Annotated in this window: 44 protein-coding genes (2 of these 44 cut by a window edge); 16 read left to right on the top strand and 28 right to left on the bottom strand. The window is 52.3% G+C overall.

Annotation, left to right across the window (positions count from 1 at the left end; all coding sequences use genetic code 11):
• On the top strand, positions 1–17 hold the end of the coding sequence (locus VFA09_26015; GenBank protein HZU70757.1) for a hypothetical protein. Its footprint begins 1,126 nt before the window's first position; the window shows 17 of its 1,143 coding nt (coding positions 1,127–1,143); the start codon falls outside the window, past its left edge; it ends in the stop codon at positions 15–17.
• Positions 18–741: 724 nt separating this feature from the next.
• A complete protein-coding gene (locus tag VFA09_26020; protein HZU70758.1) occupies positions 742–1,695 on the top strand; it encodes a tyrosine-type recombinase/integrase in 954 nt (317 codons plus the stop codon).
• 97 nt (positions 1,696–1,792) lie between these two features.
• On the opposite strand, the gene VFA09_26025 is transcribed toward VFA09_26020, so the two are convergent.
• From VFA09_26025 to VFA09_26035, 3 genes are all read right to left on the bottom strand, one after another.
• Positions 1,793–2,377 (bottom strand): hypothetical protein, encoded by a 585-nt coding sequence (locus VFA09_26025; protein ID HZU70759.1) that lies wholly within the window; start codon positions 2,375–2,377, stop codon positions 1,793–1,795.
• 298 nt (positions 2,378–2,675) lie between these two features.
• Positions 2,676–4,919: a hypothetical protein gene (locus VFA09_26030; GenBank protein HZU70760.1), complete on the bottom strand. Its 2,244-nt coding sequence runs from the start codon at positions 4,917–4,919 to the stop codon at positions 2,676–2,678.
• 1,315 nt (positions 4,920–6,234) lie between these two features.
• Positions 6,235–9,222, bottom strand: coding sequence for a Tn3 family transposase (locus VFA09_26035; protein HZU70761.1), 2,988 nt, complete (start codon positions 9,220–9,222; stop codon positions 6,235–6,237).
• Between the two features lie 445 nt (positions 9,223–9,667).
• Here VFA09_26035 and VFA09_26040 point away from each other — a divergent pair, with 445 nt between their 5' ends.
• Complete coding sequence (locus tag VFA09_26040) at positions 9,668–10,066, top strand: hypothetical protein (GenBank protein ID HZU70762.1); 399 nt, start codon at positions 9,668–9,670, stop codon at positions 10,064–10,066.
• Positions 10,067–10,277: 211 nt separating this feature from the next.
• Positions 10,278–10,697: a MaoC family dehydratase gene (locus VFA09_26045; GenBank protein ID HZU70763.1), complete on the top strand. Its 420-nt coding sequence runs from the start codon at positions 10,278–10,280 to the stop codon at positions 10,695–10,697.
• Between the two features lie 117 nt (positions 10,698–10,814).
• Here VFA09_26045 and VFA09_26050 read toward each other — a convergent pair whose 3' ends face one another.
• From VFA09_26050 to VFA09_26060, 3 genes are all read right to left on the bottom strand, one after another.
• On the bottom strand, positions 10,815–11,210 hold the full coding sequence (locus VFA09_26050; GenBank protein ID HZU70764.1) for an HU family DNA-binding protein: 396 nt from the start codon (positions 11,208–11,210) through the stop codon (positions 10,815–10,817).
• 464 nt (positions 11,211–11,674) lie between these two features.
• A complete protein-coding gene (locus VFA09_26055) occupies positions 11,675–12,169 on the bottom strand; it encodes a DUF6789 family protein (GenBank protein ID HZU70765.1) in 495 nt (164 codons plus the stop codon).
• Between the two features lie 113 nt (positions 12,170–12,282).
• Positions 12,283–13,203, bottom strand: a complete 921-nt coding sequence (locus tag VFA09_26060) for a tyrosine-type recombinase/integrase (protein HZU70766.1) — start codon at positions 13,201–13,203, stop codon at positions 12,283–12,285.
• A gap of 668 nt (positions 13,204–13,871) precedes the next feature.
• Between VFA09_26060 and VFA09_26065 the strand changes: the two genes are divergently transcribed.
• Complete coding sequence (locus tag VFA09_26065) at positions 13,872–15,020, top strand: PQQ-binding-like beta-propeller repeat protein (GenBank protein HZU70767.1); 1,149 nt, start codon at positions 13,872–13,874, stop codon at positions 15,018–15,020.
• 623 nt (positions 15,021–15,643) lie between these two features.
• Here VFA09_26065 and VFA09_26070 read toward each other — a convergent pair.
• The gene (locus tag VFA09_26070; protein HZU70768.1) at positions 15,644–17,176 is read right to left on the bottom strand and encodes a PQQ-binding-like beta-propeller repeat protein; all 1,533 of its coding nucleotides are present in this window, start codon (positions 17,174–17,176) and stop codon (positions 15,644–15,646) included.
• Positions 17,177–17,445: 269 nt separating this feature from the next.
• Positions 17,446–18,261: a DUF1080 domain-containing protein gene (locus VFA09_26075; GenBank protein ID HZU70769.1), complete on the bottom strand. Its 816-nt coding sequence runs from the start codon at positions 18,259–18,261 to the stop codon at positions 17,446–17,448.
• A gap of 168 nt (positions 18,262–18,429) precedes the next feature.
• Between VFA09_26075 and VFA09_26080 the strand changes: the two genes are divergently transcribed.
• On the top strand, positions 18,430–19,506 hold the full coding sequence (locus VFA09_26080; GenBank protein ID HZU70770.1) for an alcohol dehydrogenase catalytic domain-containing protein: 1,077 nt from the start codon (positions 18,430–18,432) through the stop codon (positions 19,504–19,506).
• On the opposite strand, the gene VFA09_26085 is transcribed toward VFA09_26080, so the two are convergent.
• Both VFA09_26085 and VFA09_26090 read right to left on the bottom strand, forming a co-directional pair.
• The gene (locus tag VFA09_26085; protein ID HZU70771.1) at positions 19,442–20,062 is read right to left on the bottom strand and encodes a TetR/AcrR family transcriptional regulator; all 621 of its coding nucleotides are present in this window, start codon (positions 20,060–20,062) and stop codon (positions 19,442–19,444) included. The two genes, VFA09_26080 and VFA09_26085, sit on opposite strands and share 65 nt — an antisense overlap.
• A gap of 120 nt (positions 20,063–20,182) precedes the next feature.
• Positions 20,183–20,593 (bottom strand): hotdog domain-containing protein, encoded by a 411-nt coding sequence (locus tag VFA09_26090; GenBank protein ID HZU70772.1) that lies wholly within the window; start codon positions 20,591–20,593, stop codon positions 20,183–20,185.
• Between the two features lie 496 nt (positions 20,594–21,089).
• On the opposite strand from VFA09_26090, the gene VFA09_26095 reads away from it, so the two are divergent.
• Positions 21,090–22,487, top strand: a complete 1,398-nt coding sequence (locus tag VFA09_26095) for a solute carrier family 23 protein (GenBank protein ID HZU70773.1) — start codon at positions 21,090–21,092, stop codon at positions 22,485–22,487.
• Between the two features lie 80 nt (positions 22,488–22,567).
• Here VFA09_26095 and uvrA read toward each other — a convergent pair whose 3' ends face one another.
• Entirely contained in the window at positions 22,568–25,114 is a 2,547-nt protein-coding gene (uvrA, locus tag VFA09_26100; protein ID HZU70774.1) for an excinuclease ABC subunit UvrA, read from the bottom strand.
• A 414-nt stretch (positions 25,115–25,528) separates the two neighbouring features.
• Between uvrA and VFA09_26105 the strand changes: the two genes are divergently transcribed.
• The 6 genes from VFA09_26105 (at position 25,529) to VFA09_26130 (ending at position 35,287) form a co-directional block, all read left to right on the top strand.
• Complete coding sequence (locus VFA09_26105) at positions 25,529–26,497, top strand: pyridoxal-phosphate dependent enzyme (GenBank protein ID HZU70775.1); 969 nt, start codon at positions 25,529–25,531, stop codon at positions 26,495–26,497.
• Between the two features lie 198 nt (positions 26,498–26,695).
• Positions 26,696–28,039: an inositol-3-phosphate synthase gene (locus tag VFA09_26110; protein HZU70776.1), complete on the top strand. Its 1,344-nt coding sequence runs from the start codon at positions 26,696–26,698 to the stop codon at positions 28,037–28,039.
• Between the two features lie 570 nt (positions 28,040–28,609).
• Entirely contained in the window at positions 28,610–31,609 is a 3,000-nt protein-coding gene (locus VFA09_26115; GenBank protein ID HZU70777.1) for a Tn3 family transposase, read from the top strand.
• 220 nt (positions 31,610–31,829) lie between these two features.
• Positions 31,830–32,441: a sigma-70 family RNA polymerase sigma factor gene (locus VFA09_26120; GenBank protein HZU70778.1), complete on the top strand. Its 612-nt coding sequence runs from the start codon at positions 31,830–31,832 to the stop codon at positions 32,439–32,441.
• 164 nt (positions 32,442–32,605) lie between these two features.
• On the top strand, positions 32,606–33,046 hold the full coding sequence (locus tag VFA09_26125) for a hypothetical protein (GenBank protein HZU70779.1): 441 nt from the start codon (positions 32,606–32,608) through the stop codon (positions 33,044–33,046).
• A gap of 108 nt (positions 33,047–33,154) precedes the next feature.
• On the top strand, positions 33,155–35,287 hold the full coding sequence (locus VFA09_26130) for a HEAT repeat domain-containing protein (protein ID HZU70780.1): 2,133 nt from the start codon (positions 33,155–33,157) through the stop codon (positions 35,285–35,287).
• Between the two features lie 18 nt (positions 35,288–35,305).
• Here VFA09_26130 and VFA09_26135 read toward each other — a convergent pair whose 3' ends face one another.
• Positions 35,306–36,259: a tyrosine-type recombinase/integrase gene (locus tag VFA09_26135; protein HZU70781.1), complete on the bottom strand. Its 954-nt coding sequence runs from the start codon at positions 36,257–36,259 to the stop codon at positions 35,306–35,308.
• Between the two features lie 407 nt (positions 36,260–36,666).
• Here VFA09_26135 and VFA09_26140 point away from each other — a divergent pair, with 407 nt between their 5' ends.
• Positions 36,667–37,131 carry a pyridoxamine 5'-phosphate oxidase family protein gene (locus tag VFA09_26140; protein HZU70782.1) on the top strand — a complete coding sequence of 155 codons (465 nt, stop codon included), beginning with the start codon at positions 36,667–36,669 and terminating at the stop codon, positions 37,129–37,131.
• A 48-nt stretch (positions 37,132–37,179) separates the two neighbouring features.
• Here VFA09_26140 and VFA09_26145 read toward each other — a convergent pair whose 3' ends face one another.
• From VFA09_26145 to VFA09_26165, 5 genes are all read right to left on the bottom strand, one after another.
• The gene (locus tag VFA09_26145) at positions 37,180–38,427 is read right to left on the bottom strand and encodes a family 16 glycoside hydrolase (protein HZU70783.1); all 1,248 of its coding nucleotides are present in this window, start codon (positions 38,425–38,427) and stop codon (positions 37,180–37,182) included.
• A gap of 180 nt (positions 38,428–38,607) precedes the next feature.
• On the bottom strand, positions 38,608–41,001 hold the full coding sequence (gene cutA, locus VFA09_26150) for an aerobic carbon-monoxide dehydrogenase large subunit (GenBank protein ID HZU70784.1): 2,394 nt from the start codon (positions 40,999–41,001) through the stop codon (positions 38,608–38,610).
• A complete protein-coding gene (locus VFA09_26155; protein HZU70785.1) occupies positions 41,001–41,531 on the bottom strand; it encodes a (2Fe-2S)-binding protein in 531 nt (176 codons plus the stop codon). The genes cutA and VFA09_26155 overlap by 1 nt, the downstream gene beginning before the upstream one ends.
• A gap of 14 nt (positions 41,532–41,545) precedes the next feature.
• Positions 41,546–42,418 (bottom strand): xanthine dehydrogenase family protein subunit M, encoded by an 873-nt coding sequence (locus VFA09_26160; protein ID HZU70786.1) that lies wholly within the window; start codon positions 42,416–42,418, stop codon positions 41,546–41,548.
• A 195-nt stretch (positions 42,419–42,613) separates the two neighbouring features.
• Positions 42,614–43,714, bottom strand: coding sequence for a winged helix DNA-binding domain-containing protein (locus VFA09_26165; GenBank protein ID HZU70787.1), 1,101 nt, complete (start codon positions 43,712–43,714; stop codon positions 42,614–42,616).
• Between the two features lie 362 nt (positions 43,715–44,076).
• Between VFA09_26165 and VFA09_26170 the strand changes: the two genes are divergently transcribed.
• Positions 44,077–44,583, top strand: coding sequence for a nitroreductase family protein (locus VFA09_26170; protein ID HZU70788.1), 507 nt, complete (start codon positions 44,077–44,079; stop codon positions 44,581–44,583).
• A gap of 130 nt (positions 44,584–44,713) precedes the next feature.
• Here the strand turns inward: VFA09_26170 and VFA09_26175 are convergent, their stop codons facing one another.
• The 4 genes from VFA09_26175 to VFA09_26190 form a co-directional block, all read right to left on the bottom strand.
• On the bottom strand, positions 44,714–45,610 hold the full coding sequence (locus VFA09_26175) for a hypothetical protein (protein ID HZU70789.1): 897 nt from the start codon (positions 45,608–45,610) through the stop codon (positions 44,714–44,716).
• A gap of 88 nt (positions 45,611–45,698) precedes the next feature.
• A complete protein-coding gene (locus VFA09_26180; protein HZU70790.1) occupies positions 45,699–47,072 on the bottom strand; it encodes a DUF4331 domain-containing protein in 1,374 nt (457 codons plus the stop codon).
• A gap of 40 nt (positions 47,073–47,112) precedes the next feature.
• A complete protein-coding gene (locus VFA09_26185) occupies positions 47,113–47,394 on the bottom strand; it encodes a twin-arginine translocation signal domain-containing protein (protein ID HZU70791.1) in 282 nt (93 codons plus the stop codon).
• A gap of 234 nt (positions 47,395–47,628) precedes the next feature.
• Positions 47,629–49,050 (bottom strand): helix-turn-helix domain-containing protein, encoded by a 1,422-nt coding sequence (locus VFA09_26190; protein HZU70792.1) that lies wholly within the window; start codon positions 49,048–49,050, stop codon positions 47,629–47,631.
• Between the two features lie 215 nt (positions 49,051–49,265).
• Here VFA09_26190 and VFA09_26195 point away from each other — a divergent pair, with 215 nt between their 5' ends.
• Entirely contained in the window at positions 49,266–51,857 is a 2,592-nt protein-coding gene (locus VFA09_26195) for a hypothetical protein (protein HZU70793.1), read from the top strand.
• A gap of 154 nt (positions 51,858–52,011) precedes the next feature.
• On the opposite strand, the gene VFA09_26200 is transcribed toward VFA09_26195, so the two are convergent.
• The 7 genes from VFA09_26200 to VFA09_26230 form a co-directional block, all read right to left on the bottom strand.
• Complete coding sequence (locus VFA09_26200) at positions 52,012–52,368, bottom strand: hypothetical protein (protein HZU70794.1); 357 nt, start codon at positions 52,366–52,368, stop codon at positions 52,012–52,014.
• A gap of 208 nt (positions 52,369–52,576) precedes the next feature.
• Complete coding sequence (locus VFA09_26205; GenBank protein HZU70795.1) at positions 52,577–53,080, bottom strand: NUDIX domain-containing protein; 504 nt, start codon at positions 53,078–53,080, stop codon at positions 52,577–52,579.
• A 14-nt stretch (positions 53,081–53,094) separates the two neighbouring features.
• Positions 53,095–53,604, bottom strand: a complete 510-nt coding sequence (locus VFA09_26210; protein HZU70796.1) for an NUDIX hydrolase — start codon at positions 53,602–53,604, stop codon at positions 53,095–53,097.
• A 36-nt stretch (positions 53,605–53,640) separates the two neighbouring features.
• Positions 53,641–55,452 carry a heme o synthase gene (locus tag VFA09_26215; GenBank protein HZU70797.1) on the bottom strand — a complete coding sequence of 604 codons (1,812 nt, stop codon included), beginning with the start codon at positions 55,450–55,452 and terminating at the stop codon, positions 53,641–53,643.
• Positions 55,453–55,543: 91 nt separating this feature from the next.
• A complete protein-coding gene (locus tag VFA09_26220; protein ID HZU70798.1) occupies positions 55,544–56,236 on the bottom strand; it encodes an SCO family protein in 693 nt (230 codons plus the stop codon).
• Positions 56,237–56,367: 131 nt separating this feature from the next.
• The gene (locus VFA09_26225) at positions 56,368–57,297 is read right to left on the bottom strand and encodes a cytochrome c oxidase assembly protein (GenBank protein HZU70799.1); all 930 of its coding nucleotides are present in this window, start codon (positions 57,295–57,297) and stop codon (positions 56,368–56,370) included.
• 27 nt (positions 57,298–57,324) lie between these two features.
• A protein-coding gene (locus VFA09_26230) for a hypothetical protein (protein ID HZU70800.1) crosses the window boundary here: on the bottom strand, positions 57,325–57,671 show its 3' portion. 253 nt of this gene lie beyond the right edge of the window; only the last 347 of its 600 coding nucleotides appear in the window; its start codon lies off the right edge, out of view; its stop codon occupies positions 57,325–57,327.

Here is a 57,671-nt window from a genome sequence, read left to right on the forward strand (position 1 = left end):
GGAAACGAGAACGGTAGGGAATCACCATCAGCCCAGAACCAACCGTACCTTCGCAACTTTCCGGGCAGGTTCGCGCGTACCCTCGTGCTCGGGGCAGGTCGCGCATCACATCCCCCAGCTCGCGCACGCGTTGTGACGCGACTTTCGGCATCACATGTGCTGGCCAGGCCTCCATCTGTGACACCGACATCGCGCCACAGCACGCGGCCCTCACCCGAATCGCTTGTTTCTCTGTCTGACAGGCCCGAATGAGGTGTCTGACACCTGCTTCCTTCTCCTTCATCCCTGCGCCACAAGCGCGCCACGACGGAGTGTGACTCCGGATGTTCCGTCACATTCGCGGCGCCGGCGCGCCACTGTGACAGCAGATCGCACGTCACAGTTCACCAGGTCCCGCACAAGCGTGACGCCAGGTCTGGGGTCACACTATGGAGGGGTAAAATGCGCGACGGTGACATGCGGGGCAAGATAGCCGTCTACTTGCTTTCTCCATCACCTGACCATTTTTCCCACAAACTGCGTTCCACTTGCCTTTTCCCCGTTTCCCTGCTACACTGACTCGTAGCAGAAAACTCGCGGCAGAAGGTACCTTCTGCCGCGAGTTGAACGAGGAAGAAGAGGCAGAGAGGAATCGGTTCACGCTCAAATCCTCTTTGGCGTTCTGAAGTTTTTTCTTGTTCACTGGAAAAATGAGCGAGCAAAACTCGCGGCAGAAAATTTTGAAGGGAGAAATGAGCGAGAATGAGGGAACCATCAAACGTTATTCCTTTCCCTCACTCAGGGGCCGAGGAATGGGTTAGAGCATTTCACCAGGCCTGTCTTCTACAGAAGGACGAGGCGACGATTGACGCGTATCGGCGTATTCTTCGCCAGTTTACCACCTGGGTTGCCGGGCGACCTGGGCATGGCAAGCAGTTCCGTCCTGAGCAGCTGACAAGAACGGTAGTAGAAGTCTACCTGTCTGAGCTCCAAGAGTGTGGATACAGCGTGAGCCATCGCATCCGTGTCAAATCGGTCATCAAACACTTCTCCCAATGGCTGATCGACGAGCATGGGGTACTCGGGCGCAACCCGACCAGCGGGATAGAAATACGGGCCGAGTCTCGGCTTGCTCCTCGCATTCTTTCTCCAGACCAGCGCTTTGTGCTGCGCAACCTTGTCGAGAAGTCTGATGACCCGCGCGGCAAGGCCCTCTTTGCCTTGGGCTACTGGGCAGGGTGCCGGGTTAGCGACGCCGCCTATCTCTTGATGGAACACACGCATATCGGGCCGAAGATCGGTTGGCTGCACGTGGGACACAAAGGCGAGAAATTCCGCGATATTGACCTGTTGAACGAAGCACGCCGTCCACTGTATGACTACCTTCAGCATGGGGGGCGTGACAAGGCCAGTCCGTATGTCTTTACCTCCCAGAGGAGTCCAAGGCTTTCAGAAGATGGGATTCACCACTGGTTCCGCACGCTCAAAGGACAAGCGAACAAGGAGGAGTGGGAACTTGTCGCTGACCTCACCTTCCATGATCTCCGCCATGATTTCGCCCATCGCGCACGTGAGGCTGGCTGGACACTTGAAGAGGTTGCTTATTATCTCGGGCATGTGACTCTGAAGGGTACCCCTGCCATCCAAACCACGGTGCGCTATACGCAAGTCAGCCGGGCGCAGGTGAAAGAAAAACTCAGGCTGCTGAAAGGATAGGGTCTGAGCAGTCCAGGTAAAAACAAGAAAGTCCTCCTCCTCTCAGTAAAAGCTTTCTTGTTTTGAGTTGGAGCGAGTGAGTTCCGCGTTGGCTTTTTCACTCCAGACCTTGAATGGTGATTGACCAGGAAGCTTGAGTCTCGACATAGAGATAGAAGTGACCCGACTGGTATTCTTCAGCGCTGCCAGAGACGCCAGGGCTGATGGTTGTTTGACAATTGTGTACACCCATTGGCCCGCCTAAGAGATTACCATTCCAGGTATATGGATAGACCAGCACACTATAATCTCCACCGTATGGAGCCGGAGCGTTCAGGGGGCATTGATTCACGATAATCTTCCAGTCGCCTGGCGCTGCGAATACAGAAGTCCTATAATCGCCTCTGTGAGTAAACGTGTCCAGCGTTTTCCATGTTGGTCCTTGCGAAGCTGGCTTGCTTGTTACGGAAACTCCCCCGTTGTTCATAGCAGCACCAGACATCAATGCTTTAGTAAGCCCACCGCCAACGACAAGCACTCCAACGATGAGGATGAGTAATGCCCACAACGGAAGGCTTACCCTCTTTGGCGGAGAAGGTGGTTGCTGTTGGTATGATGGTTGATACTGGTTTGGTTGTGGCTGCGTTCCCCACCTCGGATCATAAGACCGCCCCGTATATGGTGATTGTGGTTGTTCGTTCATGATTGCTTGCCCTCTCGAAAACACGGGTATAAACAAAGTGTTCAAGTAGTCTTCCTCAGAAGATGAGGTTGAGATTATATTGAGCATGCTCACTTGCATCTCTTCCGTCAAATCCCTCCATAACAACAGGAGAACAGCTCGTTTGTCTTCACTCCCTATGCCAAAATCTACTATTCGCTCCTTCAATTCTTTATTATCAATGCAATGCCCATGTGTGGAAAGGGAAGAACGGTTACAATTCGGTTATGAACAGGTTAAGATTTGCCTCCATAAGAGGCAAAAATCTGCCCCTGTTGGCTCACGACGTTCCTTTCCAAATCGTTCCTGTATGAGAACCAGGAGCGTTTCTCATCGCATAACATACTTGCGCGGTTGGACACTGTATACCCTCGGTATTCATATCTACCTGGTTGAACTGCCATGTCATCCCACCATCTTGTGTGATGTCAAAACCTCCCTGCGCTCCCAGGTAACAGACACGATCACTGGTACAAACAGCACTGGTAGCCAGAGGAGGATTTGCAGCTGTTATGGCTATCCAGGATTGTCCGCCATCATGTGACGCTTCAAGATTACAGGGTACCTGGAAACCGCAATCCTCGGTCGAAGTCACGATGAGTTGGGAACCTGCATAAAATAGAGCCGGTCCATTGTACATGGATGCGGTAAATGTTGCCGGACTCTGGGTCCAACTCTGTCCCCCATTATCAGTAAGCCATAATGCATAGGCTTGTTGAGGTTCACCTGCTGAGTTGTTTTCGGGCATTCCTCTTGCCGCCAACACGATGCATGAAGACGCATCTAAGCAATCAAAAGAGACCAGAGGATCGGTCGTTGATGGAGAAATATCAACGACCGATCCTCCCGCAATGGAGCTTTGATACAGATGCGGACCGGAATTGGGACTGTTGCTTTCAGCGTACAAGAAATAACAGGCACGCTGAGAAAAGCATTGAACGTTCGTTACTGCTGTCCAGGGAATACGTGAAGATGAGGATGGTAGACGTGCCCAATGTCCGCCACCATCACTCGTTTCATCAACAAAGCCAGCGTTGACAACTCCACCACCTTCACCGGTCGCATAACCCCAGGTGATGCAGCTGTCTGCCTGGAAACACTTGAGGAACACATGCGGAGCACAAAAAGAACCACAATTCAAGCTCGACAGCTCCGACGAGAGGTCAAGTACCGGCACCCAATCATTTCCCGCGTCGGTGGTTTTCATCATCAATCCAGTAGTAGTGAGCATATAGCAGGTAGCCACAACCGGGCAATCGAGAGCCTGAACTCCTCCTGAGCTGTTACTCGTTACAGGGGTGATATTACTCCAATGCTTAATGACCGCTCGATTTTCATAGTCATAGACGGTCTGACCATAATAGTCACTCACATGTGAGATCATCGCATGTGGGTCATCATATAAAGCGGTGGCAGAGTTCGAGCCTTGCATATAATGGATATGCATGCTGTCCTGCTGTACGTAGTCTACTGAAAACTCGATGGAACCACTCGGCATTTGCGCTAAATTGACTGGCAGTTCGGAGTAGAGGGATCTCTGTAATCCCCTTCCATCCAATGTTGAAACATTTTCCACAAGCGGGGCACGATGGGTATACCAGCTTTGTGCTGAAATAGCGACTTGACCAATTCCAAACGCAGGAGAGAACACATAGACCCGGACGATGACGGAGAGTGGAGTGGTCTTACCGGGTGTTGTGACGGAGATCGCAACAGATGGAGCAAGAGCCAGGATATAGGCAAGTTGTTTGATGGCCTCTGTACTGGTTAAGATGGCTCCATGTCCGGCTGGAAATCCGTCATGCGGATGAATCGGGAATGAGAATGCTTGTTGAAACGCTCCAACCACAAACTGCGTTGACTCTTCATCTTGTGCTATCGTATGATTGCCTGGATTGGGAAGGCAGAGCGCTAAGTGGTACAGGCAATCCTGCGTATTACCGAAAGTGTAGACAGACGTCCCCATGGCCGAGAGAATATGCACTACACCTGTTGCGAACGTCTTATCTTTGGCAATCGCATTGAGCCGAAGAGCAACAGATGCTCCAAAATAAGCCAGGGATTTGAAATGGCAAGCACCTGGCAGTTGCTGATCACCGAGAAATGCAAGCGTATCTGAGCTAAAGCCGTGTAACGGGCTATCAATCGTGACGATTTTGGTAATCAGGCCAGGCTGGTTCTTGTGGGCATCAACATAGTCAAGACCGCCCAGCAGGGCAACCAATCCGCCGAGACTGTGACCGACTAACTCAAAGTGAGCATTTGGGTATACTTGGCGATAGGTGTCTAAGAGATAAGCGAGCGATTGGCTGTCCTGCTCAAGTGAGCTACCGTTCGGTTGGCAGCTCGTGTAATTTTCAGGTATCCAGTGTCCAGACTCCATCTTTCCACTTGGTTTGCTTGAGCTGTATGTGTAGCTATACTCAGCGATATCAAGTTGCGAATTGGAGCTACCTGCACTTGCTCCATTACATCTATGAGCATACGGATTGGTGTATCCGTACTGCTGAACCAGTTGATCCATGAGGGGACCAAATCCCTCTAATTGGCAATTAGTTATGGATGTATTGAGGCCACCTAACAACACAACCACATTTCGCGGTGAGTTATTCACCACCGGCTGTTGAGAATTACAGGCAGGTAAGGCGCTACCAAATAGGAGAATCAGGAGAGTAACCATGCCGAATCGAAATTGTCTGCTGGATAAGCGCCCATTCCACATACTTCTACTATACTTCATGTTTTCATCTGCTCCATAATAGATACATGTGTTTCATAGAGAATCGCCTTATGATGGCAAACTCAAGACATGTGGAAGGATTCCGGTAAGCCATAAAAAGACATATAGCCAATTACCCACACAGGTATCCGATTAGTGATATTATTACCAATCACCAGGGCCATACGGTTCCGAATCAGAGCCAGGTTTAGGCTCACGCTCTCCGAATAATCTGCATTGTTCCGCACGCTGTTCGCTTAGTACTCGCTCGAGTCTAGCTCCGGCCCCTCCCCATTGAAGTCGATATTCCTCATTTGCTCGCGCAAGGGCAGCGTGTATTTCCTCATCGCTATATCCTAAACTCGCCAAGTAAGCTGCTGGTGAGCGTATTCCATTGTCAGGATCAAGTGCCTTTCGCGCTAGAGCAATGGCCGACTTTTGCCTGCGTTCTGCTTCTGTTTCCACTACAGCTTTGCTTCCGCGGTTTGGAAGTCTACGAATACCGCTACTGAGACACGCCAAACCAGCGATAAACATCACCAGGAATGTACAGCCTGCTACTGCAAGGTTCCCCCATATCTGATTGACACCCGGGCCTTCCTCAACAAGGAGTGATGCCGGTGCAATGCCCATAGTTGCATGCGAGGCGAGCGTACACAGGCATATGAATGCACCAGGAACCAAAAGAATCCCGAAGAGAATCAAGACAATGGCTGTGGCAAAACCGTGATTTTCATGTGAACTGCGTCTGTCATTCATAAAAGAGTTTCTCTCAGGTGAATGTGGCGATGCTTCTCCGCTGTTTTCATCGATCGTGAAATGTTGCCAGAACCGTGCATTGAAGAGCCACTCTAACTACTTCTTCTCATTTCAACGAATAAAAAAAATGGCCTCGCTATCATAACGGGCTATGCTTCAAAATGTAAATGCACTGATATTTTTAGGACTTTCTTCCCTTGATTCTATGCGTTTGCCAGTACCAATGCTTGGAGGAGAACATTTTTAGGCCATCCCTCAAGCCAATGCTGAACAGGCTCATACGAGTCCTTGGTCCAGTATAATGATATGGGCAGGCAATACCTGTGCGGAAGAGACTTCGTCTTGCCCTCCGAAGAACTCCTCACGCCGATAGTGCTTCCTCGATCGGTATTCGTTCAGCCAGGTCCAGACGGAACGTCCCATAGGGCGTCACATGACTGTAGATAAGCGGGGTGAGGGCACGCAAATCCTCCTTCTTCATCTGCTGGAACTGCCTGGGATCTGAGAGGACTTGCTGGATGAGCAACGTATTGACGTAGACCAAGCAGATTTGCAATAAGTGGAGCGAGAGTGCCGCCAACTCTTGCTCATCGAGACGGTTGGTGGCAAAATCACCGCTCTTGCCGTAAAAGATGAAACTGTTGGCCCCATTCCAGTTCTCAATGACGTTGAGCCCCTCGTGGATCTCCCGCCTGAGTGCCTCTGATTCTAAGTAGCGGCAGAGGAAGAGGGTTTTGACCGCCTTGCCAAGCTCCGCAAAGGCTTGATAGGTCGGATGTTGCAAACCCGTCTGCGTAAAGCGGCGCAGGATCGCCTCGGTCTCTGCCGTCCCCAGCCGCAGCGCAGTCGCATACTTGATCATCTGGTCGTACTGCTCGGTGATGAGGTCCCAGTTGATGGGCCGCGAGAGAATAAGCTGGAGATTGGGGTAGGCCTCTGGTTCTCCAGACTTTGGTCGATAGAGGCGTTGGGCATAGATGTTTTTGAGTCGAGGCATCAGCTCAAAGCCCAGGAGCCGACAGAATCCAAAGGCGACCTCATTCTGACCATGCGTATCGACGAACTGCTTTTCGATCTTCATCTCGGTACAATGCCGCAGCACACCTTTGATCATAGCTGCCACCTCCGAAGAGGAGCAGGTTTTGAGTTGGGAGTAAATGCAGGTCGCGTGTTTTTCGACGTGCCAGTAGATCATCACGCCCTTGCCCCCATAGCGCAGATGCCACTCGGTCATCAAGTTCTGATCCCAGGCCCCAAATTGCGTCGAGTCCGAGGCACAGGTCGTCGTCCCCTCGCCCCAAATGTGGGGCAAGCGTGCCTGGAAGATGGCGTTGGCGACATCGATGATGGCCGCACGCAACTGGTCCTGGTGCAGGTAGCGGCGACGTGTGTAGAGGAGTTCCTGGTAGCTTTGCCCATGATCGCCCATGCTGACGCGTTTGATCCCGGTATTGGTCCCCAATCCATAGAGACACAACAGCAAACGTTTCTGCAAGGTCTCCCGGTCGAGTTTTTCGCGGGAGGCGGGACTCTTGAAGTGCTGGGTGAACCCGATGCGCAGGTCTGCCTCCTTCAAGATGTCGAGCAAATTCGTCATGCCCCAGCGCCGCTGGATTTCTGCTTTCAATTTGCGCAAGTACTGTGGTTCAGCTTGGGGCTCCAGCGGCGAGAGATGGATCCACCCGCCGTTCTTCTCTAAGAGACGCACCTTGGGAGCAAGCTTGGGCAGCGCGTGGTCGAAGGACTCCAGCGCGGCGATCATTTCGGCTTGCAGAGATGCAACGAACGCCTTCGCCTTTTCGGGGAGATTCAGCGCTTTGTAATACTCCTCTCGCTTCTCCTCAAAGTCTTTGGGCAGATCATCGTCGGGATTGCGGTATTTGTTGGCCCCCTCCACCCATAGCTCACGGCAGCGCAGGCCATCGCGTAAGGCATCCAGGACACAGAGTTCATAGTTCACCCGATTGATGCGTTGCTCACCGTCCTTCTTCTCGACCACCAACTCCCGCCACATCGCGCGTACCACACCATCAAGGGGTACCTCCTCATCGGCAGGATAATAGGCACCAGGCGTGCCTGCATACCGTTTGATCAGATCCAGGGCACGCACGACGGGCTGGTGTTGGGTGTTGGTGGAGCGCACCTGAAGCATATTGACTAAAAGCGGCACCATGCGGCGGTAATGGTCACGATAGGAGGAGCGCATGTGCAGGTAGACTTGCTGCTGGTAGCTGCCCTTGGTCTTGAACTCCGTGATCACGGCTTGGCAGGTGGCCTCGCTCATGACCGGAAAGATCCCCTCGCGAATGGTTTCTTCAGGATGGGCAAGCGCAGCTTCGGCTACTTGGCACAATAGGCGTGGTTTATTATCGACCCGTGCTTCATCGATATGCTGCTTACTGACTCGTTTATCTGCCCTGGCACCGATGCGATGGACGACCAAGAGCAAGAGGTCCACCAGGCTGTCAGTCACTTCGGCTGTACGCTGGAGGCAGAAAGCGGCAAGCAGCGTATAGCGCGTGGCGTCAGGATGTCGCCGTAGTTCGTAAAGCGTCTCCGTCGCCGCACGCTGTCGGTAGAGGGTAATCACTGCAGGCGACACATCCCCAAAAAGGTCGGCAGGCAGCGCTAACTGTGAGAGCATGCGCAGCTTGTCAATCTCAGAGAGGACGCTTTCCAGCCCGACTGCCCCTGGGTTGGTTTTCAAATCCCTCCAGGTAATGACTTCGCGACGGGGCCCACCTGTGGAGGATGGCTCATCATCGGCTGGCTCGTCCTGATCCTCCATCTGTATGCTCCGGTCAAGCAACGCATCGAGGCGGGTGCGCGTCTCTGGAGAAAGACGCTGCAAGGCGTTGGCAAACAGGGCTTGTTCATAGGTCGCGCAGGCGGAGTGTATCAGACGCTCGATACGATCCGCGGTGGGAGGCTCGATCTTGCGTTCACGAAACTCGGTGAGTACCTTGGCTTTGAGATGATCGATATGCTGATCCCTCGACAAGTGCGTGTTGACGAGCCAGGCAGATATGGCATCGCTATCAGCAGCCGTGGCTTCGCGGAACCCCAACTCCTCTCGGATTTGAGCACGATGCAATTTGATCGTGCGGCCCTCCCAGTCATACTGCTGGAACAAGGCCGCATCCAGTTTCAATTGGTGAGCAAGGTAGTCCACGACGGAGCGGGGGATCTCATATTTCGCATGGGGAAAGCGCCCTTCCAGTTGAAAGCACTTGAGCAGGATGGCGCAGCCCAGGCGCGTTGCGCCAGTCTTATTCGTGAGAATCTTCAGGTCATCTTCCACGAGCGTGAAGTGTTCAATCAATTCTTCAATGTCCCATTGGCGTTTCATCTATCTCTCTCCATTTCTTGAGAAAACTTCCGTGGGGTGGCTCCACAAACGTATTCGTTGCCTTCCAACCCGCATGTACTCTAGTGGGAAGAAACGCCAGAAGACAGGCATAGTGGAAGAGAAAAGGACTTTTTCCTTACTGGTATCCCCTCGGGACAAGATACCTCAGCCAATACTTCATCATCATAGGTATAAACTCGTAGCAGATGACAGCATCTGCTACGAGTTTTCTGGCGCGAGTAGATATTCCAAGAAATCTGTTTCATTTCCCATAAGAAGCTCGATGAACAAGGGTAAGAGGGAGAAAGCTGTGGATCGAGGAAGAGGCTACCTTGCCCCGTATGTCACCGTCGCGCATTTTACCCCATGAAGGGTAAGTCCTAAAAACTGTCTTGTAGTCTGGATTCAGGCTACGCGGCAAAAAACTGAATATTTGAGGTGACGTATGGCAGATACGGGCGAGAAATCCGAGACAGGCATACCGGCCCTGGAGCAATACCAGAAGATGTGGGCCCAATCACTTGAAGAGTTTCAGCGAGTGGTAGAAGCGAATATGTCCTACCAGCAAAACTGGGTGCGTTCGTTGGAGCTATTCCAGAAGACACTCGCCGCGGGAGCACCGTACTTGAAGGCATGGGTCGAATCAATGGAGCAGTTTCAGAAGACGATGCAGGCAAGCGCCCCTTACTTACAGACCTGGGCCGAGGCACTGGCACAATATCAGAAAATCATGGAAGCAGGCCAGTCATACATGAAGCCCTGGACAGACTTCGTAGAACAGTACCAGAAGGCGATGAGCAAAATGTTTCGACCCCACGACGATCATGCGGGCGAAGGATCCTAAGCTGGCCTCATTGAATCTTCCCTAACGTTCGCAGCCCTCGACTTCGCGAAAAAGCAAGTGAGGGCCTTGACTTTTTGTCCTTCTAGATGCAAAATGCATATAGATGAATTTGTCATTTAACGGTATGCTTCATGTAAGTGATAAATGCATCTAGATGTGACCGGATAGCATAATGACGGTTGCGCTATCGACGAACGATAGGAAGAAAAGTATGCTCAGAGACTCAAAAAAACAGGCACCGCTGCCGGCAATTGGAATGCGCGCGGTACGAACGCGCACAATTAGAGAGGAGGATATCGTAGACTTTGCGGAGGTCAGTGGCGACCATAATCCGCTGCACCTCGATCAGCATTATGCGGCGCAAACTCCTTTTGGCGGGCGCATCGCGCATGGTTTTCTGACGGCTTCCATCATCTCCGCCATCCTGGGCATGGAATTACCCGGTCCAGGAAGCATTTACCTGGGGCAGACATTGAAGTTTCTTGCCCCTGTGCGTGCTGGCGATACAGTGACGGTCAGTGTTGAGGTGATTGCCCTGCGGGAGGAGAAACGTATCGTGACATTGCGCACAGACATCGTCAATCAGGATGGCACGATAGTTCTCACGGGCGAGGCGACGGTCAAATGCTGAAGAAATTCTTTTCCGAGCCTGAACGAAGCCAATAACAGCCATCGTTTGTTTGTACCTTCCATCGTGCGGCTGCCAGGCCGCACGATGGAAGGTCGTACTCGCCTCAGCGCTACTGGTCTAGTACTTCTTTGTACCTTTCTCAGTCGAGGACTTGTAAGTCGTGGATGGGGTTGAAGTTGTTTTCTTCATACCCGTGGTCGGGGCGGATTGAGCTGCCTGGGAGAGGACAGCGCCGACAGAGAAACCAACGCGCTTGCGAGCCGGGATAGTAATCTGCTTGCCACCGCGGATCGATTTGACCTTGCGCGGCGCGACATTGCGCAGGTTCCAGGTGCCGAATCCCATCAGGCGTACCTCGTGACCCTCGGCAATATCCTCACGCACAACCTCAGTGAAGGCATCAATAACCTTACTCGTCTCTTTCAAGTTCATGCCAGCTTTAGCAGCTACCTGGTGGATGAGTTCGTCCTTACCAACGATGGTAGGACTCTTTTCGGGTGAAACGGTTGTCATTTGAGTAAAAACTCCTTCTAACTTTTTCTGTAACAAGGGCACAATGGCTCTTGTCTGCTCGATATCGCAACGCGCATTTTCCTTGCGTAGAAGCTCCTCGTTCTTGTTGTGACTGGCTTCACCTGTGACTTGCGCGTTGGAATGGAGGTACCATTCACTCTCACTATACAGAGTCCCACCAAATGGTTTGCAAAGACTAACACACAGTAGTTATCTATTAGTGTTTGGGACGCTTAAAGATGTACTGGATCCCCCATGTTACTTCAACCTGTTTTACTGTGGTGAGCCTTACCACGCTGACCAGTTCCCATCCTTCGGAGCCAAGCTGGGTAAGTTGTGCCTCAGTGAGAACACTTTGTCTGTAGCCCGTTATTCGTCCCCATACATCTGGGTCTATACCGTCTAGTCCCAGAAAGCAGGTTTTGTATTCCCATTCGTTCACGAATGACCTCCTGATGCAGGCCTTATCTACGCTCTAGCCAGTTTTCCACGATGCCTAGAGTTCCACCCCAGATCACGTGGGAGGCAATCATCATGGCGTTGCGGCGACCCGGCTCATTGAACGCAGATTCGCGCATCTTTAAGGCGCTAAAGATGCCGAGATAATTTGCGGCCCATACAAGCAGCCCAAAAGCAATGCCTTTCACAACTGGAGAGAGTGGCACTTTTTTCGCGACAGGGCTATAGAGGGCGCCCATGCTGGTTCCAAAGCCAAAATGAGAGACGAGCGTTGCTCCTAGACTCTGTGGCTTGTTCATATCCTCAGCTACTTCTGTTCTCTCAGCAATCTCGTTGGTCACTCTCTCAGGTGGCAGAGCATATTTCTGCCAGTCCGGGAGCAAACGATGGGCAGCGAGCATAAACAGTGTCATTGGAATGGTGGCGATCAAACCGGCCATAGCCCCTTGTCTTAGAGGAAGGATGTTCAGTATCTCTCGTATATCAAAGTTTTGTGGCATGCATAAGTTCCTTTCCACCTTCTCAATAGGTGTGATAACGATTCACTTTATGTAACACGGATGAAGCGGCTTTAAAGAGAACACCGTATTTGACTTGACATAACTATAAGATGTTAATATAGGTGGTCGGTCAAGCCGCTTTCCAGTTCATCAAGGACGTAATGCTTAGCGGTGGTATCGATTCGTTTATGTCCCAGCGCCTTTTGTGCCTTGCGAATATCTACTTTGGCCAGTTGCGTGCCCAGGAACCTGCGTAAATCGTGAGGCTTGACATCTGAAAGTCCAATCATGCTGGCGTAGTGGCAAACGACTTTCCAGAGTCCTACGCCGCTCATAGGCTGGTCGCTCAGCCTCTCGCCTCTGCCGCCGAAGGACGTAAACACATATTCGCTTGCTATAGGACGCGCTTGTAGCCATTGCTGGATGGCGTTATAGGCTTCGGCGGAAAGATAGGCATCGCGGTATTCGGCGTCATTTTTCCCGCGCACCGATAAGAAATAGCCATTATCGCGATTGAAGATTTGGGAAATGCGAAGACTTGCAAGTTCGGCAATGCGTACGCCGCTGGATGCCAGTGTGTGCAGGATCGCTCTATCACGCAATCCGATCAATGTATCCGGGTCTGGTGCCATAGTAAGCCTGCGCATGTCTTGAGGAGAAATGCGTGTGCGAGCGTTTGGCTTCGTTCTGTTCTTCAGTGCTGTTATCTTGACGCCCTCGATGCGTTCAAAGCCGGCTATCTGTTCATAAGCGACATATCCCTGGACGGCTGCCTCTTTCATTAACCGTTTAACGGCTGCTAATTTCCGGTTGATAGTATTTGGTGACATCGTCGTTTCATCGGCCATAGAGGTTCGCCAACGTGCCAGAGTAGCGGGATCCAGCGCCTTTTCAGGAGTCACCGCGTAAGCCAGGTATGCCTCGAAATCTTCGCGATATTTGCGCAGCGAGGATGCGGATAGCTGTCCCGCGAGAATCGAGGTATCGAAAGCGATCTTGTTATTCTCGTTGGTAGTAGTTAGCTCCTTTGCCATGGTAACCTCGTTTTCTGTTTGTTGCCGGATTTCGATAGATTAAGATAACAACCCTTTCCTTAATCTATATTCTAGCCGTTTTACACGCCAAAAGCAAGAAGGCATTTCTTATAGACATAAAGAGGCGAGATATATGACCCTGGCAAAAACGTGTAGTGGAATAATCTGTTCCGCCAAATAGATATTGCATCTTTTGCATGGAAGACGCCGGGCTTTCAGAGCCGTTGAGTACGTATGAAGGCAAAGAAACAAAGGCCTTTGCCTGTTCTTTAGCTTCATATGCATGTGCTTATTCATTATCTCCAAATATCTGGAAGTAAATAAGTAAATATATCTACTTGACAAAAAATTAAATATCATTTATACTATAAGAGATGAGATAAAATATAGTTCATGCATAAATCATACAGCGTTGTTGCGTGAACGTCCTCTATTTTGCATCCATCTGTTGGCCAATGGCTTGATTGCTCCGGGTCGATACTTTCCGCTTCATAGAGACTTTGATGCAGTTGCTGGGACGAGGAAGCCAGCCCATCGAACATTCGCTGTATCACACGTGAGCTTCGCTTTCTGTGTCAGGAGCCCAAAGGCGATGTTTCTTGTGCAAGAAGCTACTGAGGACATCGCAATACCTGTACACACGAGATCAAGCAAGAATGGGAAAAGACATGCAGCACCTTCACACACGGTGGCTCCACAAACCCCTGCTGATGGGAATCAGCATCGTAATACTGATCATGACCGGTGGAGGCGGTAGCTCATTGGCCCTGGGGAGGATCCATTCCTCCGTGGCAGCATCCGCTTCCATAGGGAGCAGCCTTTCAGCACAGCCGACACGCAGCCGTACCCTCTATATTGGTTCCAATGATGGCAATTTATATTCGCTGAATGCCAGCACGGGAGCTCTCAACTGGGACTATCCAACAGGGAAGTATCAGAGAATATTACTCTCCTCGCCTGTGGTGGTCGAAGGCCTGGTCTACTTTGGCTCGACCAATCACAATGTCTATGCCCTTAATGCCAGCACCGGCAAACGCGTCTGGCGCTACAAAACGGGTGGCTGGGTGCCCACTACACCGGCAGTAGTCAATGGCATTGTCTATATCGACTCATTTGATGGCAACCTCTATGCGCTCAATGCGAACACCGGTACTCTCATCTGGCGCTACTACACAGGGAAATTCTCGTACTCCTCGCCTGCCGTGGCTGGGGGTATTGTCTACTTTGGCTCAAGCGACGACAATGTGTATGCCCTCGATGCCAACACAGGTACCCTTATCTGGCGCTACACTACAGGATCTCTTATATATGGCTCGCCTACAGTAGTCAATGGCATTGTCTATATCGACTCATTTGATGGCAACCTCTATGCGCTCAATGCGAACACCGGTACTCTCATCTGGAGTTTCAACACAGGGGGAGAACCACGCTCCAAACCCACAATAGCGGGGGGGCTGGTCTATGTTGGCACAACTTACTATAATCTCTATGCCCTCAATGCGCGCACGGGCGCTTTCGTCTGGAGCTATTCTTCGCCTGGAGGGTTTTCTTATTCCTCGCCCCAAGTGACCAAAGGCATACTCTATATCGGCGCATGGGAATCCAACATCTATGCCCTCAACGCGCGCACGGGTGTTCTCATCTGGAGCTATGCTACGGGTAGCAATGTGGACTCCTCGCCCGCAGTATCCGATGGCATTGTCTATATTGGCACATATGACCACAACGTCTATGCCCTCGATGCCACAACGGGTGTCTTCATCTGGAAATACACTACAGGAAACGAGGTAGACTCCTCGCCCATAGTGGTAGGGTAGCCAACCTTTCAACAGGAAGACTGTGCGGCGGGACGTTGCAAACCGTGGGATCAGGAGTTACGTACATGTAGCCTGCTCCCACGGGGTTTCTAATGAAGTAGGTCCAGCGCTACGTAAGCTGCTCATGGGACGCAAATGCTCATGGGACGCAAAGTAGTGGGCATTATTCACTTCGGCCTATCAGTGTGATCCTGACGAAAATACTTCTTCATGAGCAGCTTACGTAGCGCTGGACCTACTCATGATTTGATCTGTGCGATCTGTGGTTTGTTTGGCTATAAGAAACTTCTTTATAGATGCTTTTGAGAAGAGCATCGTATACTTTCCTAAAAAGGAGTCTTCCATGTCCATCTTACTTCCATATCCCGGCACACCGCAGCACCAGAAACTCCTACAAGCTATCGTCTCTCACTATTCCAATGATCCGCGCATCCTCGCCATCATCGTCTTTGGTTCGCTTGGACATGGCAACTGGGACCCCTACTCCGACGTCGACCTCGATATAATTATTGCCGATACTGTCCCAATCGATATTTCTAAAGAGCTAGAACATTTGATCTATTCCTTCCCTGATACTCTTGAGACAGGTACGTTGATTATCCCCCATGAATCAGGCCTAAAACTTACGCAAGAGCTACCGAGACTATACCCAGGGTCGTCCCCACGAAAAGACGCCCATCCGAGATCGTCGGCGTTACAAAGTGTGGAACAGTAATACCTAAGGCAAGCTGTATACGTACTTTGCCCGTAGCGAGATCAAGCGCATAGAGAGTACCCTCTTGATCGAGGCTGTAGACTGTGTTCCCTCCCACGACGGGAGGCAGAGCTATTTGCGGAAGGGCATGCCAATCAATCTTCAGCTTCGGTCCTGGCTCGACCTGGACGGAGCGCAGGCCATCGGAGCAAGGTACAATGATCTGCAAGCCGATTGTAGCAACGCCACCCAGGGCCAGTCCATTGCAGATTTTCATCGTTGCCACCTGACCCCCTATCCCTCCCAGTGCGTTGGCATTCAGCAGGTAACCATCCCCGGATTTCCCTGCGGCGAAGACGTAGCCACCAGGCAGTAGTGCTGGCCCCATTGAGCCCAGGTCTTGATTGCCGGTATCCTGCATCCGCCAGTTGGCCGGGGCAAAACTATCTTCGAGCTGTAGTGTGGGTGAGAGGCGCAAGACGGCATTGCTTAAATCCCAGTCCCAATCTTGAGTCATGTGGTCTTCATTGCCCGTCGTTACAAATACCCTCCCATCCTGATCAATCACAGGACCAGAAGTCCCCCAGATACCGCCTGAATCGTGAGTTGGAACTTGATAGGAGAGTAATGGCCCCTCACCATCAGTCCGTGAAGCAACGAGCGTCCCATGGTACTGCCCACAGTCATCGGCAAGACCGCCAAAGGCGATGTAGATCATCCCATGCGAGATGGACAGTGCGGGACGTTGTAAGTATATCCCTGGAGGCCTCATTTCCGGCACATCCACTCGGCGTCGGATGCGTACCTTGCCGGTGTTTACATCGATACCCACCAGTACATGCATTGGCCCCGTGACCTCCGCAACCGCAAAGACCAGTCCGCTACCAGGGTCATAGACAGGAGTCCCAGTAATCCCAATCAGATTGATAGTTCCGCTACAGTTCAGCGTAGATAAAGGGACGGGACGCCCAACATTGGTTTGCCACTGTATTTCCCCCGTAAGAGCATCAAGAGAGTAGATGGTATCGCCCTCGCTGGCTACAATAACGTGCCCACCAATGACCAGTGGCTCCGCATACACTGCATCACCCAGCGCTTTCGTCCAGCTCTGTATAAGTTGGTGAGGGTCAGGCTCATTTGCCACATAACCAGTATGCATGCTGTTATTATGATAGCCTGTCCACTCAACATTCTTTGAAGTAGCATGTAAGGAAGATAAGGGACGTAGGGGTGGATCATTGCTTTGTGATTTGCTTCCATGAAGCAACAAAGTACTCAGTGCATTGTCGCTGCTAACAAATGCCAGGAAGAACACTACGGCGATCATCCAATAGATTGTCCAATAGTTTCTCTTGTGCGAGAGCCTTTTCTGATGTGCGACCCACCACGGTAGACGAGTAATGACATAGGCGAAAAGGAGGCCAAGCAGTACAGCAATCACCAAAAGAACAAGACGAAGCATTTTTCAGTACTCCTTTATTTACACCCCTCAATTTAGGAGAAGGATAGTGCCGGTACAGTCTGAAGTGCATCCACTGTAGTAGAGGCCTCATTGCGTCTTCCACAACTGGCTGCATATTGTCCTCATTGGTGTTAAGAATAGGTGAGAAAGCGTCATGAAAACATTATGAACATCGTGACGAGAAATACTGCCAACCCCGACAAGAAGTCCTCGTCCGCATTCATAGAGCTTATACAGGATGCCGTTATGTCAACTGAGGATAGTGCTTATCAGGGCAACTGGTCAGGCGCGGGGTCTACTTCCACCCTGGTGAAGGAAGCGGTCACTCCATCCGAGGTTGGGCTAGTGTGTACAAAAAGGGCGATCTGGCCGGTCGCGTAATCGGTATCGGTAACGGTGCTCACGTTCGCCCCATTGATGAAGAGAACAAGAGTTGAACCTTTCAGCATGAGCGTCATTGTATTCTTCTGTCCTGGAGGATGAATGGCCGGTGAGCTATTGGGGCCGTCGAGAAACACTGATTGCGATTGTTGCTTGCTATCTAAGTATTCTTTGGCGATATCAAAGGTATTATCGCTATTGAGGTCTACACGATAATCATGATCCAGGTTGCTATCACCACGCACATAAACACCAATACTATCGCCTGCACTAGCCTTGTCGATGGTAAAATCGGCGGAGAGCGTAAAATCATCAAAATCCTTCGTGGTCGGAAGACTTTCGATCAGTGTTGTTTTGGGATTTGTATCTGAAAGGATCAGCCTGTTGTCCACGATAATGCGCACATAACCGGTATTATTCGCATTACTCGTCACATTCCAGCCATGACTATTGTCGGCAAAAGTATCGAAGAAGAGGGCCTGTGGAGGTGGAGTAGGGGTTGGAATGGCCGGTGTCGGTGTCGCTGTCGGTGTCGCGTGATGACCTTTAGGAGCACTGGCACTTCCGCCACTTCTTATGAGAAAGAAGAAACTGCTGCCGATGATTACCGAAAGTAATACTACGGCAGATATGAGGTATCTGGTGCGAGGGTTTTTCTGAGGGCGAGGATGCTGCTGCTGTGCTTTTCCCTCTGATACTCTCATAACAATCTACTCCTGCCATTACCTCGATGGATGCCCGTTAAATCGTCCATTGCAAAAACGTAAAATATGGTATACCTTTTTAACGTATGACAAAAGGTCATTGTTACTTCAACGGTATTCCTGAACAAGGAAACAGCACGAAATGAAAGCGAGAAGAGAAACTGAGCTATGCTTGCCGCTATGTTTTACGCTCCTATGGATGTTCGCCTGCAAGAGATTTCTCTTCCTCAACCTGGTCCAGGAGAAATTCTGCTCAAAGTCGCGGCGGCTACCACGTGTGGCACAGATCTGAAAGCATACCGCCGCGGGCATCCACTGCTTTTCCGTGAGACCCCGGCCAGGTTTGGACATGAGGTATCCGGAGTTGTTGAGACCATCGGAGCGGGAGTAACCCGGTGCAAAGAGGGCGATGCTGTAGTGGTAGCAAATTCTGCTCCCTGCCAGCGGTGTTACTACTGTCGACGGGGAAGTTACAGCCTGTGCGAAGACCTGCTCTTACTCAACGGGGCCTATGCCGAGTATCTGCTTGTGCCAGAACGCGTTGTACGCCAGAACCTCTACCTGCTTGCGCCTGGAACATCGTTCGTAGCCGCGGCCCTGACCGAACCGTTGGCCTGCGCGCTACATGGTATAGATGCCAGCCATATAGCGGAGGGGGATACTGCGGTAATACTCGGTTCTGGGCCCTTGGGACTTTTATTGGCGGCAAGCGCCAGGTTGCGTAATGCTCGTGTGATCGTGACAGGCCATGGAGAAGAGCGATTGGCTCTGGCACGTCATTTCGGGGCCGATATCGTTATCGATGTGAGCTCGATGTCCCCTCTTGAACAGAGAGAAGCAGTCCTGGAGCAAACAGATGCCCGGCGAGGAGCAGACATTGTGATAGAAGCAGTAGGCACACCTGAAACCTGGGAGCTGGCTGTAACCATGGCACGCCCGGGCGGTTTAATCAATTTCTTTGGCGGCTGTGCGTCAGGCACGCAGGTGAGACTCGAAACACGCCCTCTTCATTACAGCGAATTAACGCTGAAAGGCGTTTTTCATCACACTCCTGCCTATTTCTCACAGGCGCTGGAGCTGATTCAGGGACGCCAGATCAATGTCGAGGCTCTAGTTACCAGGCGCGTACCACTGGGATCTTTATTAGAGGTGCTGGAGCTTTTGCTGCACAAACAGGGAATCAAGTATGCACTGATTCCCCCGGCATTTCAGCAGGAACTCCTATCACAAGCAACCCCTGCGTGATCATCTCACTATAGATATCGATCACCTGCTGCACGGTCAGGCGACCACCGGGCCGAAACCATGCCGCAACTTCCGTACACATAGCAATGATGGCGTAAGAGCAAATTTTTACGTCGCTTTCGCGAAAGACCCCCTGCTCCATTCCCTCGCGTAGCAGCGCCTGGAGCAGCGCCTCATATTGATCGCGTAGGGAAAGGATATAGCTGCGATTCTCCCCTTCAAGCGCGCGAATCTCGGTATCGATGATGAAGAACTCGTATTTATACGTTGTATGCAGGCGAATATGATTAGCAATAGCCTCGTATAAGCGCTGCCGAACGCCTGTTTTTTGGCGCATGATCTGTTCTAGATTGGCATTCAGTTGGCGCATATGTGCCTCCATGATTTCGACCAGCAGCGCCTGTTTGTTCGCGTAATGGTAGTAAATACTGGCCGCCTGGATACCTGCGATGCGCGCGATATCTCTTAAAGGGGCAGCGTGATAACCATATTCGGCAAAGAGCTGTACGGCAGCTGCCAGGACCTTTTCTCGCACTGATCGGTTATCAGACTGCATCCCTGTTTTCCTCTTCTCTGGTTAGCTATCCATTTAGCACGATTGCCCGTATAGAAATATTCTAACAGAAAACCGAGCCTTGCACGCAATCTTGCACAATACTCTCCATCGGTATAGTACTTACGCCGTGCGAGTCTTGCGTTGTTGCTCTGCCTTCACAACTGTTGTGCCAATTGCCCGGCCAACAACTATGGGAGGTTCTAACACGTCGGCAGCCGAATCGCTGATATCTCGCCGGGCCGCAATGACTTTACGAGCCTCAAACTCCATACGCCGGGAGGTACGGCCAATTCTGGTGATGCGCCCGGTCGCCTCCACAAAATCACCGGCATAGAGGGGCGCTAAAAATTCTACGTTTTCGTAGCCGACCAGCAGCCCTTCGTCTCCGTCGCACTGTATCGCCAGCTCCGTTGCCACGTCCCCGAAAAGCGCAAGCATATGCGCCCCGTTTACAAGATAGCCTCCATAATGCGCATCGCTGGCGCTCAAGCGTACTCGAATTGTGGCAATGAACTCAGGAGTATCAGCCATGGTATATCGCCCTTTCTTCATTCTCAATATAGATATTATGTGACCTAAAGATTTCTTGCATCATGGCGCTCCCACCAGGGAACTACATGATCTTTAATGATGTGGCAAGATGGGGCTGTTGGATTTCCTGTCATTGTAGGCTGGGCGATTTGACTTGTCAACAATGAGATGCCGGTTCGGTGACAGATTGCTTTTGTGCAGTCTTCTCTGCCATAGGTTCCCTCCTATTCTTTCATACATCGTTGCTCCTGAAAGACACTTCTCAGCAGTGATATGTTTCACTCACGTAATAGCACGGACGCTTGAAAAAAAGGTGACAAACCGCAATTGTTCATGTTATAATTGGAAAAATTCCTCTCATCTTGCGCTCCTGGCAATATACCAGTTTGTAGAAAGGAGGTGAGGTAGCACCACACTGCATGGGGTTGCATCCCAGGTTTATTGATTATCCTTTTTCCAACCTTCATTCACCCGCTATTATCAAGGAGGATACTTCGTGGCAACACAAACAAGTGAGAGACAGGGATACCTGACCGGGTGGACGCTGAAACAAGAGGGGATCATTGCACCCGACGAGCGGCTTCCCTGGGGGCAAACCATTTTTCTTGGCTTGCAGCATGTGCTGGCCATGTTCGGTTCAACGGTGCTTGCACCCATCATCATGGGCTTCAATCCAAATACTGCCATTTTCTTCTCCGGCATCGGCACGCTGATCTTTTTCCTGATCGTGGGTGGCCGTGTCCCAAGTTACCTTGGTTCGAGCTTCTCATTCATCGCTGTGATCCTGGCGGCAACCGCTTACTCTGGAACAGGACTTAATCCTCGCATCGACGTTGCGCTGGGCGGTATCATCGCGTGCGGTGTCGTCTATGCCATCATCGCCGTCATTGTGATGCTTGCCGGCTATAAATGGATCGAGTACTTGATGCCGCCGGTCATCACCGGAGCGGTCGTCATGGTGATCGGACTGAACCTGGCACCTGTGGCAATCAATGACGCCAGCAGTAGTGGATATGATACTGTGATGGCAATTGTAACCGTTCTGGCAGTCGCTGCTGTGGCGGTCTATGCACCCGGCCCCTTGCGCCGGCTTCCCATTCTGTTGGGAGGAATCATCGGCTACGTCATCTACGTCATTTTCAGCAACGGCTTCGGCTTCGGAACCCCCATTAACTTCACCGGAGTGAGCAAGGCCGCCTGGATTGGCCTGCCCCAATTTACAACGCCAACGTTCTCCGGTAATGCTATCAGCCTGATTGCCCCTGTCGCCATCATCCTGGTAGCAGAAAATACCGGTCACGTGAAAGCCGTCGCTGCAATGACCGGTCGTAACCTGGATAAATACCTGGGGAGAGCCTTCCTGGGAGATGCTATCGCAACCATAGTTGCTGGCTTCGGCGGGGGTACCGGTGTGACCACCTACGCCGAAAACATCGGCGTCATGGCTGTTACCCGCATTTACTCGACGCTCATCTTCATCATTGCTGCCGCTGTTGCCATCTTGCTGGGTTTCTGTCCGAAGTTTGGCGCATTGATAGCGACTATCCCGGGCGGCATTATCGGCGGACTTGCCGTCGTACTCTTCGGCCTGATCGCCGTGACAGGTGGCCGTATCTGGGTTGAAAATGGGGTCGATTTCTCGAAGAGCCGCAACCTGATCACTGCTGCTGTTGCTGTAACAATTGGCGCAGGCATGATCAGCGTGCGCGACGTCAGTTTTGGCCTGACCATCGGGAACTTCACCATTGGTGGTATTGGCGTCGCAACCTTTGGCTCAATCATCCTGTACCAGATTTTGCGTGAGCGCAATCCCCAGCCCGAAGAGGCCGTCAGCGCTGATTCGGCTGTTGGACTGGACCCCGGCGCCGAAACCCCGGCGGGGGCAGGCGAATAAGCCTTTCTTCATGTCTCAGCACTTTCATCCTGTACCCTCAAGCAGGGCAGACGGGATGAAAGTGTCGTTCCTTCTAAAAACTACAATATTTCCCTCAAGCCCTGTCCGGTGTAGGAACCAGGTGTCCGGGCAAGTTGCTCAGGTGTTCCCTGGGCAACCAGTTTGCCTCCTGCTGCGCCACCTTCCGGTCCAAGATCGATGACCCAATCGGTTGCTTTCACCAGTTCCAGATTATGCTCTATGACCAGCACAGTGTTGCCTGCATCCACGAGGCGCTGGAGTACTCCCAACAAACGAGCGGTATCAGCCAGGTGTAGTCCGGTGGTAGGTTCGTCGAGTAAGTACAGCGTACGGCCGGTAGTGCGCCGGCCCAGTTCCTTCGCCAGCTTAACGCGCTGCGCCTCGCCTCCTGAGAGCGTAGTAGCGGGCTGACCAAGTTGGAAATAGCCCAGGCCGACGTCCGATAGCACCTGGAGCCGGGATCGGGTGGCGGGAACATCCTCGAATACTGCCAGAGCTTCTTCGACGGTCAAGTCAAGCACCTGCGAAATATCATGGTCGCGGTATTGCACAGAGAGTGTCTCGCGAGTAAAGCGGCGTCCGTGACAGGCAGGGCAGCGCACTTCCATATCTGGCAGGAGTTGCATTTTGACGGTGAGGACCCCGGCGCCCTCACAACGTTCGCAACGCCCACCCGAGACATTGAATGAGAAGTGCCGGGCGGATAACCCACGCCGACGAGCCTCAGGAGTAGCTGCGAATACCTCGCGAATCGGAGTAAACGTATCAGAATATGTTGCCACATTCGAGCGTGGAATGCGGCCAATATGCTCCTGATCAATAGTGATGATCTTATCGAGATATTCATAACCCTCAATGCCATCGTGTTCGCCAGGAGCCTCGCCGGAACTATAGAGGCGCTGGCGGATGGCATGATCCAGGATGCCGAATACCAGCGAAGATTTTCCTGACCCGGATACGCCCGTCACAGCGACCAGCAGGCCAAGAGGTAAGCGTACAGTGATATCCTGGAGATTGTGATGGCGAGCACCACGAATGACAATAGCTTTGTCGTTTGGCGTGCGACGATGTTGTGGAACAGGAATAGATAGTCGTCCGGTCAGGTAATCTCCGGTGAGTGATCCCGGCTGCTCTGCGACTTCAGAAGGTGTACCGGCGGCTACTACCTGTCCGCCATACCTGCCAGCGCCTGGACCGAAGTCGATCACATAATCCGCAGCTGCGATCATTTCCAGATCATGTTCGATGACGAGGACTGTATTGCCCAGATCGCGCAAGCGACGCAAGACATCGATCAGGCGACGAGTATCGCGATGGTGAAGTCCGATAGTTGGCTCGTCGAAAACGTAAAGAACACCACTCAATGCTGAGCCGAGCAGAGAAGCCAGGCGCAGACGCTGGGACTCACCAGCCGAGAGGGTCGGCGAAGAGCGTTCCAGGGCGAGATAACCCGCTCCAACTTCAATCAGCCGCCTGATGCCCTCCTTCAAATTTGCCAGGATGGGTCCGGCAATCCCCATCTCATCGGAGTTAAGAGCGTCTGGGAGATCATCCAGCCAGGTGCCGAGATCACTGAGCGGCAGACGTAAGAGAGCGATGATGCTCTGTCCGCTGACGGTCACAGCCCGGCTTTCAGAACGCAGGCGTGTGCCAAGGCAGTCGGGACAGGTTTGGGTGACCAGAAACTCTTCCAGCTTGTCGTGATAATCCGCCTCGTTAACATGTTCATGAATGTGTTCAGCGTACCGGCGAAGCAGATTAGTAGCTACTCCTTCGAAGCGACCCCGGCGAACTGTAGTTGGTGGCTCGATATCTGGAAAGTGATGACGAAAGCGGGGGCTTTCCACGCCAAAGAACAGCAAATCGCGCTGCGGCTGCGTGTAGTCTTTGACCGGCAGCGAGAGATCGAACTCAAAGCCATAATGGGCTGCCGCGGCCTGCAAAGTGGGGGTATAGTAGTTGATGTGAGCAAGTTCCCAGCCAGCAACGGCGCCATCCAGGACACTTTTTTGCTCATCGACCAGTCGCTTGAGATCGACCTGCTGTACGATGCCCAGGCCGGTGCAGGTTGGGCATGCTCCGGCAGGTTTATTAAAGGAAAAATAAGCCATATTGATCTCTGGAACAGGCGCACCACAATGGGGACAGGGAAAGGTTTCTTCTGGCATGGAGGCATCGTCATCTGTGCCAGATTCGCTTTCCCATTCTGCGCCGGAGAAATCGAAGAGCGGGGGAACGTCTTTTCCACAGTTAGGGCACGGGCGGTGTCCCAGCCGCGCAAACAACACTCGCAGATAGGTGTAGACTCCGGTGACAGTACCCACTGTGGAACGCGGGCTGCGGTTGGTAATATGTTGATCGATGCTGACAGAGGGAGAAAGCCCGGTAATAGCGTCGACCGGGGGTTTCGCCAGCCCAAAGGCAACTATTCCCAGTGCTTCCAGGTATTGACGCTGGCCTTCTTTATGCAGGATGTCGAAGCCGAGCGTGGACTTGCCCGAACCGGACAGGCCAGTCAGAACGACGAACTGGTTCCTGGGAATCGAAAGTGTGATATTTTTCAGGTTATGCAGCCGGGCGCCGCGAATGGTAATGTAATCAGTCATCTGACCTCCTGGGTAGAGATTGGAGACAAGGTAGGTCTTATTTCCATATTTATTCTATTCTCGCGCTTGCTGATACTGTCTTTCCGAGGCCCTCTTGAGGCGCTGCGCTTCGTTGGTGCTTTCCTCAATCTCACTCGTCTTCGTGTTGTTTGTGTTCATATGCTATCACAATGGCTTCTGAAATGGTATGCTCTGGTTCAGTTCAGTTTGTGTCTGTTTGTTTAGGATTGTTTTTGGTGTGTAACTCATGGCTATAAGAAAGCACTTTTGAAAACCACTAATTGTCACATGTTTTCATTCATACTCTTCCATTCGGTCTGGTAACCTGCAATTGAAAACCACTAACGGCTTAATAGCGTGGTACAATCAAATTACACTTGCAACCCTTTTCATGCCATTAGATGGAGTCTTATCATGTTACATTATCCAACTGCTCCCCAACTCAGCGGCGAATATATCGCGACTGTATGGGAAACGTTACCCTCCCATGTACGCCCAACATTGTTGCTGCCCAGCCCTATCCTCTCTGAGCAACTCAGTTGCGAATTAACCATTGCTACCGAAACCTTTCAATATACCGGCAGCTTCAAGTTTCGCGCGGCCTATAACCTGCTCTCCAGTATTGCACAGCAGCGCATCGTCACTGCCTCTTCGGGAAATTTTGGGCAGGCAGTCGCCTATGCCAGCAAATTATTGGGGAAAACATGCACCGTCGTGATGCCTGATACATCCGCCCAGGTGAAAATCGCCGCGGTGCAATCCTATGGCGGTATCGTCGATCTAATCGATGTGCGAGAAATAAGCCGCGCCGACCGCGTACAGCAACTCCTCGCGGAACAGCCGGGTGCATTCCAGGCTCAGGCCTACGACGATTACCGGGTCGTTGCCGGAAACTCGACGCTGGGCAAGGAAATTTTATCCGCCGCGCAATTCGATGTACTCGTCGTGCCTGTTGGCGGTGGTGGCCTCTGTTCGGGACAGATCATCGCGCGTGACCACTTGCATTCACAAACAGAAATTATCGGGGCAGAACCACTGCCTGGCAATGATGCGGCACGTTCCCTGAAAAGCGGGCACCTCATTCGCAATGAGCATGAACCGGCAACCATAGCCGACGGAGCGCGAACCGTCAGCCTTGGCCAGCTAAACTGGGACATCATACGACAGGGTATCGCTGATATCGTCGAAGTGCCCGACAACCTGACGCTGGAAGCATTGCGTCTCTACTTCCGTTACGTCAATCTCAAGGTTGAACCGACGGGCGCCCTGGCACTTGGAGCGTTATTGGCCCAACCGGAACGTTTTCGTGACAAGCGTGTCTGCTGCATTGTAAGTGGGGGCAATGTCGATCCGAAGGTGTACGCTGAGGCTTTGCTTGAATAGGAAGCAACAATTCAGCAACTCTTCTTCCTCAAGGGTCAGATCGAGAGCGCAGCAGCTCCTGCAGACCCCGAAGGCTGAACAATACATTGCAAGCCTCTTCCTTTTTGGCAAACTGCACCATATAATACGAGTTAGATGATATGATTGATCTTTACATCAGAATCACACTGATACGCCAAAGGAAGGTTAAAGAAAACAATGTCAACTGCGAAGAACGACGGCGAAGAGACCGCCGCGGAAAAAGTTGCACCTGCCACTGGAAAGCTTGGGGTGATGGTGGTTGGTTTGGGTGCGGTGGCGACCACGATGATCGCCGGGGTTGAGGCAGTGCGCTGCGGATTGGCCAAGCCGATCGGTTCTCTCACCCAGATGGGAACCATCCGCCTGGGCAAGCGGACGGACAACAAGACTCCACGCATAAAAGATTTTGTGCCGCTCGCCGATCTGAACGATCTTGTATTTACCGGGTGGGACATTTTTGAAGACAACGTGTATGAAGCTGCCACTCATGCTGAAGTGCTCGACAAGGCTACACTCGAAAAGCTGAAGCCATACCTCGAGGAGATCAAGCCTATGCCGGCTGTCTTCGATCAGCATTACGTCAAGCGTCTTCATGGTACATATGTAAAGAAGGGCAAGAACAAGCGCGATCTGGCCGAGCAAGTCATGGCCGATATTCGCAACTTCAAGAAGACCGTCGACCGCGTGGTGATGATCTGGTGCGGATCAACTGAGATATTCCTTGAGCCTTCAGCCGTACATGAATCCATTGCAGCGTTCGAAGAGGGCCTGGAATCCAACGATCCCGGCATAGCGCCTTCACAGATCTATGCGTATGCGGCATTGAAAGAAGGCGTGCCTTTCGCCAACGGCGCGCCCAACCTTACCGTCGATACCAGGGCGCTCATCGAGCTTTCCAAGGAGAATTCTGCACCGATTTGCGGTAAGGACTTCAAAACCGGCCAGACGCTCATGAAAACCGTACTCGCCCCCGCCTTCAAGGCGCGGCTACTCGGTGTGAATGGATGGTTCTCGACGAACATCCTCGGCAATCGCGATGGCGAAGTGCTTGACGAGCCGCAATCGTTCAAAACCAAGGAAGAGTCGAAGCTGGGCTCACTCGAATACATCTTCCAACCCGAACTGTATCCAGACTTGTACCAGCACATCTACCATAAGATTCGCATCAACTATTACCCACCACGCGGCGATCAGAAAGAGGCCTGGGATAACATCGATATCTTCGGATGGCTCGGCTATCCCATGCAGATCAAGCTGAATTTCCTGTGCCGCGATTCAATCCTGGCCGCGCCAATCGCCCTTGACCTGGTGCTGTTCCTCGACCTCGCTAAGAGAACGCCAGAACTGTGCTCCATTGGCATTCAGGAGTGGCTAAGCTTTTATTTCAAGTCGCCACAAACGACTGAAGGTCTCTCTCCAGAGCACGATTTGTTCATTCAGTCGATGAAACTGAAGAACACGCTGCGCCACATCATGAGCGAAGACCTGATCACGCACCTGGGTCTGGAGTATTATGACTGAGTAGAACTCGAAAAGCGAGAAATCTCAGCAACAGGAAGCACGTCAAGAGATCGGGGGCCATCACCTTCACCCCAAAGATCACTATGACTGGTCCATTCGTGCTCTATCTCAAGCGACAGGAAGGCTGAGCAGTTCTGGCGAGATGTTTTGCTCGCCCCGTCGATGAGGTAGGAGCGCGGACGCTTTCGGCTTCCCGGGCCCGAACCTCGGTATCGCCGCAGACCACGAGCGAATGGCCCAGAGGAGTGAAACGTTCGTCCAAATAGGGGTGATATGCGCGAAGCTGACATATAGTGCAAGGTAGCCGCCTGTTTGCTTCCAATATCATCAAGAACAAACACCGCTGCGGTCCCCTCTCATCTGCTTCTTTCCGCATTGCGACCATATAAACTTGCAACAGAAAACTCGCAGCAGAAAGTGCTTTCTGCTGCGAGTTTTCTCTGCCCCCCTTCATCCCAGAAGAGGTCTTCGCGAATCACTAGCATAAAAGTCCTCTCTTTCCTCACTTCTTGCGCGTCTTTCACGTTTGCTCTGATGAGAGAGAAAGAAGAACTGGAGAGCTGAAGACCCATGAAACGCCAATGGGACATTGAAGAACTGATTGAACACTTTACCCTGATTGCTGAGGATCTGGAATTCCTGGCCAACAAGACGGGCCCGACTCGTCTGGGCTGTGCGCTCTTGCTCAAATGCTTTCAATATGAAGGGCGTTTTCCTCCTGCCAAGCAGGATATTCCCCGCTCTGTCGTAGACTATGTGGCGCATCAACTCAAGCTCGATGCGGCCCTGTATACCCAGTATGACTGGGAGGGCCGCACCGTGAAAGGCCACCGCACACAGATTCGCGAACATCTCGGGTTCCGGGAAGCCACCAACTCCGATACCGAGGAGATGACCACTTGGCTTGTTACCCACATCCTGGCCTCTGATCAACACCTGGAGCATCTCAAGGTGGTCGTGACCAAGCGCTTTCGCGAACTCAAGATCGAGCCGCCCACGACGGACCGCATCGAACGGCTGATTCGCTCCGGGTGTTACACCTATGAGCAGCAGTTGTTTGCCGAGATCATGCAGCGGTTGCCATCGTCCACCTGCACCTTGCTCGACGACTTGCTGGCGCGCAGTGTGGCCGTGGCCGAACAGGAAGAACAGGCTCAGGATGATGAACCGCCACCCGCCACAGCAGAGACACGGCGGGCTCCTGTCACCTGGCAGGACTTAAAAACTAGCCCTGGAGCAGTGGGATTGGAAAGTGTGCTGCATGAAATTGACAAGCTGCGCATCCTCTTGCAACTCGCTCTCCCCGCCGATCTTTTTGGACAAGTCTCCCCGAAAGTGATCACCCTCTACCGGCAACGAGCGGCGACGGAAACACTCTATGAACTCCGCCGCCACCCGGATGCGACGCGCTATACACTTCTGGCCGCCTTTTGCCTGCAGCGAACGGGAGAAGTGACCGATAGCTTGGTCGATCTCTTGCTGCTGGTCATCCGCCGCATTGGGGCCAAGGCCGAAAAGCACGTCAAGAAGCAGTACCTCGATGAGATCCAAACAGTAGAGGGCAAGCAGCGGTTGCTCCGCCAGGTCGCTGAAGCAGCCCTAGCGGGGCCAGAGAAGACCATCCGGGCAGGCATTTATCCCGTGATGAGCGAGGAGAAATGCAAAGCCATTCTCAAGGAATACCAGGCAAAGGGCGAGTATCAGGAACAGGTCTACCAGCGCATGCGCGCCTCCTACCGCGATCATTACCGGCGCATGGTGCCGCTGTTAGTCAACATGCTCGATGTGCGTTCCAACAACACGGCGCACCGTCCTGTCGTCGATGCGCTCACCCTGGTGAAACGCTATGCGGGGACGCCTGGTGTCTATTATCCGGTTGACGAAACGGTTCCCATTACGGGGGTGGTGCGCCCGATGTGGCGCGACCTGGTGCTGGAAAAAGACAAGGAGGGCGAGCAGCGGGTGAACCGCGTCAACTACGAACTCTGTGTGCTGGATGCGCTCCAGGAGAAGCTGCGCTCTCGCGAGTTATGGGTGGTCGGGGCCAATAAATACCGCAATCCCGATGATGACTTGCCCAAGGACTTCGACGACAAGCGCACGGAGTACTACCAGGCGCTCGGGCAACCGGAAAAGGCCGAGGAGTTTATCACCGCCCTGCGCCAGCAGATGATCGAGGCGCTGACCTCCCTTGACCGGGCTCTGCCCAGGCTCTCCTCTCAGGTGCGCATCCTCGATAAGAAGGGCGGCTGGATCAGCCTGACCCCGCTGGCTCCCCAACCGGAGCCGCAGAACCTGCGCCGCCTCAAGGCCGAAATTACCAAACGCTGGGGCGTGACCTCGCTGTTGGATATTCTCAAGGAGGCAGAGTTGCGCATCGGCTTCACGAAGCACTTCAAAAGCCCTGCGGTGCGTGAGGTGCTTGAGCGGGAGGTCCTGCAGAAACGCTTGCTGTTGTGTCTCTACGGAATGGGGACCAATACTGGTCTCAAGCGCATCAGTCAGGGCGAGCATGGGCAAAGCTACAACGAGTTGATCTACACCCGCCGACGCTACATCCACCAGGAACATTTGCGGGCCGCCATTATCGACGTGGCGAACGCCATTTTTCAGGTACGCCAGCCCCACATCTGGGGAGAAGGCACGACAACCTGTGCCTCGGACTCCACACAGTTTGGGGCCTGGGATCAAAACTTGATGACCGAGTGGCACTTGCGGTACGGGGGCAAAGGGGTGATGATCTACTGGCACGTCGAAAAGCATGCCACCTGTATCTACTCCCAGCTCAAGACCTGTTCATCTTCCGAGGTGGCGGCGATGATCAAAGGCGTGTTGCGGCACTGCACGCAGATGAAGGTTGAAAAGCAGTTTGTGGATACCCACGGGCAGAACGAGGTGGCCTTCGGATTCTGCCATCTGTTGGGTTTTCAGCTCATGCCCCGCCTCAAAAACATCTATGCCCAGAAGCTCGCTCGTCCGGTGAGCGGGGACGCGGACGCCTATCCCAATCTGCAGCTCATTCTCAGCCGTCCCATCGACTGGGACCTGATCAAGGAACAGTACGACCAGATGATCAAATACGCGACCGCCCTGCGACTGGGAACAGCGGAGACAGAGGCGATCTTGCGCCGCTTTACGCAAACCGAATTACAGCATCCCACCTATCGGGCTTTTGCCGAACTGGGCCGGGCCATCAAAACGATTTTCCTCTGTCAGTATTTACAATCAGAGGCGCTGCGCCGGGAGATTCACGAGGGCCTCAATGTCATCGAGAACTGGAACGGGGCCAATAGCTTTATTTTTTATGGACACAGCGGGGATTTCGCAACCAATCGCCTCGATGAGCAAGAGCTGGCCGCCCTCTCGCTTCACCTGTTGCAAATTTGCCTCGTCTACGTGAATACCTTGCTGATTCAGCGTGTGCTGGCAGAACCACAGCAGCTCCAGCGGATGAAGAAAGAGGACTTGCGAGCGCTCACGCCACTTATCTATAGTCACGTGACTCCCTATGGGCTGTTTCGCTTAGACCTCACGGAACGGATGAGGATCGAGGAAGAAGCATCAGCGTGAGCAAACAAAGGAGCGACGGGAGGTATTGGAGAGAAAGGGTGAGTGAGAGGAGCAGCTGTCAAAGCTTGCAGTGGGAAGAGTTGGGCAAGGAGAGAACAATTCGTCGTAAATTGAAAATGCCTGATGGCAGAGTCAAAGTTTTTCCCCTCTGATCATGTCTACGTAAATAGGAGGGTAAGTTGAGGCTTTGGCAATTGGATCTTTAAAAAGGAGAGCAGAAATGCGTGGCTCCGAAAAGCCCCCATTTCCATCCGATAGTATATCTTTATCGGAGGCTGTGGAACGTGCAAGGGCAAACGCGGAAGACATCGGTGCTTTCGCACGTATTTATTATGAGTTTAATGCAACAATAAAAAGGTATTTATCGACGTATCTGAAAAAGGAAGATTTGGAAGATGTTTGTCAAGAGACATGGATACGTGCGTGGAGGGCTTTATCGAAACAGAAACCAGAAGTCTTGCATATGAGGGCCTGGCTGATAGCGATAGCGCATAATACTTATGTGGATTATGTAAAAGAACGGCAGCATAACAATGTCCCTATTGATCAGGTAAATGAGGTGGAAGAACACTTATCGCTCGATTCCCTTATTCGGAGCGGGCCCGAGGAGGAGGTATGTGAAGGGGATTTGCTAGATCAAGCATTAGCACAGTTGGCGCGAAAGCGCCCACAAGGCTATCGCTGCATGGAATTGTTCAGGGATGGTTACAAGCAAAACGAGATCGCCAAAATACTCAATATCACAGAGGGGACAGTTAGCCTGAATATTAGGCGTTGCCAAGAGGAACTTCGTAGCATTTTACAGTCTCTAGAAGGAGGAAAGGCTCGATGAAAGAGCCAATGAACATACCCACACCATGTGTAGAGTACGCAGACATGCTCGTAGTTCCTCTGGATCAACTTTCGGCTTCCGATCAGGCAGTTCTTGAAGCTCACATAGAGACTTGTCCAGGATGCTCATCTGCCTATAAGGACTACCAAAGAATATGGGATCTCATGCGGACACTACCACCACCTGATTTTTCCGCGCCACTTCCGTCAAGGTTAGTAGCATTGTGGGAGCAGGAAGGGTATATCACAGAGGACCCCACTCAAAAACCAAGTATTGGAAAGCGCTTCTTCAATGGCATAAAAAAGGTAGGTGTTGTTATCGCCGTAGCTGGTATAGGCATCGTGGCTCTAGGTATTAAAGCGGAACTCGCCTCCCGTCGGAATCTTCAATCTGAAGCCCGTCCTACTACAGATCGTCCTGGCTCATTTCTCCCAACTCATCATCAGCCAGTGGCGTCTACACATATAACTAATGTGCATCAGTCAGCGGCTGACCAGGGCAATTACGTGGTTGATTGGGGTCGGCTGGCATCTCAGCAGCGCCAGGTTGTGGCGGATATGGAACGTCAGGCCGGTCTGAGACATGTTGAGCGCAGCAGGAGGTAACCAGTAGGCTACTCATTTGTGAAGTAATTGGTTTGAGGCTTCTTTTCTCTGCTCTAGACTTACGGCGTTCATTCATCGATTCTGTTTTTTATAGAAGGGAAGGCAATTATGGTTAGTGAAGTCAATCAACGCTTTTTAAACTCCTACGTCCTTTTAGAGGAGATAGGGCGTGGCGGATTTGGAGTTGTCCGTAAAGCTCATCATACTATCTTCAATCGCGCCTGTGCAATCAAGTTTTTTCGCGCTTGGGACGAGTATGATAAAAACTTCTTTCTTAATGAAGCAAAAATGCACGTGCAACTTCAGCATCCTTATATTCTTCCCATTATAGATGCTGGTATTGACGATAATGGGTCACCATACCTCATTACCCTCTATGCTCCGGGGGGATCCTTGCGGGACCTCATTGAGCGCCGAACTTTAAATCCCTTGAAATTTGAAGATGCTTTAGCTATCCTTTTTCAAATTGGTGAGGCTCTTCACTACACTCATCAGCAGGAAATTGTGCATCGTGATCTCAAACCGGAGAATATCCTCTTCGATGAAAAAGGGAATGCCCTTCTTGCGGATTTTGGAATCGCAATGCAATTAAAAGACCTTATAACCACCCACCCTGAATTTGTTGCTGGAACACGCGCATATATGGCACCAGAAGTGTTTGATGGCGAGTTTAGTACGAAAAGTGATCAGTATGCGTTGGCATGCATCGCCTTTGAACTCCTTACCGGACAAAAGCCATTCAACCTTCCCCCCAATGCTTCCAGCGATCTCTGGATAGCTTGGAAGCAGGTCCATAATGAAACGGTACCCACTTCTCTGGGAGAGTTACGTCCTGAACTGCCCGCATATATACAGAGGGCCGTGCATATCGCCCTTTCAAAAAAGCATATTGACCGTTATGTAGATGTTGCAGCTTTTATGGCTGCTCTTAAGAATATCGATGGGCAAAGTACCATCCTTGATCCACACATGCCGGAGAGAAATGGGCAGATCGCTTCAGTAGGGGTATCTCCTGAAGAGGAGGTGACTCCTCTCGTCAAAAAGGCGATCGAGGAACTGGGGCATCCCAAATATGCTGTGAGAAAACAAGCCGTTGAGAAATTAGCACAGTCATCGCGGCGATCTCCTGCTGCACATGAGGTTTTGCTAAAAGGTCTGGATGATCCCCTGCTACCAGATGTACGAGTGTACTGCGCCCTCGCACTTTCTAACGACCCCCGCGCTGTCTTAGGATTAGCTGAAGCATTGCGCTTCAGGCCTCCAACTCTCAAGGAAAAGATCAAAGTGGTGGGTGGTCTTCCACCTGACCCGACAATCCGAATCAAAGCAGAAGCAGCATTATTAAAGTTGCGAGAAACGGCGATACCGATCCTACTTGGTGCCTTGAAGGACCAAGATAAGCAGATACGTATTAACGCTGCTACAGCTTTAGCACTCTTTAGGGATAAAGCTACAACGCCTGGCTTACTGACAGCACTCATAGAAGATTCTAAGGTAGAGGTACGCCGTGAAGCCGCAAAGGCTCTAAAAGGGATTGGAGACCGTACAGCCGTAATAAGCCTGTTTAGAGCTTTGCATGACGTAGACGGAGAGGTTCGGATCACGGTTATTGAAACGTTGGGAAATACTGGAGATGTCAAGGTAATACCAAATTTACTTGAGGTACTATCTGATCTGGACGAGGAGGTGCGTAATGCGGTGAGCGATGTTCTCATAAAGTTTGGAAAGAAAGCGGTGTCAGGCTTACTCGAAGTGCTACATAGTAAGCCTTTTGCAAAAGCAAGAGCAGCCAAAGTGCTAGGGATAATCGGGGACCCGACAGCAGTTCCGGAGTTACTTACAGCATTGGATAATCAAGGTGATAAAGTGTTGCGCCGTGAGGCGGCTGTAGCTCTTGGACGAATCGGGGGAGATGAAGCAATATCAGGATTGCTTGGAGCATTACACGATCAAGAGTCATTTGTTCGGCAGGCAGCGGCTACAGCTTTGGGAAGAATTAAGAATCCGACAACAATTCCGAATTTGAGTGCAGCTCTCCTTGAAAACCCGTATTCGTATGACGTCCAGCGAGCTATTATTGGAGCTTTAGAAAACTTTGAGAACCCCAGAGCTGCAATACCAGACTTGCAAAGAGCTTTGCACAAAGGTGACTTAGTGAAGGATGTGAAATCTAGAGCTGCCAGATTGCTCAGGCAGTTGGATGCACTTCCGCTGCTTTATCGATGGCTATATCGTGAATAAGCAATCGCATTCAAGCATTCATCCCTTCATCAATCGGAGCTTGTCTTTCACCTGAGCACGGCTGACCTGGGTATACCTGACGGTGGTTTGGATAGCAGGGGTTCCTTTCATGGTCACATGTCCCAGATAATAGGCGACCTCTTCGAGTGTCCATCCGGCCTCCCTTGCTCGATGCGCAAAATCGTGGCGCAGATCATGAAAGGAGAGATCAGCGATGAGTTCCCACTCCTCCTTATTGGCCTGCCGTTTGAGGGTGCGGAACCAATGGTGAATGCCGTCTTCCGACAGACGCGGACTTCGCTGCGAGGTGAAGACGTAGAGGCTCTCTGGATCGCGACCACCGTGCTGGATGTACTCATAGAGAGGACGCCGAGCTTCATTGAGCAGATCTATGTCGCGGAACTTTTCTCCCTTGTGTCCCACATGGAGCCAGCCAATCTTTGGACCCACATGGGTATGCTCTATAAGTAAATACGCGACATCACTCACGCGGCAGCCTGCCCAATAGCCCAACGCAAACAGCGCCTTGCCGCGCATGTCGTCGGCTTTCTCGACCAGGTTGCGCAGCACAAAGCGTTGATCTGGTGAAAGAATACGAGGGGCGAGCGTCTGCTGTGCTTTGATTTCGATGCCGCTGGTCGGATTGCGCGTGAGGGCTTCTTTCTCATCGATAAGCCACTGGCAGAAGTGTTTGATCACCGACTTGACCCGTGTACGATGGCTGACACTATACTTGTGTTCTTTCAGCAAGGAGAGATAAGCTTCCACCACTGTAGCAGTGAGCTGGTCAGGCTGAAAGTGTTTGCTATGCCCGGGCCGCCTGGCAACCCATGCGGTAAATTGACGCAAAATGCGCGTGTAGGCATCAATGGTCGCTTCGTCGTGCTTGCTGAGACAGGCCTGCTGATAGCTCAGAATCCACGCTTCATTTCCGGCATCGGGAAAAGGAACGATGTTTGACGGCTCCGTCATTTGTTGTCATTTCCTCCTGGAAAATTTTCTGCTGCGAGTTTTGCATCCTCATTTAGTGGCATTGCGGAACGCTCTCATGTCTCCCTGAGCATGAGCCGATCGACTCAGACAGATCCATCCATCAGGAACTCGTAGCAGAAAGCATCTTCTGCTGCGACTTTTCTGCTACGAGTTAGTCTAGCAGCAATGGGTCCAAAATGCAAGCGAGATGCAGTGCGGTGAGAAAGGTAGAGGATATTGTTATAGAAGAGCTACAGAGCTACTTTGCACTTCATGTCAGCTTCGCGCATATCACCCCAAATAACGATGATACAGCCTGACCTTGCTTGAACACGAGAGAATACACAGGGATATATTCACCTCGTTTTCCATCATCTTTGAATGAAGCATGACAAGGAAGTGACACCATGAGCGAAAACGCCGCGATTGTCCAGACGATCCTTTCTCAGGTACCCTACATTACGCTGGCAACCGCAACAAACGATGGAATACCCTGGAATACACCCGTGTATGCAGCCTTTGATGAGGCATACACCTTCTTCTGGGTCTCGGCAAAATATGCCCGTCATTCCCAAAACATCCGAGCGAACCCTCGCATTGCCATAGTGGTGTATGACTCGATGGTTCCCCCAGGAACCGGAAAAGGAGTCTATATGGAGGCCAGGGCCTATGAGTTGACCGATAGCCGGGAATGCAGCCACGCATTAGCCTGTTTGCATCGCCGGGGATGGGAACATCCTCCTGCTGTAGACATGGTGCTTGGGACAACCCTGCGCGGGGTCTATAAGGCGGTTCCAGAGAACATATGGATAAGCGCTGATGATGAGCATGGGCTTGATGGTCGTGTAGAGGTGGCTGTGCGAGGGATGTAATCCAGGTACGCGAGACGGGGAATTTATGTCGGGACCTCGATATTCCGTCTAAGTGAGCGGAAAAATGGCCAGGTTTGAAAAAGTCGCCTGCGCCCCCGGAGGTGTCTGTGGCAGGTTAGAGACGAACAGGGCTATCGAGCCACCTTTATAGCTGTCATCAGTGTACGTAGTGATTGTCTGCCCATTCACTTTAAAGGTCATAGTAGAACCGCGAGCAATGATCGTGATATGGTTGGGATGACCTTCCAGTGCGATGGCTGCATTGGTCAGATAACCCTGCACTTTCATACTTTGAGTATTGCCACTACTATCCAGTGTTCCCTTGAAGATAGCATAGGTCCCATCACCATAAAGCTCGAATCGGTAGTAGACGCCCAGGTAGCTGTCCTGACTCGCGCCGGCACGAATATAGACGCCATACCCACTATTTTTATCACCTTTTGTCAGCATGGCATCAAGCTCTAACTGGAAGTCGCCGAAACTTCGGCCGGGAACCACTTCTGGAAGGAGCTTATTTTCGTCATCCTCAAGCGTCAAACGCCCATTACCGATGGCAACAGAGAATTTTCCCGGAGCGCTTGTCAGATCCCAGCCCGCACTATTGTTGACAAATGTATCGCTGAAGAGTGGTTTCACCGTAGGAGTTGTAATTACCGGCGTCTTCGTCGACGAACTGGTAGTATTGTTATTGCGGGCACGATTTTGGACGAGAGCAGCTCCTAGAAATCCTCCACCGACCAAAACGATGAGCAGCGCGATTACGCCGAGAATCAAACCTATTCTCGGTCCATGTCGCTCATCCTCTTCTTCGTCCTGGTCTGCAACACCAGTGCCATTCATATATCCTGATTGAAAATTATCAGAAACGGCGGAAGAGGAGGGAGCATAAAAATTTTGCGCTGGGAAGTTGCCATAGTTATCAAGGCCAGGCTGTTGAAATTGTCCTGGACGCTTGAAATTCTGGCCCGAAGTGGTCAACGGCTGTGAGGGCCTCTGAAACTGGGATGGCGGCATTACATTATTGCCGGTGGGTATGTACTGTGGAGGTACTGCCTGAACGGGGGGCATCCCCGGAGGACCCCAGGGTCCCGATGGCCCCGGCGGATATTGTCCTGCCTGCGCACTTCCCCAGGGCGGGCCAAAGTTAGTATTGGGCGGCACCGGGCCATTCGGTTGAGGGATAGCATTATATGCCCCACATTGCCCGCAGTTTACCACATCTGGCGGCATTGGTATGCCACAGCGCGCGCAACGACGAGCGGGTAGCCCCCCGGGTGGCGGGTACATAGAGGACATAACAGCGCACCTCCGATACAAAATGACAGGTATCCGGTAGGCAGATTATCGCTCAGTTTCTGCCTGTATGTCTACTCGATAGTATTTTTGGGTAAACGTCATACACCTGCGGCACACCCCCACCAATGAAAATCAATGCGGCAATTTTTCAGAAGAATCCTATGAGATATGATCAGCCTGCTATCCACCCTGTTGTTCTTGCAATAGCTCAAAGAGTCTGTTCGGATGCAAAGGCATTTCACGTACACGCACTCCAAATGCAGAGAGCGCATCATCGATGGCCGACGCAAAGAGCGCAGGCACAGGAATAACACCAGCTTCACCGGCTCCCTTTACACCTAACGGATTGAGAGGCGAAGGAGTCTCAACATGATCAACGATGATCGGCGGAACCTCAGCTGCCGTTGGTAGCAGATAATCCATGAAACTGGCATTGATAATCTGTCCTTCTTCATTATATACCAGCCTCTCAAAAAAGGCCCCACCGATGCCCTGTGCTACACCGCCATGCACCTGGCCCTCCACGACTACCGGGTTGATTACCTTGCCGCAGTCATGGACCGCCGCGTACTTCAGGAACGACACCATACCCGTCTTTGGATCGACCTCGATGATGGCACCATGAACGCCACTGGCAAAACTCGCATGTGGTGGGCTGTAAAACTCGCTTGCTTCCAGGCCGGGACCGCCGCGCTCAGGCGGCAGGGCAGGACCAGGACGAGGCCCCGCCAGCTTCATGGACATCAGCTTGCGCGCATTTTCGCCATACGCGTAGCGCAAAGGATTCGCAGAAATCGCGACCTGGCCTAGCGTCAATGCCCGGTGCGGCGCATCCCTCACGAAGACTTTGCCATCTGCCAGCTCAATATCCTCAGGGGACGCCTCAAAAAGATCTGCCGCGACCTGTTTGGCTTTCTCACGCACCTTTTTAGCGGCAAGATACATGGCAGAACCGGCGACGGTCGCGGCGCGGCTGGCATAGGTACCCATACCCCAGTTGAAAGCCTGTGTATCACCGGTAATAACCAGCACATCCTTCGGGTCCACGCCCAACTGGTCGGCGACAATCTGCGCGAATGTGGTAAAATGCGCCTGCCCCTGCGTCGTGATCCCGGTAGAAGCAAACACACGTCCATCCGACTCCACGCGCACCTGCGCGCCCTCGTATGGCCCGATGCCGGTGCCCTCGACATAGCAACCAATCCCAATTCCCAGGCAGCGTCCCTGCTTGCGCGCCTCAGCCTGCATCGCAGGAAAATTATCGTAATCCAGCAGGGTTTTCAGCTTGTCAAGCCCGGCCTGGTAGTTGCCGCTATCATATTTCGTCGGCCCACCGTCTTGATAAACGAGTCCAACATCCCATGGAAACTCGTCCGGCTGGATGAAGTTGCGCGAGCGTACTTCCGCACGATCAAGGTGCAATTCCCGGGCAATTCCATCCATGATGCGCTCCATGATAAAAACGGCATGTGGTCGACCGGCGCCACGGTAAGGGCTGACCGGAACCTTGTTGGTATAGAGAACAGTAAATTCGCTGTAGTAGTTCTTCAGGCGATAGGGACCGGGTAGCGTGCAGGCGGTGATAATGGGGACGATAATACCATAGGGAGTATAGGCGCCCGTATCATGCAAAAATGTATCGCGCACGGCCAGCAAAATACCCTGATCATCAAAGGCATATTCTACGTCGTGCGACTGGCTGCGCTCCTGGTTCGCTGAAATAAAATGTTCGCGCCGGTCCTCGATCCACTTGACTGGCCTATTCAACCGGATGGCCGCGAATGGAGTCAAAATCTCTTCCGGGTAGAACATCATGATCTTGGTGCCAAAGCCGCCGCCCACATCGGGCGCAATCACGCGCACCTTATGCTCCGGCAGCTTGAAGATGGCCGCTAAGCCGTTGCGGATAGGAATCGGCCCCTGGGTCGAAATCCAGCAGGTAAGCGAACCTTCCTGCGGTTCCCAACGCGCGACCACTCCGCGGCACTCCATCGGCATGGCCGCGCCCCGGTCAATGACAAAATGCTCTCGAATAACGTGCGGTGCGTTCGTGAATACTGTATCAGGATCACCGACGGTCTGTACAAGGTGCGCCGCGACATTGCCGGGGACATCGACATGCACAAGTGGTGCGTTATCCATAGCGGCGACTTCCAGGCTGGAAACCACCGGTAGTGGTTCATATTCCACATCAATCAGGTCGAGCGCATCTTCAGCAATATAGCGATTCTCCGCCACTACCATGGCGACTGCTTCACCAACATAATTGACCACATCTCGCGCCAGAGGTAGTTGCGTCCGCGGCTGTGTCAAGGCATGGTGTGGCACGAGCAGAGGAGAAGGCTCCAATAATTCACCCAGATCGCCGGCGGTCAGCACAAGATGAACACCGGGAAGCTCACGCGCGGCACTGGTATTGATGTGGACGATGCGCGCGTGCGCGTAGGCGCTGCGCAAGAAGGCGGCATGGAGCATCTCCGGCAGATCAAAGTCATCGACATAACTACCACGCCCGCGCAGGAGACGGGGGTCTTCCGTGCGCTGTACGGGCGCGCCAAACCAGCGTGTAGCCATCAGTCCATCTCGCTTTCTGATTGAAATGCTCGCATACGTTCAGCCGCGAGTTTGACAGCCTCAACGATATTCTGATAGCCGGTGCAGCGACAAATATTGCCCGAAAGTTCGTGGCGAATCTCTTCCTCGGTAGGATTGGGATTATCTCGCAGCATAGAATGCACGGTCATGATAATGCCGGGGGTACAGAAGCCACATTGCAAACCATGCTTTTCCATAAACGCTTGCTGAATTGGATGCAGATCGCTGTTGTTACCGGCCATACCCTCAATAGTCGTGATAGCCATACCATCAGCCTGTACTGCGAACATGAGACACGAGCGAATCGCTTCGCCGTTCAAGAGGACCGTGCAGCAGCCACAGACACCATGTTCACATCCGACATGCGTACCCGTGAGATGCAGTTCATGGCGCAAAAAATCCGAAAGCAGCTGGCGTACCGGAACGCGCCTTTCGTAACTATGACCATTGACGATCACTGCAATATCGCTTTCCTCAAGGAAGGCCGGAGCCTCTTCTTGTTCTTGCACGATCTACCCTCTTTCTATGATTGACGGCGGTCCCAGGCAGCTTTCAGCACGCGCCTGGTTAATTCAGCGGTCAGCGCACGGCGGTATTCAGTTGTGGCATGCACATCGCTCATATCTTCAGCGACGATTGAGCGAGAAATTTCAGCGGCCCTATCCCGAGTAACATCGTCAAGCGCGGTGCCAATAACAACACTCTCGACAGCACGAGCACGAATAGGAGAGCCTGCAACGCCGAGATAGGCAATATGTGCCGTCATACAACGGTCATCCTGGTCGGGAGTCAGGATGGCAGCCGCGCCCACCAGCGCATAGTCTCCCGACCGGCGGGCAAATTCCAGAAATGCCCATCCTGCCCGGGGCGGTATCCAGGGGAAGCGAACCTCGGTCAACATCTCACCCGGCTCAAGAGCGGTCGAGAGATAGCCGGTGAAGAACTCTTCTGCTTTTATGACCCGTTCGCCTTTCACGCTCTGCGCCAGCACTTCACCGTTGAGACATGTAAGCAGCGCTGGTAATTCGGCGGCAGGGTCGGCATGCGCTATACTGCCCACGACTGTACCACGATTACGTATCTGCATATGTCCGATATGCTGCACGACCTCAATCAGCAGAGGGAGCCGGTCCTTTACCAGCGCCGAATGCTCGACCTGGCGCTGGCGTACTGTAGCGCCAATTGCCAGGTAGCCATCCTCGGGTTCGATGTAGTGGAGTTCAGAAATATGATTGATGTCCACGAGGTAGGATGGCCCTGCCAGGCGCATATTGAGTAGGGGAACCAGGCTCTGGCCGCCCGCCAATACTTTAGCTTCTTCACCATGCTGGTCAAGCAACGCAATCGCCTCGTCGAGGATGCGAGGGGCTGCATACTGGAAACGTGGTGGTTTCATGGTCTCCGCTTCCCTGTCTAAAAATTTTTGCTCGCAGTTGGGAGCATAGTCAACTTACTTTTCATCCTGTGATCCGAAGATTATGGTTGGATACAGTAGCTGACTACCTATTCCCTGCAAGGAATAAGCAATAGACTACTGCTGATGACGGGTTCTGTCAAGCCCTTTCCCCCAAAAGATCGGAATACCACCACATCAAGCAAACTCAATTTCAAACTTTGCTGCATCGTTTTCGATGAAGCGGATAAGCGCCTCTCCCTCCTGCTCCAGATCAGAGCGAAGCCGGTCCGAAAGTGGTATAAACGGCTCGATGAGGAGCTTCGCCACATCCCTCTTGCGCTCACTTCTCCATACTCCACACACGAAGCCGTCCACAAGAAAGGTGGCCCGTACTCGCCCAGCTGATAGATAGATTGCTTTGCGATATTCGTCAGGTACGACGCGCCGGCGGTCAGCATGAGAAAGTATCAGATTATCGAATTCCGGGAGAAATCGCGGGGGTACAGTAATGCTTTCTGAAGGAAGAGGGCCATTAGAAAGATCAAGTAATTCTTTCCCTTGTTCGTCCCGGAAACGACGCAAATCCGGTTTCAACGCTTCAACTGCCTCTTGTAGTTGCGTCAATCCCGACCATACCTGTATATCCTTGACAGTAGCCGGTCCAAATGCTGCCAGATAGCGCAGGATGAGGTGACGCAGACCTTCTGGTGATGCGACAAGTGGACGGCCAAGCCACGTTTCTGCCAGAACATGAGCCGGGCTGCCTGAGAAACTCCACTTGCTGTTCGTGGGAACTTGTACAAGCGGCAGGTGCGTGCGTACAGTGTATGCCAGGAGCGCAGGATCAACGGAAGGGAAAAGCTCTGTAAGCCAGGAGCGTATCTCGACGAAAGTACGCGGCTGTTCCTGTATAAAGGTGCGAGCGCTTGAGACAATTTGATCAATATCAATCTCCCTTGCATGTGCGCTAAAAAACGAATGCATGGCACGAGTAAGCGCAGGTTGGAGAAGGGGACGCAGGAGAAGATAATCGTCCGCGGTCATAAGATGAAGCGTGGAGCGCATCATCGTTGCCCTCACAACCTGCCTTTGCTCAAGCAGCTGTGCCAGGTCTTCGCCGTGAAATGATCGCAGGCGTGACCATAAACCGATATAGGGTGGAACTTGCGCCTGTGCCTGGAGACCAGCTACTTGCCGGATGGCCTCGAGAGCAGAAATTGATGCTCGATCCAGAAGCAGTTGGCGCGCAAGTAATGCTCGATTTAGCTCGCGCAGGATCAGGGTTCGTTCAGCCATACTATTTGTAATCCCTCATTAGAAAGAAAAGAAATAGGTAGACCAGGCAAGTCGTCAGTCAGGATGGCTTGAAGTATACTATAGGTGATGACCATGTCAAGGCCCGCATGGTCATGCTCATCGCTTCCTTTTGCAGGAACATCAGAGGATGATAGGAAACGAACAGGCCGCGTCCAATGGTAGAACCAGACCAGGCTTCTGTTTCGAAATCTCTTTTTTGAACGTAGTATATTTCAGTGGACTCCCCCATAGAATATCCTGGCATCATAGGAGTATCGACTTTTCCACCGTAACATTTAACCAGCATATGATACCGGTACCGGTAAAACGGTTCGGTGAAGAAACATAAAGAAAGGCACATCATGGAAGTATTTGATACAGTTCGTACAGTTCTGGCAGTACGCCGATTTCAGAACAAGCCAGTTCCCGAACCGCTTATCCGCGAGATCGTCGAAGCAGCGCGCTTGACTGCAAGCAGTAAAAATGATCAGCCCTGGCATTTCATCATCGTTCAGAATAAAGAGATGTTGCAAAAACTTGGCGTGCTCGCTCCGACAGGTTCCTATATCCCGCAAGCGCCCATGGCGATTGTCGTTTGCATGGAAAAGAGTATCTTCGCGGTTTCAGACGCGAGCCGCGCCATTCAATCGATGATTCTAACGGCCTGGTCGCATGGCATTGGCTCAAACTGGGTTGGCTTCAATAACCTGAAACAGGTCAACCGGGTACTGGGCATTCCCGAAGAGATCGACATCCTGGCCATCGTTCCTTTTGGCTATCCAGTTGCTTCTATCGGCAAGGGCAAAAAGCGACGCAAGCCGCTGGGAGAAGTGGCATATCGCGAACGTTGGGGGATGCCTTACGAATAAGGATTTGTTGCTTACCAATTTTACAAGAGAGCCACCCCGGTTGAAGAAAATCGGGAGGCTCTGATTCGTCTATCACAATTTGAGCCGGAAAAGCAATCCCGGAATGATCACAATTTAAATTGCTCTTTGCTCAACCATTGCAATGCTCCGTCCAGTAGTGATAGGTTTTTGCGACCACCGTAACCACGTTCTTGATCTCTTTTTCAAGGCGGAAGGACGGCCCGGCGGGGAAGTACAGGATGCTTCCCTCTCGGCGCACGCAAATGTTTTCAATTACGATAGCGCGCAGCAGCCAGAGAGCCGCCTGCTCATCTTGACAATTCAGGCCTACCCAGCCAGGATTCTTGCTGCGTACTGTTGGCAGTCCTGTAACCAGGCGCAATCCGCGCTCGATTTCGGCCACGACTCGCTCGTAAGATGCCTGATCGGTCATAATTTCTTCAGGAGAAACGGGTTCTAATAATGTATCGCGATGTGGAGGGCCACCTGCCAGCGCCAGGTCACAGAACGTCGTCCACATCTGATCCCATGCTACCTCTCCATCGTCGTTATAGACCATAGGAGCAGTGCCCATGGGAGCGGAACTAACAGTTTTACCGTTACGGTAACGAGGTGGAAGAATAGCTTGCATGGTCTCGCTATGGAGATGGGCAAGCCCGTATTTTGGTAAAAGAGCTACATCGAGGTCTTGCCAATCAATCTCCGTCACCTTGCCCCCCGTAATGGTCACAGATTGGCCGGGAACGCACCAGATGTTGTAGTCTCCTTCGGGCAGGGCAAGAAAAAGGGCGGCATACGTTGAAAGTCCATCGATCCGGCGCTCTCGGACTTCAGTATGCGTTTTTTGCCTGTGGTTGTCTTTCGGACTGACTTCAATCTCCTTGCCGCAGAGTTCTGCAGCGGTATAAATGACCAATGCCCCGATATTCTGCCCAATATCAAGCACCGCGTGACCGGTCGAAACACGATTCGGGCCTTGCTCCTTCTCACACGGAATACTTCTCTGCGCCATTCTTCTCGCAAGCATCTGTGATGTTCTCCATCAAGAGAGGTCTGGCGACGTTGGAGCCGCCAGACCTTTTGAACCAGTACCGTTATTGCTCTTGCATCAGCACTCAATGACCGGGATAGTCAAATCCATCATACGGCACACCAAGGTACGGGAAGCTATTCAAGTAGGGACTTGTGATGTTGCTGGGCGTCAAGCCATCCGTGACCTGAGAGGCTGCCGGGTCAGGGGTATATGAGGGGTCAACCAGCGGAATGGTGACACCCGCGATGGCCCGCAGCTCAATGGTGAACACGTCGTCTAAGAAACGCCGACCATTGGGATATCCGGCAAGATCACCACCGAGTATGCCATAGATGTTTGGATTGTTCGAGGGGGGAATAGCCATGTTCAGGCGCAGCATATCCGACTGGACTTTTCCGGTATAATTCTGGAAGCCCTTGATGATCCCGGATGGTATGCCAGTAAGCAGGATAGCAACCAGGTCCGCACGCGGTTTGCTGTAGCCCGCCAGATTCGGGAAAACGCCTGGATAGAGGCCGGGTAACAGTTTGGCAACCTCGGGAGAGGTGTAGTATTGGGCAAACTGGCTGTCATCTTTTGGCAGGGTAGCGTTCCAGTAGTCCTTCTTGCCAATCGGTATCACGGCTTCATTGATCAGTGGGTTACCGAGGCGCGAGACCTGCACCCATGGCCCGCTCTCCTTGGAGCCACCTTTCCCTTTTTCGAGGATACGCGCCTTCTGGCGGCTTGCCGTTGCCCAGACGCCGATGACCGACTTTTTGCTGTTCGGGTCTTTAGGATTAGAGCCGTCGCGTGTGAGATCGGTCTTCGGTACCTGGATCGCGATGGTATGGACGTTGAGCTTATCGGTACCATTGACGCCAGGAGCGTTGGGCATGGGATTGAAGAATAAACTCTGGAACGGACGCAGATCGAGGAGATCGAAGACCGAACCAAGGTCAACATAGAATCCTTCGGCCCTCTGACCGGCGAACACGACCTCACCGCTCTTCAGGGTTTGAACGGCCGGCTGAGCAAGGTTAGCGGCATAGTTGGGCGTAGATGTCGGACCAATGTTACATGGTGGACAGGGCAGGCCGCTTCCCAATACCGTTGAAAAACCATGCTTCACCTTCGTCACCGAATAGGTTTGAGGTCGATTCCAATTCGGGTCATTCAGCGAGCTGATCGGGCCAGTATTGTACAAAAAGGTGTTGGGGTTGCGGGTCTGCGTCTGGAATTGAAACCGGTAGGTGATCTCCGCGGCCCCATCTCCATCATTGTCGATATTGATCTCGTACAGCACATCATCGCCAAATTCATAGAAATTTGGGCCACCTGCCGGTCCCTCCAGCGGAACAAAGTTAGCGATCATAGTAACGGTGTTGGGCCTGTCCGGGCTGACAAAAGCGTATACGTCGGTATTGTCGGCTACCGGGTCCTTGGAAATGTCGGGGGCTTCGCGATGGGATGACATTAGTTTACCTCCGTTAGGATTGCGCGCCTCTCGAAGTTGCTTATGGCAACACTCTAATCAGGCGCATCATAAGCTCAGGATCGCGAAAAATGATTTCCTGAGTGCCGGACATCACACTGATCTCGCCCGTAGCGAAATCGCGCACATGTGCTACCAGGGTTTCACCAAGCTGGGCGGCGGATGTTTCTTCCACTGACAGGTCTGTCGCCGCTGTTTCAGGCGCGTCAGATATCGCCGCCAGAGGCGCTGCGGCCAGCACTCCAAGTGTGGCCACACTCACCGATGTTTGCTTGATAAACCCACGGCGGGTCATCTTGGCCATTTTATGCTCCTCTCTTGTGAATCCATGCGATTCGCTCATGAGTACGATCCCGGGCTATATCTGGATCATCGGGCTTTGATTATTCTCATTACGTTGATGAACTACCACGTAAACAATGTTTTTCCAGCGATTACTTCAGCCCGGGATCGCTAAAGATGGCTCTGCTTAGTAGTATGCCTGCGGTAGAGGGGACTTACCATGCCAACAGCTCACCATTTCCATGCCAGGGAAGAATCATCTACTTGCGGTTCTTTTGCATAGCCGCAAACTATCAGAAGCTCTTAGCGCACGTTCAGACCAGAGGTGTTGCGTTTCCGCATTCATAGTATCGCGTAGCACTGCCTGAACAAGACAATGAAGCGCGAGGGTCCTGGTACCAGTATTGCGGCGCAACAGGGAATGGGTCCGCAGAACTGCGATAGCTGTATCGAACATGAACGGGTCGGCAGCTAAGGGCTGGAGGACAGGACCGAAGTCTACATCATCCTCCATCAGTATGGATTCGGGAATGGCGTCTGGCTGTAGGAAGGCGCAGAGCCGCAGCAGTTCTACCGCGGCCGGGTTCGCGCGCTCGACCGATTCTAAGGCATGGGTAAATGTAGCAGTCACCGATTGGGGATGGGTTGTACTCACCCCGCCGCGAAAATCGCGCAGACTGAGCAGCGCAGGGCGTCGTTTCTGATAGCGTTCAAGGTAATCAGATAAGCTGCATGCAGTTTCTTCGATGTATGCTCCCGCTTGATCGAGCGCCAGGGGGAGCCCACCCATCATGCGGGAAATTTCTCTGGCAATACTGCGATCAGCCGATGACGCATCCTCAAGAGAAGCATCACACTCTATGCGCACAGAACGGCGCAGGAGCAAGAGCGCTCCCTCATCCGGTTCCATCTGCTCCAGGTTGATACGATGTGCAAACGTCCTTGTTGACTGCGTGCGCGTTGTCAGCAGAATAGCACCTCTACTACCCGGAGGGATAAAGTCCTGGAGGATGCTCAGATCATCCATATTGTCGAGGATCAGCAGCCAGTTCTGATTGTTATTGAGCCAGCGCTTCACCGCGTTGACTTGCTGTTCCTCATCCGATTGGCCCTTATCCGGTAGCTTCAAAAGCGTTGCGAGCTTGACGAACCCGGAGTATAGAACCTCTTTTGTTTCGGCCTGCGACCAAAGAACTGCCTGATACTCGTTTCTGTAACGATAGGCATATTCTACTGCCGTCTGGGTTTTGCCAATGCCCCCCAGACCACAGAGGGCCTGTATACGCTCTAGAGCACAGGTATTACCTGTATGCAACAGAGTATGTAGATGCTGGATGGCATCTTCACGCCCTGTAAAAAACGGATTCTTCCCATACGGAACATACCAGAACTGCGAGTTTACATATGGGCCAGACGATACAACCTGCTGGATTTCCTGGAACTCTTCGGACAGGCTGTGATTATCGGCGCGTGTATTCTCTTGCAAAAACCCAAGTTCTTCGGCGCTCTTCCCGAAGAGTTCGCAGAGTTTCTGACGAAAATGCAGACCTGGAAATATATTGCCTCGCTCCCATCTGCTCACGCTGGGAGCGGTCGTCCCGATCATTTCGGCCACCTGCTCCTGTGACCACAGGCGTTGCTCGCGTTCCTGTTTCAGACGTTGGGCGAATCCTTGCATGACATCTTCTCTTTCCCCCGGTATGTTTTGATAGTTCACCAATGAATACGCAATGCAAGAGGTATTGGATGATTCGCCGGTACCTTCATTTCACGGTTCGTATCAATCAGGACAGAAATCTAATTTTGTCTTATAATCAGTTTTGGATATGAATGAGCCATTTCGCCGCAAGATTTCTTTAATTTTCATATCTGTCTGAAGGAGATGTATTTCTCATGCCCTGGACACCATTAGCCGAGCGCTTTTCTCAGTTGCCACTCATTCTCGCCGGACCTATGCTTCGTCGTGTTGAGCCTGGGTCTGTCACCGTCTGGCTTGCATTGAGAGAGGCCAGGATGGTAACACTGCGTGTGTATCGCAAGGATGAGGATGGAAAGCTGGTCGAGCAGATCATTGGGACACGCCGGACCGCCCGCCTCGGTGATTATTTGCACATCGTCGCGGTAACCGCCCATGCACGTGAGGGTCAGCAACTTGCCTGGGGCGATCTCTATTACTATGATGTATTCTTTCAGGCGGATAATGCTGAAGATCACGCGGCATCAACGGCAGATCATCTCAATACGCCTGGTATTCTGACTGCTGATCCCTCTTCAGCAGAGCCGGTGCATCGTTTAATCTACCCTGGACATCCACTTCCCAGTTTCGTACTGCCCCCTGAGGACCTGAACCGGCTGCGCATCTTGCATGGATCGTGTCGCAAGCCGCATGGAACCGGCAAAGAAATGCTGGCCGCCCTTGATAGCATATTGGAAACCATACTGTATGATGCAAGAAAGCGGCCTCAACACCTCTTTCTGACCGGAGACCAGATTTACGCCGACGATGTGGCCGCTCCTCTCCTATGTGCCCTCATGGATGCCGGGGATTTTCTGCTGTCAGGAAACCAGATAGAGATACTCCCCATTGTTGGCGTACCGGCACGTAATTTACCACCAGGATGCCGGGGACGCGTGGTGCGAAACCAGGCAATGTTCACAACAACTACACCCAAGAATCAGCTGTTATCCCTGGCCGAATACGTTGCCATGTATCTTTTTGTCTGGTCGGATGTCCTCTGGCCGGATGAACTGCCTGAGATGAAGGAAATACAGCAAAAGTATGCCTTTGTAGAAAATGAAGATGTTCCCGGTGAGTCGCAAGAGCAATATGCGGACAACTTAAACAAATTGCGCCAGTTCCGTGCTACACTGCCAAACGTGAGGCGATTGCTGGCAAATATTCCACTCCTTACGGTCTGTGACGATCATGATGTCACTGATGACTGGTATCTTGATGGGGCCTGGTGCCAGCAGGTCTTGAACAGCAAACTTGGGCACAGGGTTGTTCGCAATGCCTTGCTTGCCTATGCGCTTTTCCAGGCCTGGGGCAATACCCCCGATCAGTTTGAGCAACCCCAGGGGCAAGCCTTTCTAGATGCTCTCAACGAGTGGCGTGGAGAGGAGTCGGGCCCTCGCGCAACTACCATCACTACCATGCTCGATATACCCGATTCTTTTGATGGAAAAGGGATATTACCGCATAGGGAACACGCATTCAAATGGCATTATGCCTATTCGGGTCCGCGCTACCAGGTTATCGTCATGGATACGCGAACGCATCGTCTCTATCGCACTCCCACCTCATTTCCCGGCCTGCTGTCTCCAGAGGCATTAAAAACACAGGTGGCTCATGCCATGCGCAGGGATGTGGATGTCACAATCATCATCTCTGCCACTCCCGTCATTGGTCAGAATTTTGTTGAATCGCTCCAATTCTGGAGCCATTGGAGCCTTAGAAATAATTATGCCTTAGATCGAGAGGCCTGGGCCCTGGATTGGGATACCTTCCAGCCTTTCCTTAAAACGCTGGCGGCAATGAAACGGGTCGTTATCCTCTCGGGAGATGTCCATTATGCTTTTGGCTCCAGCCTGGATTACTGGAGCCGTAAAGAGCGGACAACCGCTAAAATAGTCGATTACACTTCCAGCGCCCTGCTCAATGAGGTATCGGGTCCTGAAATAGCCGTTCTCACCACTATCTATCCGCAACTTGCCAGATTGATACGAGCCGAGGATTCGGCACAGCAAGATTTTTTCGCCTGGGATGTGGACCGTGTTCTTCATCATCATCACGTCCTGAGAACAATACTCAGAATTGTGATGTGGCGCATATATCTTATCTGGTGGGCATTGCCCAAATTGATCGACGCGCGCCGTGCAAGCACAGAGATTGTTTTGCCCGCACATGGATGGCCCCCGGGAGCATTCAATACCATCCAGCCAGATCGTAGTTACCGCGTACACTATTTACGCGATCAGCTTGATAGTACTAAACCCAGGAGCGCAGCTCTGAAAAAAAGGCGTACATCGCACTTGAGACTGCCTGGATGGCTACTCAAGCTGGGGCGTGCGGCATTGAAAGTTCTTACAATATCTGAAACCCGGGTAGGAAGGGCGCGCAGGAGAATAGGGAGAAGGGCTATCAGGTATGTGCAAAAACCGGGATCACACGTGCGAAAACGCTCCGCATATAGCGCGATAAGGGGAACAGATCTTATGGAAGCCAGGCTGGAAAGACACAAGGTTACGTTGGGAGAGGCAATATTCCATCATCAGCAGTGGCTTCAACAGTGGAAGGCGGGCTCGCATATCATCGGCTATGCGAATGCCGGAGAGATTGTCTTCAACTGGAAGAACGATCAACAGGAAGTAATTCAGCGTCTGTGGTGGTGGCCGCCCGATCAGCCTGATCAGCCAGCTCTTGCCTCTGAATTTCATGAAACGCTCAAATTGCCTTCGCCCGATGATGCTCCTTCATTGCCATGAGCAAATCTCGCCCGGATACTTTACAGATCCGTGCAGTGAGACTGACAGATAACCGCTGACAATGTGCAATGAGGCTTCGGCGTTTCGCTTACATGTCTTATGGCTCTTCAAGCAGAGGAGGCTGAATATACCGGGTCTGTTTTCGCCATTGTTTTCAGGGAGCAGTCTGGGAGATGTTTGGCTGACGCCACATCGTCTCATCGAGTTCCCAAAGCTGGCCTTGCGGTGAGTGATAAGGCGTCTCGAAGCGTTTGGCTTCCGGCACCTCTTTGAAATGCTTGTGATCCGGCTGATAACGGACGGTATATTGCGCCAGTGGGATCTCTTCGTATTCGACAGTGAGCGCATCCCCATGCAGCCAAACCACCGCAGGCTGGCGAGCGCTTCTTCTCCATAGAGTTTCCAGCGACGAAAATGGACGTAGCCCAGACGGCTCAAGCGGCGGAGAAAGCGCGTTGCGTAAAAAATTCGGTGGAATTGCTCTGGGGTGAGCAGTTTGTTGGTCACCCATCCTAAGACTTCTGCAGGACTGAAGCGGTTGTCATCCCGCTTGCGGTGCGCCCAATGTGGTTGCGCATTGTAGTCCGAGCTGCTTGAGAGCGGTATACATCCGAAACTCGCCGAGCAGCGGATTCTCCTCTTGCTTCTTGCGGATGAGATTCCGTGTGGGCAGATCAACCCCTGGCCTACCGGTAGTGGAATACATGGGACAATAGCCGCTATTTGAGAATAAACTGCCCCGTTTGCTCGTAGCACTCAAGATCCGCGAGTGTTTCTCGGTAGAGCGCGGGCAGATCCTTGGGAAGCTCATCGGGGGCAAAGAAGCGCGCATGAGTCGTTTCATCAGTTGCGGCTACGAGGGTTCCCTGCCAACGATCAACCCGAAAGGCTACTGCAAACATCTGGATCTGGTCGCCAAAGGCTGTGGTAAAAGCAAAGCGTGGCTCGGTATACAGAGCAATAGGCGTAGCTTGCAAGACTTCCAATCCAGTTTCTTCCCAGATCTCACGCTTGAGACAGTCGAGGATCGATTCCTGGAGTTCGAGCCCTCCAGCAGGCAAACCCCAGATACCGTTATCACGCCGGCGAATGAGTAAAAAGCGTCCGTGTTCATCTCGAATGATGGCCCGTGCGCCAGGACTAATCAAGGGCCGTGAGCCGACAAGTTTGCGTAATTGTCCTAAGTATGTTTCTTCAAAGGTGCGTTTCTCTAGTGGTGGCATGGTCTCTTTTCTCCTCACTCACGGGCTTTCTGGGAGGCCTGCGTGATCTCATCAAACACCACATGCTCAGGGACGAGAGGAAGTACCTGCAATGCAGTCGGCAAAAAAGCAGGATAAAGGGCAATATTTTTCAGCTCATCGAGTTTGAACCATCGAAAGATGATATCTATCCCTCCATCTTCTACTGCTTGAATGGTTCGCTCCAAATGGTAGAGATGAGGAGTCTCAAGAGGGGTAATCAAGTAGTAAAAGCCAATACCGTGATGGGCTTTGCCACCGTCATCCGAGACAAAGAAATGTTCAACAACCCAAAGAAGTCGCTCGATCTGGACAGAAATCCCTAATTCCTCTTGCATTTCCCTCTGAAGAGCTACGTGGGACGGCTCAAGCAGTTCGATACCGCCACCGGGAAGCGTCCAGAAGGTTCGTTGTGGTTCGCCTTGCAGAAGAATAGCACGGTCATGGATGAGCACCCCTGCTGTACGGCAACGAAAGCTGAGATTGCTTTTCTCGCAATAGGTCAAAAGCTTCCTCCAACATCTATCAAGAAAAGCTGTGTTTTAGTGAACGACCCGGTCGATCACCATGATGGCGAAAAGCGCCGCCAGGTACATGTTCGAGTACCAGAAGAGCGTTTTTGCCCACTTTTTGGATTTTTCATGCCACAGGCGAATCGCCAGGTAGACCAGCCCACCACCAAGCAACAAAGCTCCGACAAGGTAGAGGTAGCCCATCGTACCCATCACGAAGAGGGCAAGCGTGATGGCCAGTAGGAGAACTGAATAGAGCAGGATTTGCCGCCGTGTCTCCGCCTCGCCCTTCACTACAGGTAACATGGGTATCTTCGCCTTCTCGTAGTCTTTCTGGATCAACAGTGAGAGCGCCCAGAAGTGCGGCGGAGTCCAGAAAAAGATGATGGCAAAGAGCCAGATCGCGGGTAAGCTCAGGCTATTCGTGATGGCCGCCCAGCCGACCAGCACCGGTACGGCACCGGCAGCGCCACCGATGACGATATTCTGCGTCGTAGTGCGCTTCAGCCACAGCGTATAGATGAACACGTAGAAGAGAATAGCGGAAAAGGCCAGCACTGCGCTGAGCAGGTTGACGAATACGTAGAGCAGAACGAACGAAGCCATCGCCAGGATGATACCAAAAACCAGCGCCTGTCGTGGTTCAACACGACCGGATGGCAGCGAACGACGCTGCGTGCGTCCCATCACCTGGTCAATGTCGCGGTCGATGTAGCAGTTGATACAATTCGCGCTACCTGCCGCCATTGCCCCACCAAGTAGCGTCGGGATGAGCAATGAAAGAGGTGGTAAGCCCTGGTTAGCAATCGACATCGCCGCCGCCGTTACTCCCAGCAACAATACCGTCACATGCGGCTTCATCAGATCGACGTAATTCGAAATAGTCTGGCGCACCAGGCTGACTTCTTTTTTCTTCTCGGCCTCCGCCAGTTCCATCTTCTCAATTTCCTGTTGCGCAGGAGCCGCCCGCAGTTGATTGGCAGCCAGAGCTGCCAGGAGAACCAGCGTTCCCCAGACGGCGGTCGATAGCGCAAGATGGAATCCTGCTACGAATGCCGGGTCGTTGAGCAGGACAAGCAGGCCACCGGCAATCGCCTGGCATACGAAAAGAACGCCGCCAACTACCGCGACAATCGCCTGTCCCGGAGCAACATGCCGGCGGCGTAGAGCAGCAATAACCGTCCAGAGCATGACCAGGCCAACGAAGACCGCGTACACACGGTGCAGGATATTGATATTGGCCAGGTGATTGCTCACTGCCCATGAAGCAGGCGTACAGAACGGCCAGCCCGGACAGGCCATTGCCGCGCCGCTGCCGGTCACATAAGAACCGAATAACATCAGGATGTAGACCAGCACCGCGTTGCTGACGGCGAGTTGCGCGAATTTGCGCGTTCTGGCGGGAAGCTCTCTACTGGTTTGTGGCTTGCTACTCAGAATAGCGATAGTAATAACAACGGCAAAGATTGCCATCGCTGTACCCAGATGCGCTGTAATAATCTGCTGTGGCAGCTTCCAGAGTACCGTCAAAGCTCCCAGCACTATCTGGATTGTCAATAGCACCGGAGCAGCAATTGCCAGGGTAAGCAAGGTACGGTCTTTGCGTGCCCAGGCAATGATTCCGGTTACCAGCAGCACGATTAATATACTGAGAGCTACAGTGGTAAAGCGGTGAAACTGTACGAAAAACGCACCTGTTCCGGCGAAATAGGCCTGACCATTGCAAAACGGCCAATCGGGGCAGCTTAGACCAGAGTTGGTGGCAAGAACAGTGCCACCGAGCATGATCAGTACATAGGTCATGATGGTTGCTGCCCATGCGACGGGGCGAATGAACTTCATAAAGGACTCCTGACCGTTGCTTTCCAAATCCTGGAGACCTGGAAATATTGAAAGAATATGTAAATAATGGCTATAGCTTCCTCATCAACCCCTAAGACTTCGGCAACCACTGCTTCATGCCATCTTCAAGGCCGATTTCCTGGCTCTTGATATCGGCCTGCGCGTTTGAGTCAAGCGTCTCATAATAGAGGCGCTCATGTCCGGTAGCATCGATGATGAAAGTGATAGGGTCATGCTCGACCGCATTGTTTGAGCTTACCTGGACATAGACATTGTACAGGTGATAGACGACATTAAGCTGCTGCGGCGTACCTGTGACAAACTCCCACTGGTGCAGCATACCATGCTGGATCGACCAGGATTGCACCGCGGTGACACTGGTGGCTGTCGGATTGGCATTGACAGCCACCAGGTCGATCTGACTGGCAGCCGCGGCATCCAGCTGTGATTTGGCATAATACATAATCTGGGCAGTCAGCGGGCAGAGTGTTGTACAGCGTGCATCGACGAATGCCAGGACAATCTCATGGCCGCGCAACGAAGAAAGCTTGAATGGCTTACCGAACTGATCCGTCAGCTGGAAGTCAGGCGCCAGATTGCCTGACATTGGAAAGCCGCCAATAGCGTAGTTCGATGGGTTCGGCTGCAGTGTGGCAGCCTGACTAACGCCGCGAGATGCTGCCAGACGCTGGATTCCCCAGATAATCGCGGCAATTATCACAAGTGCTGAGGTAGCAATCAAAGCAGCACGAGCGAGTTTCTGGACACCATCCGTTTGCCGCATGGTTATTTTCTACTCCTGATCATCTTATCTGAATAAGAAGCCTGGTACCAGGCTCTTACATTCCTCTATTCCCGACAAAGCGCAGGCGCCAACTGGAAGATTTGCCGGATTGCATACTTCATTCACGCATTTCACGCGCTCTGTTTTTTCCCAACACTCAGTTCCGGCGCATCATCCATCACAGAGCTAAGCCACCGGTGTACTAATGTGGCAAAAGCAATCCCGAAAGGAAGATCGCCGAATGTCCACATGATGCCTGCCCCAAGTTGCTGATCTTGCACGGCGGAGAAACCGCCCAAACCGGTAACCACGTGCGCATAGGGCGCGTAGAGAGGCACCTGGGAAAATCCGATCAGCGCCGCGAGGACAACATTTTGTGCCATCGCGAAACCTACACATCCGAGACGGCCCATATAGCCCAGGCGAGGGCGAAGCGGCGGCGATGGTATAAGCTGCGTCCAAAAAAGAAAACTGACCACCAGAAATGTCGAATGTTCTAACCAATCGTGGACGGTGACATTGGTCAATGCCAGATCATAGAGCGGTGGCCAGTGCCATCCCCAGAAACCGGCAACCAGGAGAGCGCACGAGATAGCAGGCTGCCGCAACCAGCCCCCTGCACGAAAGAGGCCTCGCCTGATATTCAGTCTCACTACTACTTTAATAAACTTGCGAACACCGCGAGGCAACCCCAACCAGATTGGGATGAAAGGAGCCCCGGCCACAAGTAGCGGTGCCATAACGACCATTATGAGCAGGTGCTGGATCATGTGCATCCAGAAGAGCCGGCTGGAAAGTATATCTATGGGCGCGGAAGATGCCAGAAGAAAAGTAAAGATCGCGCCGAGGAAGTAGCCAGCGCGCCAGAGCCAGCTATCCAACCGGAATTGAGCGGTGTGAGAACCGTTCAATCCAGAATGATTGCTGGCCCTGGCAGCCCTTCTCTGCTCCAATTTGAAGAGGAGACGCCATCCACGAAAGTACAGGACTTCGACAAGTGCGCATACAAGGAGCACCAGGGGTGGAACGGGCCACCCGTTTGCATCAACCCAGATGTTCATTGCAGCGCCTCCATCTAGCGACGGGATTCAGATAGCAACCAGGCTGAATATCCATAGCAGGATACTGGAAACGACAATGTAATACCACCAGTAGCCACCAGCCTCGATAAGGTAGGCCTGCCCCGTCAGCCTGCCGCGCAGGATACGCCCGCCCAGTAGTATGCCTACAATCACAGTCAACAGAAGGTGGAGTGCTGTAAACCATGTTATGAGTAGAATCATGCTTTCATAGGCATGGATAGGAATGCCATAGCGCAAAGCGGCGCCTATCCAGGTCTCAGCCACCCCTGCTGCAAGCATCAGCACCAGGGAAACCAGGAAGAAAGCTGACTGACCTTCCCCATTATTCCTGCGCGCTCCGCGTTCCCACCCAA

Source organism: Ktedonobacteraceae bacterium, assembly GCA_035653615.1.
In the GTDB taxonomy this organism is placed as follows: Bacteria; Chloroflexota; Ktedonobacteria; order Ktedonobacterales; family Ktedonobacteraceae; genus DASRBN01.

Excerpts from the sequence above, each read along its gene's own strand:
- VFA09_26020 (HZU70758.1), top strand. The coding sequence starts at position 742 with ATGAGGGAACCATCAAACGTTATTCCTTTCCCTCACTCAGGGGCCGAG.
- VFA09_26025 (HZU70759.1), bottom strand. The coding sequence starts at position 2,377 with ATGAACGAACAACCACAATCACCATATACGGGGCGGTCTTATGATCCG.
- VFA09_26030 (HZU70760.1), bottom strand. The coding sequence starts at position 4,919 with ATGGATCAACTGGTTCAGCAGTACGGATACACCAATCCGTATGCTCAT.
- VFA09_26035 (HZU70761.1), bottom strand. The coding sequence starts at position 9,222 with ATGAAACGCCAATGGGACATTGAAGAATTGATTGAACACTTCACGCTC.
- VFA09_26040 (HZU70762.1), top strand. The coding sequence starts at position 9,668 with ATGGCAGATACGGGCGAGAAATCCGAGACAGGCATACCGGCCCTGGAG.
- VFA09_26045 (HZU70763.1), top strand. The coding sequence starts at position 10,278 with ATGCTCAGAGACTCAAAAAAACAGGCACCGCTGCCGGCAATTGGAATG.
- VFA09_26050 (HZU70764.1), bottom strand. The coding sequence starts at position 11,210 with ATGACAACCGTTTCACCCGAAAAGAGTCCTACCATCGTTGGTAAGGAC.
- VFA09_26055 (HZU70765.1), bottom strand. The coding sequence starts at position 12,169 with ATGCCACAAAACTTTGATATACGAGAGATACTGAACATCCTTCCTCTA.
- VFA09_26060 (HZU70766.1), bottom strand. The coding sequence starts at position 13,203 with ATGGCAAAGGAGCTAACTACTACCAACGAGAATAACAAGATCGCTTTC.
- VFA09_26065 (HZU70767.1), top strand. The coding sequence starts at position 13,872 with ATGCAGCACCTTCACACACGGTGGCTCCACAAACCCCTGCTGATGGGA.
- VFA09_26070 (HZU70768.1), bottom strand. The coding sequence starts at position 17,176 with ATGCTTCGTCTTGTTCTTTTGGTGATTGCTGTACTGCTTGGCCTCCTT.
- VFA09_26075 (HZU70769.1), bottom strand. The coding sequence starts at position 18,261 with ATGAGAGTATCAGAGGGAAAAGCACAGCAGCAGCATCCTCGCCCTCAG.
- VFA09_26080 (HZU70770.1), top strand. The coding sequence starts at position 18,430 with ATGCTTGCCGCTATGTTTTACGCTCCTATGGATGTTCGCCTGCAAGAG.
- VFA09_26085 (HZU70771.1), bottom strand. The coding sequence starts at position 20,062 with ATGCAGTCTGATAACCGATCAGTGCGAGAAAAGGTCCTGGCAGCTGCC.
- VFA09_26090 (HZU70772.1), bottom strand. The coding sequence starts at position 20,593 with ATGGCTGATACTCCTGAGTTCATTGCCACAATTCGAGTACGCTTGAGC.
- uvrA (HZU70774.1), bottom strand. The coding sequence starts at position 25,114 with ATGACTGATTACATTACCATTCGCGGCGCCCGGCTGCATAACCTGAAA.
- VFA09_26105 (HZU70775.1), top strand. The coding sequence starts at position 25,529 with ATGTTACATTATCCAACTGCTCCCCAACTCAGCGGCGAATATATCGCG.
- VFA09_26110 (HZU70776.1), top strand. The coding sequence starts at position 26,696 with ATGTCAACTGCGAAGAACGACGGCGAAGAGACCGCCGCGGAAAAAGTT.
- VFA09_26115 (HZU70777.1), top strand. The coding sequence starts at position 28,610 with ATGAAACGCCAATGGGACATTGAAGAACTGATTGAACACTTTACCCTG.
- VFA09_26120 (HZU70778.1), top strand. The coding sequence starts at position 31,830 with ATGCGTGGCTCCGAAAAGCCCCCATTTCCATCCGATAGTATATCTTTA.
- VFA09_26125 (HZU70779.1), top strand. The coding sequence starts at position 32,606 with ATGCGGACACTACCACCACCTGATTTTTCCGCGCCACTTCCGTCAAGG.
- VFA09_26130 (HZU70780.1), top strand. The coding sequence starts at position 33,155 with ATGGTTAGTGAAGTCAATCAACGCTTTTTAAACTCCTACGTCCTTTTA.
- VFA09_26135 (HZU70781.1), bottom strand. The coding sequence starts at position 36,259 with ATGACGGAGCCGTCAAACATCGTTCCTTTTCCCGATGCCGGAAATGAA.
- VFA09_26140 (HZU70782.1), top strand. The coding sequence starts at position 36,667 with ATGAGCGAAAACGCCGCGATTGTCCAGACGATCCTTTCTCAGGTACCC.
- VFA09_26145 (HZU70783.1), bottom strand. The coding sequence starts at position 38,427 with ATGTCCTCTATGTACCCGCCACCCGGGGGGCTACCCGCTCGTCGTTGC.
- cutA (HZU70784.1), bottom strand. The coding sequence starts at position 41,001 with ATGGCTACACGCTGGTTTGGCGCGCCCGTACAGCGCACGGAAGACCCC.
- VFA09_26160 (HZU70786.1), bottom strand. The coding sequence starts at position 42,418 with ATGAAACCACCACGTTTCCAGTATGCAGCCCCTCGCATCCTCGACGAG.
- VFA09_26165 (HZU70787.1), bottom strand. The coding sequence starts at position 43,714 with ATGGCTGAACGAACCCTGATCCTGCGCGAGCTAAATCGAGCATTACTT.
- VFA09_26170 (HZU70788.1), top strand. The coding sequence starts at position 44,077 with ATGGAAGTATTTGATACAGTTCGTACAGTTCTGGCAGTACGCCGATTT.
- VFA09_26175 (HZU70789.1), bottom strand. The coding sequence starts at position 45,610 with ATGCTTGCGAGAAGAATGGCGCAGAGAAGTATTCCGTGTGAGAAGGAG.
- VFA09_26180 (HZU70790.1), bottom strand. The coding sequence starts at position 47,072 with ATGTCATCCCATCGCGAAGCCCCCGACATTTCCAAGGACCCGGTAGCC.
- VFA09_26185 (HZU70791.1), bottom strand. The coding sequence starts at position 47,394 with ATGGCCAAGATGACCCGCCGTGGGTTTATCAAGCAAACATCGGTGAGT.
- VFA09_26190 (HZU70792.1), bottom strand. The coding sequence starts at position 49,050 with ATGCAAGGATTCGCCCAACGTCTGAAACAGGAACGCGAGCAACGCCTG.
- VFA09_26195 (HZU70793.1), top strand. The coding sequence starts at position 49,266 with ATGCCCTGGACACCATTAGCCGAGCGCTTTTCTCAGTTGCCACTCATT.
- VFA09_26200 (HZU70794.1), bottom strand. The coding sequence starts at position 52,368 with ATGGGTGACCAACAAACTGCTCACCCCAGAGCAATTCCACCGAATTTT.
- VFA09_26205 (HZU70795.1), bottom strand. The coding sequence starts at position 53,080 with ATGCCACCACTAGAGAAACGCACCTTTGAAGAAACATACTTAGGACAA.
- VFA09_26215 (HZU70797.1), bottom strand. The coding sequence starts at position 55,452 with ATGAAGTTCATTCGCCCCGTCGCATGGGCAGCAACCATCATGACCTAT.
- VFA09_26220 (HZU70798.1), bottom strand. The coding sequence starts at position 56,236 with ATGCGGCAAACGGATGGTGTCCAGAAACTCGCTCGTGCTGCTTTGATT.
- VFA09_26225 (HZU70799.1), bottom strand. The coding sequence starts at position 57,297 with ATGAACATCTGGGTTGATGCAAACGGGTGGCCCGTTCCACCCCTGGTG.